Annotated in this window: 50 protein-coding genes; 27 read left to right on the top strand and 23 right to left on the bottom strand. The window is 59.9% G+C overall.

The window, feature by feature from the left end; all coding sequences use genetic code 11:
• The first annotated feature begins 19 nt into the window (after nucleotides 1-19).
• The 7 genes from J3362_RS15355 to J3362_RS15325 all read left to right on the top strand — a co-directional run bounded on the left by J3362_RS15355 (nucleotide 20) and on the right by J3362_RS15325 (nucleotide 6,625).
• The gene (locus J3362_RS15355) at nucleotides 20-1,984 is read left to right on the top strand and encodes a dynamin family protein (RefSeq protein WP_349520818.1); all 1,965 of its coding nucleotides are present in this window, start codon (nucleotides 20-22) and stop codon (nucleotides 1,982-1,984) included.
• A 127-nt stretch (nucleotides 1,985-2,111) separates the two neighbouring features.
• Nucleotides 2,112-3,260: a homoserine O-succinyltransferase MetX gene (metX, locus tag J3362_RS15350; protein ID WP_008174179.1), complete on the top strand. Its 1,149-nt coding sequence runs from the start codon at nucleotides 2,112-2,114 to the stop codon at nucleotides 3,258-3,260.
• Complete coding sequence (metW, locus tag J3362_RS15345) at nucleotides 3,257-3,856, top strand: methionine biosynthesis protein MetW (protein WP_008174176.1); 600 nt, start codon at nucleotides 3,257-3,259, stop codon at nucleotides 3,854-3,856. Before metX ends, metW begins: the two co-directional genes overlap by 4 nt.
• Nucleotides 3,857-3,858: 2 nt before the next feature.
• Entirely contained in the window at nucleotides 3,859-4,314 is a 456-nt protein-coding gene (locus J3362_RS15340; protein ID WP_349520815.1) for a DUF4426 domain-containing protein, read from the top strand.
• Between the two features lie 6 nt (nucleotides 4,315-4,320).
• Complete coding sequence (rdgB, locus tag J3362_RS15335) at nucleotides 4,321-4,920, top strand: RdgB/HAM1 family non-canonical purine NTP pyrophosphatase (protein WP_014575885.1); 600 nt, start codon at nucleotides 4,321-4,323, stop codon at nucleotides 4,918-4,920.
• A gap of 5 nt (nucleotides 4,921-4,925) precedes the next feature.
• A complete protein-coding gene (gene hemW, locus J3362_RS15330; protein ID WP_349520812.1) occupies nucleotides 4,926-6,092 on the top strand; it encodes a radical SAM family heme chaperone HemW in 1,167 nt (388 codons plus the stop codon).
• Entirely contained in the window at nucleotides 6,092-6,625 is a 534-nt protein-coding gene (locus tag J3362_RS15325; RefSeq protein ID WP_008174168.1) for a hypothetical protein, read from the top strand. The genes hemW and J3362_RS15325 overlap by 1 nt, the downstream gene beginning before the upstream one ends.
• A gap of 17 nt (nucleotides 6,626-6,642) precedes the next feature.
• On the opposite strand, the gene trmB is transcribed toward J3362_RS15325, so the two are convergent.
• From trmB to J3362_RS15310, 3 genes are all read right to left on the bottom strand, one after another.
• The gene (gene trmB / locus J3362_RS15320; RefSeq protein ID WP_349520810.1) at nucleotides 6,643-7,374 is read right to left on the bottom strand and encodes a tRNA (guanosine(46)-N7)-methyltransferase TrmB; all 732 of its coding nucleotides are present in this window, start codon (nucleotides 7,372-7,374) and stop codon (nucleotides 6,643-6,645) included.
• A gap of 72 nt (nucleotides 7,375-7,446) precedes the next feature.
• Complete coding sequence (locus J3362_RS15315) at nucleotides 7,447-8,979, bottom strand: YifB family Mg chelatase-like AAA ATPase (RefSeq protein ID WP_349520808.1); 1,533 nt, start codon at nucleotides 8,977-8,979, stop codon at nucleotides 7,447-7,449.
• A 63-nt stretch (nucleotides 8,980-9,042) separates the two neighbouring features.
• Nucleotides 9,043-9,297: an accessory factor UbiK family protein gene (locus J3362_RS15310; protein ID WP_014575880.1), complete on the bottom strand. Its 255-nt coding sequence runs from the start codon at nucleotides 9,295-9,297 to the stop codon at nucleotides 9,043-9,045.
• A 381-nt stretch (nucleotides 9,298-9,678) separates the two neighbouring features.
• Here J3362_RS15310 and glnK point away from each other — a divergent pair, with 381 nt between their 5' ends.
• Both glnK and J3362_RS15300 read left to right on the top strand, forming a co-directional pair.
• Nucleotides 9,679-10,017, top strand: coding sequence for a P-II family nitrogen regulator (gene glnK / locus J3362_RS15305; protein ID WP_008173268.1), 339 nt, complete (start codon nucleotides 9,679-9,681; stop codon nucleotides 10,015-10,017).
• 72 nt (nucleotides 10,018-10,089) lie between these two features.
• A complete protein-coding gene (locus tag J3362_RS15300; protein WP_014575879.1) occupies nucleotides 10,090-11,373 on the top strand; it encodes an ammonium transporter AmtB in 1,284 nt (427 codons plus the stop codon).
• A 64-nt stretch (nucleotides 11,374-11,437) separates the two neighbouring features.
• Here J3362_RS15300 and speE read toward each other — a convergent pair whose 3' ends face one another.
• Nucleotides 11,438-12,319, bottom strand: coding sequence for a polyamine aminopropyltransferase (gene speE, locus J3362_RS15295; protein ID WP_349520804.1), 882 nt, complete (start codon nucleotides 12,317-12,319; stop codon nucleotides 11,438-11,440).
• Between the two features lie 178 nt (nucleotides 12,320-12,497).
• On the opposite strand from speE, the gene speA reads away from it, so the two are divergent.
• Nucleotides 12,498-14,408: a biosynthetic arginine decarboxylase gene (speA, locus tag J3362_RS15290; RefSeq protein ID WP_349520799.1), complete on the top strand. Its 1,911-nt coding sequence runs from the start codon at nucleotides 12,498-12,500 to the stop codon at nucleotides 14,406-14,408.
• 6 nt (nucleotides 14,409-14,414) lie between these two features.
• On the opposite strand, the gene J3362_RS15285 is transcribed toward speA, so the two are convergent.
• Nucleotides 14,415-15,452: an AraC family transcriptional regulator gene (locus tag J3362_RS15285; RefSeq protein WP_349520797.1), complete on the bottom strand. Its 1,038-nt coding sequence runs from the start codon at nucleotides 15,450-15,452 to the stop codon at nucleotides 14,415-14,417.
• Nucleotides 15,453-15,691: 239 nt separating this feature from the next.
• Between J3362_RS15285 and J3362_RS15280 the strand changes: the two genes are divergently transcribed.
• Together J3362_RS15280 and J3362_RS15275 are read left to right on the top strand one after the other, a co-directional pair.
• Nucleotides 15,692-16,291, top strand: a complete 600-nt coding sequence (locus tag J3362_RS15280) for a sigma-70 family RNA polymerase sigma factor (RefSeq protein WP_039881993.1) — start codon at nucleotides 15,692-15,694, stop codon at nucleotides 16,289-16,291.
• Nucleotides 16,288-16,926 carry a ChrR family anti-sigma-E factor gene (locus J3362_RS15275; RefSeq protein ID WP_349520794.1) on the top strand — a complete coding sequence of 213 codons (639 nt, stop codon included), beginning with the start codon at nucleotides 16,288-16,290 and terminating at the stop codon, nucleotides 16,924-16,926. The genes J3362_RS15280 and J3362_RS15275 overlap by 4 nt, the downstream gene beginning before the upstream one ends.
• 78 nt (nucleotides 16,927-17,004) lie before the next feature.
• Here the strand turns inward: J3362_RS15275 and J3362_RS15270 are convergent, their stop codons facing one another.
• The gene (locus tag J3362_RS15270) at nucleotides 17,005-17,748 is read right to left on the bottom strand and encodes an SDR family oxidoreductase (RefSeq protein WP_349520792.1); all 744 of its coding nucleotides are present in this window, start codon (nucleotides 17,746-17,748) and stop codon (nucleotides 17,005-17,007) included.
• A gap of 170 nt (nucleotides 17,749-17,918) precedes the next feature.
• Here J3362_RS15270 and J3362_RS15265 point away from each other — a divergent pair, with 170 nt between their 5' ends.
• The 3 genes from J3362_RS15265 to J3362_RS15255 all read left to right on the top strand — a co-directional run bounded on the left by J3362_RS15265 (nucleotide 17,919) and on the right by J3362_RS15255 (nucleotide 22,657).
• Entirely contained in the window at nucleotides 17,919-19,694 is a 1,776-nt protein-coding gene (locus J3362_RS15265; protein ID WP_349520790.1) for an acyl-CoA dehydrogenase C-terminal domain-containing protein, read from the top strand.
• Nucleotides 19,695-19,966: 272 nt separating this feature from the next.
• Entirely contained in the window at nucleotides 19,967-20,758 is a 792-nt protein-coding gene (tcdA, locus tag J3362_RS15260; RefSeq protein ID WP_349520788.1) for a tRNA cyclic N6-threonylcarbamoyladenosine(37) synthase TcdA, read from the top strand.
• 21 nt (nucleotides 20,759-20,779) lie between these two features.
• Nucleotides 20,780-22,657, top strand: coding sequence for a cation:proton antiporter (locus tag J3362_RS15255; RefSeq protein WP_349520786.1), 1,878 nt, complete (start codon nucleotides 20,780-20,782; stop codon nucleotides 22,655-22,657).
• On the opposite strand, the gene J3362_RS15250 is transcribed toward J3362_RS15255, so the two are convergent.
• The 4 genes from J3362_RS15250 to J3362_RS15235 all read right to left on the bottom strand — a co-directional run bounded on the left by J3362_RS15250 (nucleotide 22,643) and on the right by J3362_RS15235 (nucleotide 26,153).
• On the bottom strand, nucleotides 22,643-23,626 hold the full coding sequence (locus J3362_RS15250) for an NADP-dependent oxidoreductase (protein ID WP_349520784.1): 984 nt from the start codon (nucleotides 23,624-23,626) through the stop codon (nucleotides 22,643-22,645). The two genes, J3362_RS15255 and J3362_RS15250, sit on opposite strands and share 15 nt — an antisense overlap.
• An 81-nt stretch (nucleotides 23,627-23,707) precedes the next feature.
• A complete protein-coding gene (locus J3362_RS15245) occupies nucleotides 23,708-24,169 on the bottom strand; it encodes an acyl-CoA thioesterase (RefSeq protein ID WP_349520782.1) in 462 nt (153 codons plus the stop codon).
• Nucleotides 24,169-25,254, bottom strand: coding sequence for an SMP-30/gluconolactonase/LRE family protein (locus J3362_RS15240; protein WP_349520780.1), 1,086 nt, complete (start codon nucleotides 25,252-25,254; stop codon nucleotides 24,169-24,171). Before J3362_RS15240 ends, J3362_RS15245 begins: the two co-directional genes overlap by 1 nt.
• 101 nt (nucleotides 25,255-25,355) lie before the next feature.
• Nucleotides 25,356-26,153, bottom strand: coding sequence for an alpha/beta fold hydrolase (locus tag J3362_RS15235; protein WP_349520778.1), 798 nt, complete (start codon nucleotides 26,151-26,153; stop codon nucleotides 25,356-25,358).
• Nucleotides 26,154-26,542: 389 nt separating this feature from the next.
• Between J3362_RS15235 and J3362_RS15230 the strand changes: the two genes are divergently transcribed.
• The 3 genes from J3362_RS15230 (at nucleotide 26,543) to J3362_RS15220 (ending at nucleotide 29,810) form a co-directional block, all read left to right on the top strand.
• Nucleotides 26,543-27,619 carry an AraC family transcriptional regulator gene (locus J3362_RS15230; RefSeq protein WP_349520776.1) on the top strand — a complete coding sequence of 359 codons (1,077 nt, stop codon included), beginning with the start codon at nucleotides 26,543-26,545 and terminating at the stop codon, nucleotides 27,617-27,619.
• Entirely contained in the window at nucleotides 27,619-29,049 is a 1,431-nt protein-coding gene (gene cls, locus J3362_RS15225) for a cardiolipin synthase (RefSeq protein ID WP_349520968.1), read from the top strand. Before J3362_RS15230 ends, cls begins: the two co-directional genes overlap by 1 nt.
• A gap of 83 nt (nucleotides 29,050-29,132) precedes the next feature.
• The gene (locus tag J3362_RS15220; RefSeq protein WP_008173234.1) at nucleotides 29,133-29,810 is read left to right on the top strand and encodes a GntR family transcriptional regulator; all 678 of its coding nucleotides are present in this window, start codon (nucleotides 29,133-29,135) and stop codon (nucleotides 29,808-29,810) included.
• A 6-nt stretch (nucleotides 29,811-29,816) separates the two neighbouring features.
• Here J3362_RS15220 and J3362_RS15215 read toward each other — a convergent pair whose 3' ends face one another.
• Together J3362_RS15215 and J3362_RS15210 are read right to left on the bottom strand one after the other, a co-directional pair.
• Nucleotides 29,817-32,033: a patatin-like phospholipase family protein gene (locus J3362_RS15215; protein ID WP_349520773.1), complete on the bottom strand. Its 2,217-nt coding sequence runs from the start codon at nucleotides 32,031-32,033 to the stop codon at nucleotides 29,817-29,819.
• 7 nt (nucleotides 32,034-32,040) lie between these two features.
• Nucleotides 32,041-32,646 (bottom strand): hypothetical protein, encoded by a 606-nt coding sequence (locus J3362_RS15210; RefSeq protein WP_349520771.1) that lies wholly within the window; start codon nucleotides 32,644-32,646, stop codon nucleotides 32,041-32,043.
• 218 nt (nucleotides 32,647-32,864) lie between these two features.
• Here J3362_RS15210 and J3362_RS15205 point away from each other — a divergent pair, with 218 nt between their 5' ends.
• Nucleotides 32,865-33,230, top strand: coding sequence for a hypothetical protein (locus J3362_RS15205; protein ID WP_349520769.1), 366 nt, complete (start codon nucleotides 32,865-32,867; stop codon nucleotides 33,228-33,230).
• Between the two features lie 12 nt (nucleotides 33,231-33,242).
• Here J3362_RS15205 and J3362_RS15200 read toward each other — a convergent pair whose 3' ends face one another.
• Nucleotides 33,243-36,044 (bottom strand): ATP-binding protein, encoded by a 2,802-nt coding sequence (locus J3362_RS15200; protein WP_349520767.1) that lies wholly within the window; start codon nucleotides 36,042-36,044, stop codon nucleotides 33,243-33,245.
• A 96-nt stretch (nucleotides 36,045-36,140) separates the two neighbouring features.
• On the opposite strand from J3362_RS15200, the gene J3362_RS15195 reads away from it, so the two are divergent.
• A complete protein-coding gene (locus tag J3362_RS15195; protein ID WP_008173223.1) occupies nucleotides 36,141-36,374 on the top strand; it encodes a DUF2789 domain-containing protein in 234 nt (77 codons plus the stop codon).
• Here the strand turns inward: J3362_RS15195 and J3362_RS15190 are convergent.
• The 7 genes from J3362_RS15190 to J3362_RS15160 all read right to left on the bottom strand — a co-directional run bounded on the left by J3362_RS15190 (nucleotide 36,368) and on the right by J3362_RS15160 (nucleotide 44,973).
• Nucleotides 36,368-37,873, bottom strand: a complete 1,506-nt coding sequence (locus tag J3362_RS15190; RefSeq protein WP_349520765.1) for a diguanylate cyclase — start codon at nucleotides 37,871-37,873, stop codon at nucleotides 36,368-36,370. The two genes, J3362_RS15195 and J3362_RS15190, sit on opposite strands and share 7 nt — an antisense overlap.
• A gap of 68 nt (nucleotides 37,874-37,941) precedes the next feature.
• Nucleotides 37,942-38,874 carry a tyrosine recombinase XerC gene (gene xerC, locus J3362_RS15185; RefSeq protein WP_349520967.1) on the bottom strand — a complete coding sequence of 311 codons (933 nt, stop codon included), beginning with the start codon at nucleotides 38,872-38,874 and terminating at the stop codon, nucleotides 37,942-37,944.
• A gap of 28 nt (nucleotides 38,875-38,902) precedes the next feature.
• Nucleotides 38,903-39,649, bottom strand: coding sequence for a DUF484 family protein (locus tag J3362_RS15180; protein WP_008173212.1), 747 nt, complete (start codon nucleotides 39,647-39,649; stop codon nucleotides 38,903-38,905).
• A gap of 16 nt (nucleotides 39,650-39,665) precedes the next feature.
• A complete protein-coding gene (dapF, locus tag J3362_RS15175) occupies nucleotides 39,666-40,580 on the bottom strand; it encodes a diaminopimelate epimerase (protein ID WP_008173211.1) in 915 nt (304 codons plus the stop codon).
• A gap of 14 nt (nucleotides 40,581-40,594) precedes the next feature.
• On the bottom strand, nucleotides 40,595-41,845 hold the full coding sequence (gene lysA / locus J3362_RS15170; RefSeq protein ID WP_062782859.1) for a diaminopimelate decarboxylase: 1,251 nt from the start codon (nucleotides 41,843-41,845) through the stop codon (nucleotides 40,595-40,597).
• Between the two features lie 41 nt (nucleotides 41,846-41,886).
• Nucleotides 41,887-42,048: an LPS translocon maturation chaperone LptM gene (lptM, locus tag J3362_RS15165; RefSeq protein WP_227497818.1), complete on the bottom strand. Its 162-nt coding sequence runs from the start codon at nucleotides 42,046-42,048 to the stop codon at nucleotides 41,887-41,889.
• Between the two features lie 66 nt (nucleotides 42,049-42,114).
• Nucleotides 42,115-44,973, bottom strand: coding sequence for a class I adenylate cyclase (locus J3362_RS15160; protein ID WP_349520763.1), 2,859 nt, complete (start codon nucleotides 44,971-44,973; stop codon nucleotides 42,115-42,117).
• Between the two features lie 109 nt (nucleotides 44,974-45,082).
• Between J3362_RS15160 and J3362_RS15155 the strand changes: the two genes are divergently transcribed.
• Nucleotides 45,083-47,527 carry an EAL domain-containing protein gene (locus tag J3362_RS15155; RefSeq protein WP_349520762.1) on the top strand — a complete coding sequence of 815 codons (2,445 nt, stop codon included), beginning with the start codon at nucleotides 45,083-45,085 and terminating at the stop codon, nucleotides 47,525-47,527.
• 27 nt (nucleotides 47,528-47,554) lie between these two features.
• Here J3362_RS15155 and argH read toward each other — a convergent pair whose 3' ends face one another.
• Complete coding sequence (argH, locus tag J3362_RS15150) at nucleotides 47,555-48,964, bottom strand: argininosuccinate lyase (RefSeq protein ID WP_349520761.1); 1,410 nt, start codon at nucleotides 48,962-48,964, stop codon at nucleotides 47,555-47,557.
• A 119-nt stretch (nucleotides 48,965-49,083) separates the two neighbouring features.
• On the opposite strand from argH, the gene J3362_RS15145 reads away from it, so the two are divergent.
• From J3362_RS15145 to J3362_RS15120, 6 genes are all read left to right on the top strand, one after another.
• Entirely contained in the window at nucleotides 49,084-50,124 is a 1,041-nt protein-coding gene (locus tag J3362_RS15145) for a sensor histidine kinase (RefSeq protein WP_349520760.1), read from the top strand.
• A 29-nt stretch (nucleotides 50,125-50,153) separates the two neighbouring features.
• Nucleotides 50,154-50,903, top strand: coding sequence for a LytR/AlgR family response regulator transcription factor (locus tag J3362_RS15140; RefSeq protein WP_349520759.1), 750 nt, complete (start codon nucleotides 50,154-50,156; stop codon nucleotides 50,901-50,903).
• 92 nt (nucleotides 50,904-50,995) lie between these two features.
• Nucleotides 50,996-51,937, top strand: coding sequence for a hydroxymethylbilane synthase (gene hemC, locus J3362_RS15135; RefSeq protein ID WP_349520757.1), 942 nt, complete (start codon nucleotides 50,996-50,998; stop codon nucleotides 51,935-51,937).
• On the top strand, nucleotides 51,918-52,727 hold the full coding sequence (locus J3362_RS15130) for a uroporphyrinogen-III synthase (RefSeq protein WP_349520756.1): 810 nt from the start codon (nucleotides 51,918-51,920) through the stop codon (nucleotides 52,725-52,727). Before hemC ends, J3362_RS15130 begins: the two co-directional genes overlap by 20 nt.
• An 8-nt stretch (nucleotides 52,728-52,735) precedes the next feature.
• Nucleotides 52,736-53,860: a uroporphyrinogen-III C-methyltransferase gene (locus J3362_RS15125; RefSeq protein ID WP_349520754.1), complete on the top strand. Its 1,125-nt coding sequence runs from the start codon at nucleotides 52,736-52,738 to the stop codon at nucleotides 53,858-53,860.
• Nucleotides 53,857-55,098 carry a heme biosynthesis HemY N-terminal domain-containing protein gene (locus tag J3362_RS15120; protein WP_349520753.1) on the top strand — a complete coding sequence of 414 codons (1,242 nt, stop codon included), beginning with the start codon at nucleotides 53,857-53,859 and terminating at the stop codon, nucleotides 55,096-55,098. Before J3362_RS15125 ends, J3362_RS15120 begins: the two co-directional genes overlap by 4 nt.
• Nucleotide 55,099: 1 nt before the next feature.
• Here the strand turns inward: J3362_RS15120 and J3362_RS15115 are convergent, their stop codons facing one another.
• Nucleotides 55,100-56,104 (bottom strand): 2Fe-2S iron-sulfur cluster-binding protein, encoded by a 1,005-nt coding sequence (locus J3362_RS15115; protein WP_349520752.1) that lies wholly within the window; start codon nucleotides 56,102-56,104, stop codon nucleotides 55,100-55,102.
• Nucleotide 56,105: 1 nt separating this feature from the next.
• Nucleotides 56,106-57,593: a 4-hydroxy-3-polyprenylbenzoate decarboxylase gene (gene ubiD, locus J3362_RS15110; RefSeq protein ID WP_349520751.1), complete on the bottom strand. Its 1,488-nt coding sequence runs from the start codon at nucleotides 57,591-57,593 to the stop codon at nucleotides 56,106-56,108.
• Nucleotides 57,594-57,671 lie beyond the last annotated feature (78 nt).

Below are 57,671 nucleotides of genomic sequence, written 5' to 3'. Positions count from 1 at the left end.
CGCGCAGAAGGAAAATCCGATGAACCAACAGGGAACTCTGTCGCAGCAGGTAGAGGCTTATCACAACTGGAAAAAAGAGCTGATCCGTCAGATCGGCCGGTACCGGCTTTGGCTGCAGGATAACAATCTGTTCTCCGATGATGTCAGCACCCGCATCCGCCACGGACTGGAGCTGCTGATTGAGGATGAGCTGACCATTGCGTTTGTCGGCGAATACTCCCGCGGTAAAACCGAACTGATCAACGCCCTGTTCTTCTCCGAGTATGGCCAGCGCATGCTGCCGTCCCAGGCGGGCCGCACTACCATGTGCCCCACCGAGCTGTTCTTCGATCGCAGCGCCAATGAAAACTACCTGCTCCTGCTCCCCATCGAAACCCGAAACGGCGAACTGTCCCTGCAGCAACTGCGCAAGCAGCCGGAACGCTGGGTCAAACATGAGCTGGATGAACGCGATCCTGAGATCATGCGGGAGGTGCTTGCGGAAGTTGCCCGGGTCAAAAGTGTGCCACCAGAGGAAGCCCGCGCACTCGGTTTCGACGAAGGCATGCTCGAGCATGATCGCAACAATCCGGGCAATGTACTCGTACCTGCCTGGCGGAACGCCCAGATCAGCATCCGCCACCCCCTGTTCGAGCGCGGCCTGCGGATCCTCGATACTCCGGGCCTGAACGCCCTTGGCTCCGAGCCGGAGCTGACCATCAGCATGCTGCCCCGCGCCCACGCCGTGATCTTTGTGCTGAGCGCCGACACCGGCGTGACCGCCAGCGACATGACCATCTGGAAAGAGCATATCGACACCCAGCACGCAGATCATCGCGCCGGCCGCTTTGCCGTGCTGAACAAGATCGACGTGCTCTGGGATGACCTCCAGGGCGAGCGCCACACCAACGAGGCGATTGAGAGGGTGCGCGGTTACACCGCCGACCACCTGGGCATGCGCCAGCACGATGTTATCCCGGTTTCTGCCAAGCAGGGACTGGTCGCGAGGGTCAAGAAAGACAACGAGCTGTTTGACCGTTCCAATATCAATCAGCTTGAGCAACTGATTATCCAGCGCATCCTCATGCACAAGGAACAGTTGATCACCCAGAGTCTGATCAACGACCTGCTGGGCATGCTCCAGAACAGCCAGGCGGCGATGCAGTACCGCCTGGAATCCCTGGAGGAAGAACTCCAGGCTTGCGCGGGCGTTACCATGGACAAGGCAGCGCTGGGCCGCCTCGCAGAACGCGCCCAGAAAGACTACGACTATTATTACAAGAAGCTGATCACCCTGCGCTCCAGCCGTCGCCTCATGGACTCCCAGGGTGACCTGCTGAAGAAGCTGGTGAGCGAAGACCGCTTCGAAGCCCATGCGGAGCATGTGCGCACCAGTATGTCGAAGAGCTGGACCACGGCCGGGATGAACCGCGCCATGGACCAATTTTTCGAGCTGATTGAAAGCGACTTGACCAACCTTCTGAGCGAAGGGCACCTGGCCGAGAAAATGGTGGGCGCGATTTACCGTCGCTATAACGAAGACAACCGGGCCCGTCACCTTGAGCCCATCCCGCTTCGGGCCGGGCGCCATGTGATTGCAATCCGGGAGTTGCGCAAGAAAGCGCGACGCTTCCGCATCAGTCCGAAGAATCTGCTCACCGAGCAGTCGGTTCTGGTTCGCCGTTTTTTCAATGTCATGGTGGGCGAAGCCCGCACACTGCATGCCCGTGTACGCCAGGACGTTGAGCGCTGGCCATCAGAAGCCCTGCTACCGATCATGCAGTACTCCATGGAGCAGAAGCAGCTTCTGGAGCACCAGATCCGGCGCCTTCGCGACATGGTCCGCAACGACAAGGACAGCCGGACCGAGCGTCAGCGCCTGACCAACACCATTGCCGACCTGCGCAGGCAACTGGAACTGGCCGACGCGATGCAGCGCCAGATCCGCAAACCGGCCCCTACTCTGATCCAGCAAAAAGTGGTGAACATCTCCGGGGCTGTGTAAGCGCTTCGAGAGCGACCATTCAGGCGGTTGCAGCCATCACGCCCCGGCTTTAAACTGCTGGGCTGGCGATGGCTTTGTCATTGCTTTTCCAGACACTTACGGATCGAACCAGGAACCATTCGCGCCGATGCCTGATACCCTGCCTGCGGATTCTGTCGGGATTGTCTCCCCGCAGACCTATCATTTCGACGCTCCCATCGATCTGGCCTGCGGCCAGTCCCTGGAAAACTATGACCTGGTGGTGGAAACCTACGGCACCCTGAATGCCGACGCCAGCAATGCCGTTCTTATCTGCCATGCCTTGAGCGGCCATCACCACGCGGCCGGCTACCACTCTGCCGAGGACCGCAAACCCGGCTGGTGGGACAGCTGTATCGGCCCCGGAAAACCCATCGATACCGATCGTTTTTTTGTTGTCAGCCTGAACAATCTGGGGGGCTGCCACGGCAGCACCGGCCCCAACAGCATCAATCCCGAAACCGGAAAGCCGTTTGGCCCGGAGTTTCCGGTTATCACCGTGGGCGACTGGGTCAAGAGTCAGGCTCTGTTGGCAGATCGGCTCGGCATTCAATGCTGGGCGGCCGTTGTTGGCGGTTCCCTCGGCGGCATGCAGGCCCTACAGTGGAGCCTGGACTACCCCGATCGCCTGCGGCATGCGGTGGTGATTGCGTCCACTCCCCGATTGACCGCCCAGAATATTGCCTTCAATGAAGTGGCACGCCAGGCAATAACCTCTGATCGGGAGTTTCACGACGGGCGCTATTACGACTTTGATACGGTTCCCAGGCGTGGTCTTATGCTGGCGCGGATGGTTGGTCATATCACGTATCTGTCTGATGCCTCCATGGGCGAGAAATTTGGCCGCGAACTCCGTGACCAGGCTTACAAGTTCGGTTATGACGCGGAGTTCCAGGTCGAGAGCTACCTCCGCTATCAGGGCGAACGCTTTTCCGAATCGTTTGACGCCAACACCTACCTGCTGATGACCCGTGCCCTGGACTACTTTGATCCGGCCTACGAATTTGGCGGCGACCTCTCGAAAGCACTGGCAGCGGCCAGTTGCGAATACCTGGTGTTGTCATTCAGCACCGACTGGCGCTTCACGCCGGCCCGCTCGGAAGAAATGGTCAATGCCATGATTGGCGCGCGCAGGAAGGTCAGCTACGCCGAGGTGGACGCACCCTGGGGACACGACGCGTTTCTGATTCCGACCCCGCGGTACACTGACATCTTTAACGCCTATATGGACCGGGTAGCACGGGAGGTCGGCGCATGAGACCAGATCTCGAAATCATCCAGCAGTGGGTTCAGCCCGGTCACCATGTTCTGGACCTGGGCTGTGGCGATGGCACTCTGCTTGATTTCCTCCAGCGGGAACGGGGTGCCAGTGGCTTCGGCCTGGAGATAAACCCGGACCACATCACCGCCTGCATGGGCCGCGGAGTGGCGGTTATCGAACAGAACCTGGACACCCAGGGGCTGGGGAACTTTGAAGATGGCAGTTTCGACATTGTTCTGATGACCCAGGCGCTTCAGGCGGTCCGGCGTCCTGACAGGGTTCTGGATGAAATGCTGCGGGTTGGCAGCGAAGGCATCGTGACCTTCCCCAACTTTGCCCATTGGCGATTGCGCTGGGGACTGACTTTGAGCGGTCGTATGCCCGAATCCGAGGCACTGCCGTATAAATGGTATAACACGCCTAACATAAGGTTGTGCACCTTCAAGGATTTTGAGGCACTGTGCCGTCAGAAAGGCATCAGGATCAAAAGCCGCCGGGTGGTCGACGGTCAGCACCAGAACAGCTGGCTGGCTCGTCTCTGGCCGAACTTGTTGGGTGAAATTGCCATTTACCGAATCACACGGGAGACCTAGCAATGATCGCAAAAACCTTTTCCACATTCCGTACGCTGCTGGCAATCACGCTGATTGGCCTGTTCAGCCTGCAGGCACAGGCCGGCTCCAAGGATTTCGGAGACTACAAGGTACTCTGGAGTGTCCTGCCCAGCACCTTCCTGGCTCCGGAAGTCGCCCAGGCCAATAATCTTCAGCGGAGCAAGGGCATAGGCATCGTCAATATCTCCATCATGGAGGAAAACGACGATGGCTCAATGTCCCCGGTGAGCGGCCAGGTGGAAGGCAAGGTAACCAACGATGTCCAACAGGTGCGCTTCCTGGCGTTCCGCCGCATCCAGGAGGGCGACTCCGTGTACTTTATTGCCGAGTATCAGTATGCCTCCGGCGAACTGATGACTTTCAATATTACCGCACGCCCTACCGGACACCAGCAGGACCTGGCGGTACGGTTTGCTCACACACTGTTCAGCGATTGAGCCTATATGACCAACCGACTTGTCATCGCCAGCAATAACAGGGGCAAAATCGCCGAGTTGACCGAGCTCCTGGCACCTCTTGGCATGACGCCGATTGCCCAGGGCGATCTGGGCGTCGGTGAAGCCGAGGAGCCGGCGGTTACCTTTGTAGAAAACGCGATTCTCAAGGCGCGCCACGCGGCCCGGGAAACCGGGCTGCCAGCACTCGCTGACGACAGTGGTCTGGCGGTGGACGCGCTTGAGGGCCGCCCGGGCGTGCGCTCTGCCCGCTTTGCCGGCGATGATGCAACCGATCAGGACAATGTGGACGCCCTGCTGGACGCCATGGCGGGCGTGCCGGACGGGCAACGGGGCGCCCAGTTTCACTGTGTGCTGGTATACCTGCGCCATGCCGAAGACCCGACCCCGATCATCTGCCATGGCCGCTGGCCGGGCTCGATCCTCAGATCCCCTCAGGGCGATGGCGGCTTTGGTTATGACCCGGTGTTCCTGGCACCAGAGCACGGCTGCAGTGCGGCGGAACTGTCCCGCGCCGAAAAGGGCAGCATCAGCCACCGCGGACGGGCCCTGAAGATTCTGCTGGATCAGCTGAAGGCCGAGGCCTGAAACAGTTGAGTTATACCAGCCCCGGGGACGATCAGCAGCCAGCGGCGGTTAGGCCGCCGTTGAGCCTCTATATTCACGTACCCTGGTGCGTGCGGAAGTGCCCCTACTGTGACTTCAACTCCCACGCTTTTACCGGGACAATCCCGGAATCCGCCTATCTGCAGGCCCTGCTCGAAGATCTCGACCAGGACCTGGCCTTTGCCACCGATCGACCAATAGAGACCGTGTTCATCGGAGGCGGCACTCCGTCCCTGATGAGCAGCGACTTCTACGATCGCCTGTTCCGGGAACTGCGGGCACGCCTTGCCTTCGCCACAGATGCCGAAATTACCCTGGAAGCCAACCCCGGCACGCTCGAAGCCGGCCGGTTCGACGCTTTCCGGGCAGCGGGCATCAACCGTCTGTCCATCGGGGTCCAGAGTTTCAATCCCGACCATCTCAAAACGCTGGGGCGCATTCACGATGCCGATGCCGCCCACCGGGCCATACGCGCCGCTCGCCGCGCCGGGTTCGATAACTTCAATATCGATCTGATGCACGGTCTGCCGGACCAGACGCCGGGGCAGGCACTTGAGGACATCCAGACTGCCCTGGACTACAAACCACCGCATCTCTCCTGGTACCAGCTGACCCTCGAGCCCAATACCGAGTTTTACAGCCGTCCGCCAGAACTGCCCGACGACGATCATCTCTGGGACATCTATCGCCGGGGTTCCGATTACCTGCATCAACACGGCTACGAGGATTACGAAGTCTCGGCCTGGAGCCTCCAGGGAAGGGCCTCCCGTCACAATCTGAACTACTGGACGTTCGGGGACTACCTGGCCCTCGGGGCCGGGGCCCATGGCAAGATCAGCCTGGTGGACGGGAGTATCAGGCGATACTGGAAGACCCGGCAGCCGGACGCTTACCTGAACCGGATCGGCAGCCGAACGGCCGGTTCTGATGCGATTGCCGTGGACGATCTGCCGCTGGAATTCCTGATGAACGCCCTCAGACTGAAAGAAGGAGTGGATGAAAGCCTTTTTTCTGAACGAACGGGTTTACCCCTGACAACAGTTGGAGTAAAACTTGAACAACTGCGGAATGAAAAGCTGCTGGTAAGCGATCGACTCCAGGCAACCGACCTGGGCCAGAGATATCTTAACAGCCTGTTGGAGCGTTTTCTGTAATGGACCCTGCACACGGAGTGGCAGCATTTCCCAAAAGCCTGAAAGCCAGCCTGGTCGTGGCTGCCGTGCTGCTGTTCGCTTTGCTTATGGTCAACCAGCCTCTGCAGACGGCATCAGCACCCCAGGGTATCGTGAGCTATCAGCTGGCCGGGACTGCCGATCAGGCCCACGCCATTTTTCGCAGCTGGGGAAGCGAAGGGGTTGCCTGGGCGAAGGTTTCGCTGTGGCTGGACTTCCTGTTCATTCCTGCCTACATGCTGGCCCTGATTCATCTTACCCGGCACTTTACCCGTGATCGCCCCGGCATTCGCGAGCGGGTGGGTGCCCGTTGGGTACGGGCCCTGTTCGCAACTGCCGGCCTGAGCGACGGTGCAGAGAACATTCTGTTGCTGAACAATTTCAACCCGCCCACCGACGAGATGAGCCTGTCCGCAACCCTATGCGCACTCATCAAATTCACGGCGCTCACGCTCGGCATCGCCGGGCTGGTCATCATCCGGGCGTCACGGCGCCACCCGCTAGCGCATCACTGACCCCCGATCAACACCGCTTAATTGGTGCGATAGAACAACAGGTCCCAGACACCGTGACCGAGGGTTTCGCCCCGCTTCTCAAACTTGGTGATTGGACGGTCGTCAGGGCGCGGTGAATAGCCACCGTTCTCCTGGGTGTTGGCAAAGCCCTCGGACTCGCTCATCACCTCGAGCATATGCTCGGCATAATTCTCCCAGTCGGTCGCCAGGTGCAGAATGCCGCCTACCCTCAACTTGTGACGAACCCGCTGGACAAACTCGTGCTGGATCAGCCGGCGCTTGTGATGCTTTTTCTTGTGCCAGGGATCGGGGAAGAACACCATCACGCGATCGAGGCACGCATCCGGAAGGCAGAGGTCAATCACATCGTTGGCATCGATACTGTAAATCCGGACGTTTTCCAGGCCACGGTCCTCGATCTCCTTGAGCAACGCGCCAACGCCGGGCTGATGAACTTCAACCCCGATAAAATCCTGTTCGGGAGCGGCCTCAGCCATCTCGGCCAGGGACCGGCCCATACCGAAACCGATTTCCAGGTTCAGCATGTTGTCGCGGCCGAACACTTCCCTAGGATCAATCATTCCGTCCTCACGGGTCAGCCCGTACTTCGGCCAGCTCCGCTCGAACGCCTTTTTCTGGCCTTCCGTCATCCGGCCCTGGCGCAAAACAAAGCTGCGCACACCGCGACGGGTGGTGACCGGCGAATCGGCGGGCTCTTTGGGATCTTGCGGTTCTTTCTGATCAGTCATCTGCAATCCTTAACCGCAGGCAGCGGGTCATGTTTAACGGGATTTGCCACTAGTTTACCAGAGTGTCCCGGCTCAGGCGGAGACCACCGAGTTACGGCCCTGCTGTCGGTCCAACTGCCGGTAGCCCAGCGCTTCAACCAGATGGCTTTGTCGCAATTCCTCGCAGCCTTCCAGATCCGCCAGCGTCCGGGCCACCCGAAGGATGCGATGTAACGCCCGGGCCGAAAGCCCCAGCTTCTCCATGGCACCGGTAAGCAGTTGCTCACCCTGTGGGTCCAGTCGGCATGCAGCCTGTAATTCCCGACCGGACAGCGCGGCATTCAGGCAACCCCGCTTTGACTGTCGGGCTCTGGCAGCCAGAACGCGCTCCCGGACTGTGGCACTTTCCTCGCCGTCCCCACCCTGGCGCATCAGCACATCGCCGCCCTGCACCGGCACCTCAACGTGCAGATCAAACCTGTCGAGCAAAGGCCCGGAGATCTTCGACCGGTAGCGGGCAATCTGTTGCGGCGTACACTGACACTCGATGCCGGGATGACCGCTGTAACCGCAGGGGCACGGGTTCATCGCGCCAACAACCTGAAAGCGCGCGGGAAAATTGACCTGACGCGCCGCCCGGCTGATTGAGATCTCCCCGGTTTCCATCGGCTCCCGGAGCACTTCAAGCACCCGGCGTTCGAACTCTGGCAACTCGTCGAGAAACAGTACGCCTTGGTGCGCCAGGGAGATTTCCCCCGGCCTCGGGCTGCTTCCGCCGCCCACCAGAGCAACCGCCGATGCAGTATGATGCGGCGATCTGAAAGGCGGCTGACGCCAGCCACCGGCCCGAACCGGCAGACCCGCCACCGAATGCACGCTCGCCACTTCCATGGCCGCAGCATCATCCAGCCCTGGCAGGATTCCCGGCAAGCGACTGGCAAGCATGCTCTTGCCGGTCCCCGGGGGGCCGAAGAACAGAAGATTGTGCCCACCCGCTGCCGCCACTTCCAGCGTGCGTCGCGGGACCTGCTGGCCGCGGACATCCGACAGATCGGGCACCTCACGGTTACCGCCCGGCGCTTCGTCCAGGGGAGACCTGGGCACCGGCACAAGACGGGCTCGACCACTCAGATGTTCGCACACGGTCAGCAGGTGGCCGGCGGCCAGAAGATCACCCTGGCTTGCCAGGGCCGCTTCCTCGGAGTTGGCGTGGGGAACCAGCAAGGCCCGACCATCCTCCCGTGCGGCCAACACGGCCGGCAGAACACCTTTCAGAGGGCGCAGTGCACCATCAAGGGACAATTCGCCGAGGAATTCGCAATCGGAAAGGCTGTCGACCGGGATCTGACCAGACGCCGCCAGAATGCCCAGAGCGATGGGCAGATCGAACCGGCCACCCTCTTTTGGCAGATCAGCGGGGGCGAGATTGATGGTAATTCTTCGGGCGGGAAATTCGAAACCGGCATTAAGAAGCGCGCTTCGGACGCGTTCTTTGCTCTCCCTTACACCGGTTTCCGGCAAGCCCACGATCGAGAGCGCGGGCAAGCCGCCTGAGAGATGGACTTCAACGGTAACGGCAGGCGCTGACACGCCAATGGCGGCGCGGGAATGAACAATAGCAAGCATGACAACCATCCATGGTAACAACCGGAACTGTTTGCCCAGCATCCTGCCGAGCGTGTCCGGAATTTATTGTTTCTGCAGGGAATTTTCCAGTTCGGCCACCCGTTTCTCGAGCGCGTCCACCTTTTCACGGGTCTTCAGCAGGACCGCCTGCTGGGCGTCAAACTCCTCCCGGGTTACCAACTCCAGGCGAGACAGAACGGCCATCACGGTGGCCCGGGCCTGGGTTTCAAAATCTTCCCGTGCAGCGCGGGCCATGTCGGGAACAAACTGGCCAAACTGGCCCTGCAGCTGGGAAAAAATATCCTGTGGACCTTTCACACATCACCTCACAAATTCCTGAAATATCCGGATTCGACTAAAAGACAGGGCCGATTGCCGGTTAGCGAGAGTGTATCACACCGCAGCCCCTGCCATACTGTAGGTGGTCGACCCTATAATGAGTGGCGAAGGGCCAGGGAGCCCGCTCCAAATTGGCTCACTGGTCGGCTACCCGCTCTATTTTGGTGCACAAGTTTGCGCCATTCTGGTACGCGGATATCGTAGACTACTGTTTTAAAACTATTTTTTTGCGTTGGCATACACGATGCTAAAGCTCTCGTACGCAATCCGCACAATTGGTGTGCGAGGTGGCAGCATCCCGAGCTCAACAACCGGCCGACGGGCCCTCACTGTTGAGACGGCTTTACCAAGGAGAAAGCAATGAAACTTGTGACAGCGATCATCAAGCCTTTCAAATTGGATGATGTCCGTGAGGCACTATCCGAGATTGGCGTACAAGGCGTTACCGTCACTGAAGTCAAAGGCTTCGGTCGGCAAAAAGGCCACACAGAACTCTATCGTGGCGCGGAATACGTGGTGGATTTCCTGCCCAAGGTGAAGGTGGAAGTTGCTATCGGCGACAACCTTCTGGACCAGGTTATCGAGTCCATCACCAAGGCGGCTAACACCGGCAAGATCGGTGACGGCAAGATCTTCGTGACTGAACTGGCTCAAGCCATCCGGATCCGGACTGGCGAAACCGGCGAAGAAGCGGTCTGAACCAGCTCTGATTTTTCGAACAGCCAACGCAAAAAATTTATAACCTGAAAAGCCTCGTGCGGAGGGCTTCATATGGAAAGCAATCTTAATCACATTTTTGAACTCCAGTATGCGCTGGATACCTTTTACTTCCTGATTTGCGGTGCCCTGGTCATGTGGATGGCCGCTGGCTTTGCCATGCTGGAAGCCGGCCTGGTGCGTGCCAAGAACACCACCGAAATCCTGACCAAAAACGTGGCCCTGTTTGCGGTCGCCTGTACCATGTACCTGATTGTCGGCTACGACATCATGTACGACGGCGGTATTTTCCTGAGCGGTGTAACAACTGTTGCCGAGATGGACGACGCAGCGATTGCGGGCGTTATTGCAGCCTCCACTGAAGCCGGCTTCGGCGACATGGGCGAATACAGCGGCGCTTCTGACTTCTTCTTCCAGGTTGTCTTCGTTGCAACCGCCATGTCCATCGTCTCCGGTGCCGTGGCTGAGCGCATGAAGCTCTGGGCCTTCCTGGGCTTCGCCGTTGTTATGTGTGGTTTCATCTACCCGATGCAGGGTTCCTGGACCTGGAACGGCGACGCGGTATTCGGTATGTACGAGCTGAGCTACAGCGACTACGCCGGTTCCGGTATCGTTCACATGGCCGGTGCAGCAGCAGCCCTGGCAGGTGTGATCCTGCTCGGTGCCCGTAAAGGTAAATACGGCGCCAAAGGAGAAATCCGCGCGTTCCCGGGCGCCAACCTGCCCCTGGCAACTCTTGGTACCTTCATCCTGTGGATGGGCTGGTTCGGCTTCAATGGTGGCTCAACCCTGAAACTGGGTGGCATCGGTGTCGCCAACGAAGTGGCCAACGTGTTCCTGAACACCAACGCGGCTGCAGCCGGCGGTCTGATCGCTGCCCTGATCGTGGCACGCCTGATGTTCGGCAAGGCCGACCTGACCATGGCCCTGAACGGCGCTCTGGCTGGCCTGGTTGCGATCACTGCAGAACCGGCGGATCCGTCTCCCCTGCTGGCCACCATCATCGGCGCCATCGGTGGCACCCTGGTTGTGTTCTCCATCGTAACCATGGACAAGCTGCGCATTGACGACCCGGTCGGTGCCATCTCTGTTCACGGTGTGGTCGGCATCTGGGGTATCTTTGCGGTCCTCCTGTCCGACGCAGACGCTACCTTCATGGGCCAGCTGGTCGGCATGCTCACCATCTTCATCTGGGTATTCGTCACCAGTCTGATCGTCTGGGGCATCCTGAAAGCCGTCATGGGCATCAGGGTCTCGGAAGAAGAGGAGTACGAAGGCGTGGATCTGTCCGAGTGTGGTATGGAAGCCTATCCGGAGTTCGTCAGCGGCAAGCAGTAAACGCTGACAGTGCAAGTAAAAAGGGGCGCCAGTTGGCGCCCCTTTTTTGTAGGTCCGATCTTGCCTAACCTTCTGTCGGCCTCACCTCATCCTCAAGCGCATCCACCATGAACTGAGGCATTGCCAGCGCACCGCGATGAACACCGGCGTTGTAGTAGCGGGTTACGAACGGGCGATTGTTGGCATCTTCCTCTCGGAAATACTTGATCGGATTCTCCTTGCTCGCCATGGTGCAACTCCACCAACCCGTCGGATAAACCGGCTGCGGGAATGGCAGGGTCTGCACGTGCTCGAATCCGGCCTTGCGCATGTCCTCGTGAATACCCTTGATGATGCTCTCGGTGTGGAGCAGCGGCGATTCACTCTGCTGAACAATAATCCCGCCCTCGCGCAGCGCCAGCATGGCATCCCGATAAAAATCCAGGGCAAACAGACCTTCAGCGGGGCCTACCGGATCGGTGCTGTCGATAATGATGAGGTCAACGCTGTTCGGCTCAATATCCCGCATCCACTGGATCCCGTCGCCAAAGAAGAAATTGGCGCGCGGGTCGCTGTTGGCCTCGCACAATTCCGGAAAGTACTCTTCAGATACTCGGGTTACCCGTTCATCAATTTCCACCTGCCAGGCTTCCTCGACGCCCGGGTGCTTGAGCACCTCTTTCAGGGTGCCACAGTCTCCGCCGCCAACAATCACCACCTTTTTCGGATCGCGGTGGGTAAACAGGGCCGGGTGCGTCATCATCTCGTGGTACAGGAAGTTGTCGCGGGTGGTCAGCATTACGCAGCCATCCAGAACCATCAGATTGCCAAAGGTCTCGGTCTCGTAGATTTCCAGTTTCTGGAACGGCGTCTGTTCCTCATGGAGCTTCTTTTTCACCTGCAGGGAGAACGCGGTCCCCTGATCCTGGAATACCTCGGTAAACCAGCCGTCATTGAGTGCTGTCATGTCTTGCCTCCCGCTGTGGGCCATGGGCTGAATTGAAAGGGCGTATTGTAGGGATGCCCCACCGTGAGCTAAAGCGATAATCGCGGTGAAACGCCATGTATTTTCCGCAGCCGATGCTTTTAGCCGGGGATGGGAATCCATACAATGGCGGCCAGTGTTTCCTGACAGGATAGCAAGCATGAGCGAAGCCAGCGCCACACCGGCCCACAAGGTTTACAACATTGCCCACTGGAGCGATGGCTACATCGGTGTCAATGATCAGGGCCAGGTGCTCATCCGCCCGGATCGTGGCCACAGCCCGGCCCGCATCAATCTGCCCGAACTGACCCGGACGCTGACCGAGTCCGGGGTCCAGCTGCCGGTACTTGTGCGCTTCGTTGACATCCTGCACGACCGCGTTAACAAACTCTGCAATGCCTTCAACAAGGTTGCAGAGGAGCACGCCTACCAGGGCGGCTACACGGCGGTTTACCCCATCAAGGTCAACCAGCAGCGCCGCGTGGTCGAAGAGCTGCTGGCTGCCGAGCCCGCCGCCTCCAACGGGCAGATCGGGCTTGAAGCGGGCAGCAAGCCAGAGCTGATGGCGGTGCTGGCAATGTCGCAGCAACCCGGATCAGTGATTGTCTGTAATGGTTACAAGGACCGGGAATACATCCGCCTGGCCCTGATTGGCCAGACTCTGGGCCACCGGGTGTTCATCGTGGTCGAGAAGAAGTCGGAACTGCCACTCATCCTGGAAGAGGCAAAAAGCCTGGGCGTTTCACCGCTGATCGGGGTTCGGGCCCGGCTCGCCACCATCGGTAAAGGCAACTGGCAGAACACAGGCGGTGAAAAGTCGAAATTCGGCCTGTCCGCCAGCCAGGTTCTGGATGTCGTCGACACCCTGCGCGAGGCGGGTGCCCTGGATACCCTGCAGCTTCTGCATTTCCACCTTGGCTCTCAGATCGCCAATATCCGCGACATTCAGACCGGTCTCAGGGAATGCGCCCGCTTTTACAGCGAGTTGCGCCAGATGGGCGCCCCGATCGGCACGGTGGATATCGGCGGGGGCCTGGGCGTGGACTACGAGGGCACTCGCTCCCGCAGTAGCTGCTCCATGAACTACAGCGTGTACGAATATGCCTATAATGTGGTGCATGTACTCCAGGCCGAATGCGATCGCCACGGTACGCCTCACCCGGATCTGATCAGCGAATCCGGCAGAGCCCTGACCGCGCATCACTCCGTGCTTGTAACCAACGTGATCGACCACGAAGCACCGGAAAACCGGACACCGCAACAACCGGGGGCGACTGCCTCAGCGCCGCTGCACGATCTCTGGCGCGACCTTGAAAGCCTGCAGGACACAAACACCCCCCGCTCATTGGCTGAGATCTACCATGACGTACTCCACGCCATGGCCGATGTTCACGCCCAGTTCGCCCACGGCGTACTGTCGCTCCAGGAGCGGGCGGATGCTGAAACCCTGTACACCAGCTGCTGCCGACTGCTCCGGGATCAGCTGGACAGCAGCAACCGGGCTCACCGGGAAATCATCGACGAACTCAATGAGAAACTGGCGGAAAAACTCTTCGTTAATTTTTCCCTGTTCCAATCACTGCCCGATGTCTGGGGCATTGATCAGATCTTCCCGGTTATGCCGATCAACGGCCTTAATCGCCCACTAAACCGACGGGCAGTTATCCAGGATATTACCTGCGATTCGGACGGGCGTATCGACCGCTACGTCGATGGCCAGGGCACGGAGACAACCCTGCCCTTACCCGAAGAACGGTCGGGCGAGCCTTTACTAATGGGCTTTTTCATGACCGGCGCGTATCAGGAAATTTTGGGCGATATGCACAACCTGTTCGGCGACACTCATTCAGTGGACGTCCGCCTCACGCCAGAAGGCGGTTACGAGATCAGCGCCCCCATCACCGGGGACACCGTCGCCAAGGTGTTGCGCTATGTGAACTTTGAACCCGAGGCCCTGATGGAGGCCTATAGGCGCAAGTTTGCCGCCTCCGCGCTGGCAGCGGAAACCCAGGCCTCGCTTATGGCAGAGCTGGCCGCCGGCCTGGACGGTTATACCTACCTCGAGGAATAGCCCACGTCAGAGCTTCTGATGCTTCCGACGCCAGGCACTGGGAGAAACGCCTTCCCACTTGCGGAAGGCCCGGCCAAAGTTGGAGGGGTCACTGTAGGCCAGAGCGTCGGCTATCTCATCAATGCTCAGCTCATTGCGGCGCAGCAGTTCAAGGGCTCGGCGGTGGCGAATGGAATCCTGCAGCTGCTGGAATCGCACCCCTTCGGATGCCAATTGCCTGCGTAGCGTCCTGGTGGACATTTTCAAGTGTTCCGCCACCTCCTCCAGAGACGGTAACCGCTGGCTTCGCCCCGTCTCGAGGAGACGCACCACCCGGTCCGAAACCGATGTAGAACCCTCGATGAATCGCATTTCCTCCTGGCACTGGGCCTCGGCAATGCGACGGGTCACCGGATTCGACAGTGACATGGGGGAGTCGAGAAAAACCCGCTTGAACCGCAGCTGGTTCACACCGCTGCCAAACGCAATCTGGCTGCCGAACAGCTGTCGATAGGCCAAGAGATCATCAGGCTCCGGAAAGTCCAGCAGGCATCGCCCGCCTTCCAGCAGCCGATGGCCAAAAAGCAGGAGATTCACATCCATCAGTGACGCCATCACCACATCAACATTGAACCGGTACAGGTCCTCAATGCTGTGCGCCAGGTCCAGCTGGATCACGGCCTCATGTTCCTCCACGAAGAACGACAGGCTCATGTAGACAAAGCGGATCTGGAAATACTTGATCAGCACCGTAAGCGCCTGCTCAAGCGTATCGCAGCTGATGGCGGCCTGGGCCAGCGAGCCATGGGTCGTGAACTTCAGCCGCTTTCCGAATTCAAGTCCGAGGGCAGGATCACCACTCTGCACAAGCGCTTCGCGACACAGGGCACTGAACTGCTCGACGGTAATGAAATTGTCCGGATGACCGAGCATGGATGGACGGATACCGGAAGCCGACAATAGCCGGGACCGCTGCAGGCCAAGGTCCTCCGCCAACTGGCAGAGGATATCCGCATAGTGCGCCCGGATAACGGGCAGGTTTCCGGTAAAGCCGGGAGCATTCATGGAGGTAGTTGTCGTCCGGAGTCGATTTATTGCTCAGACTAGACCGCTCTGCCGATTCCGGCAATCACCTGCGAGACGATTCAAAACCGTCGCTGATGCCAGCTTTCTCTGTTTTTTCCGACAAAGGCTGATCCACCTGATTCACCGATCCGTAAATCTAGACACTGACAAACCCGGGACGAGTGCATAGAATGATGACCAGAACAAGCTCAAATCATGCGACTGTCAAGGAGCGTCCGGTGACCACACTGGATCAAAAGCCAGCAAGTTCCGAGGGCCGCAAGGACCAATGGAGCCAGATGCTGCAGAAAGTGGGCAAGAACCAGGATCGCGAAGCGTACCACGCGCTGTTCGAGCATTTTGGCCCGCAAATCAAGTACTACGCCATGGCGAACGGTCTGGCGAGTCATGCGGAAGAGCTCGTGCAGGAAGTTTTCGTGTCGATCTGGAGACGCTCTTGCCTCTACGACTGGCGCAAGGCGGCCGCATCAACCTGGATTTTCACCATCGCCCGTAACCAGCGCATCGATATGTTGAGGAAGATGCAGCGTACCAGCGCTGAAATGCCAGTCGAGACAGAAGACCTCTGGCAGATTCCGGGCGAAAACGAAAACGAGCCGGTTACATCTTTGCATCGTCTCATGTCCGAACGGCGAATCAGGGAATCCCTGAGTCATCTGCCGGAAGAACAAATTACGGTCATTGCCAAGGTGTATATGGAAAACAAGTCGCACCAGATGGTTGCAGACGAGTTGGACATCCCTCTTGGCACCGTGAAAAGCCGGGTCCGCCTGGCGTTGAATAAACTGAAAGTGATTTTGCAGGACCAGAACGTATGACACGGCACCATCCCGACAGCCTGAGCCTGATGGAGTACAGCGCAGGTAACCTGAGCGAGCCCCATGCCCTGTGCATCAAGCTCCATCTGGACAAGTGTTCCCTCTGCCGCAGCCGTGTGGACACGCTCGATAGCCTTGGGGCTGTGATGATGGAGCAGCAGCCAAAGGTGAGTGTCTCTGAAAGTATGTTCGACAGCATTCTTTCAAAGATTGATAGCGAACCGGCAGCCGAGCCTGTGACACCAGCCATCCCGAGGGTTAGCGCCCTGCAGAAGCTACTGGGTGAAGATCTCAATAGCTTGCCTTGGAAGCGCCAGTTGGGCGATGTGAGTGTCCTGGACATCACCGATCGGTTCCCCGGACAGAAAGAGCAGGTTGTGCTCCAGAAGCTCGCTGCCGGCGGCAAGGCGCCTGCCCACACGCATCGCGGGGAGGAAACCACGATCGTCCTTCAGGGTGCGTTTGCCGACCAGAAAGGGGTGTTTAACCAGTGGGATTTCGTGGTCCTGAACGATGAGGACGAGCATAAACCAGTCGCGGTTGGTTGCGAGGATTGCATAACACTCTCCGTGTTGAGTGCCCCGGTGAAGCTTACGGGCACCTTTACCCGGATGCTCAATCCCTTTATTCGGTAACCTTCCACCGAATGACGGACACGAAAAAGGGGCGATGGAAATCGCCCCTTTTTTGTATCCGATGCCACGGCGTCCGAACTACCAGGGCAGTTCTGTACCATCCCAGCTCAGAAACTTCCCGTTATCGTCCTCCCCCAGTCCATCCAGCACCTCCAGAAGGTTGGTAGCCGTTTCCTCTGGAGTATGCACTTTAAGCTTGGCGAGAGATTGGCTGAATGGTTCGCTCAACGCCGATTCGGTCGTGCCAGGATGCAGGGATACGCAGGCAACCGGTTTGCAACGGCGCGGCAACTCAATGGACAGGTTGCGAACGAGCATGTTCAGTGCCGCTTTTGAACTGCGATAGGCATACCAGCCGCCAAACCCGTTGTCGGTTATCGAGCCAACCTTGGCGGAAATAGCCACCACCCGTTTGAATTCCCTATGTCGCAGCCATGGCAATAACGCCTGGGTCAGCAATCCGAAACCGGTTGCGTTGACAGCAAACGCACGCGCCATACTCTGCGGATCGAGGTCTTCAAGGCGCTTCTCCGGGAACATATCCGGCCCGTGAAGCAGCCCCGCGGCATAAATAAAGCTATCAATCCCCTCCTTCCCGTTTAGCAGCGATTCCAGTGCCTCGGCAATCGCACCGGACGCCGCACCGCTTTCCGCATCCCAGGGCAGCAAAGTGATGCGCTGATGGCTGCGCAAAGCGTCCGGCGCATTCTCCGGATCACGGCACAACCCGATCACCGTGGTTTGCGAATCACGCTCAAGCAACCGGCTTGCCAAAGCGCCACCGATTGCGCCGGAAACCCCGGCTATCACCACTTGTTTCATTTGAGACCTCCTTGGTTCAGGAAGACATACGAAAATTCTATCGTCCAGACTGCCAGCCCGGTGAACCAGCGCATTAAAACGGGCGTATGAAACCAGTGTTCAAATCATCTTTGGGTCGCTGCCAAATATTGCAGCGCTCCCGTTAAAACGGCGCACCTAGGAGAGTATCCATGCAATACCAGGCTCCGGCGAATGACCTTCGCTTTCTGTTGTTTGATGTATTGGGCGCAGACCGGCTGCATGAGCTGGAAAAATACGCCGATGCCACCCCGGATCTGATTTCAGCGGTCATCGACGAGGCCGGCAAACTGGCAGCTGAGGTGATCCAGCCCACCAACCAGGCCGGCGACCGCGAGGGCTGCACTTACAATCCTGAAACCAACTCTGTGACAACACCGGAGTGTTTCAAGGACGCCTACAAGAAGTTTGTCGAGGGCGGCTGGACCGCGCTGGACGCGCCACTCGAATACGGCGGTCAGGGTTTGCCGCATACCCTGAAGTTTGTGGTGGATGAAATGGTGTGTTCCACCAATCTTTCCCTCGGCATGTACCCCGGGTTGACCCACGGCGCCATCAGCGCCCTGCATGCCCACGGTTCCGAAGAACTGAAAAAGACCTACCTGGAGAAGCTGATCTCCGGCGAGTGGACGGGCACCATGTGTCTCACAGAACCCCAGTGCGGCACCGACCTGGGCCTGATTCGCACCCGCGCGACTCCGAACGATGACGGCAGCTACGCGCTTGAAGGCACCAAGATCTGGATTACCGGGGGCGAGCACGACCTGGTGGACAACATCGTACATCTGGTGCTGGCAAAACTGCCTGGAGCTCCAGATACCACCAAGGGAATTTCGCTGTTCGTGGTTCCCAAGTTTCTGCCGGACTCCGGTGAGCGCAACCCGGCCTTCTGTGGCGGTCTCGAACACAAGATGGGCATCAAGGGCTCTGCCACCTGTGTGATGAACTTCGAAGGTGCCAAGGGCTGGCTGGTAGGCGAGCCGAATGATGGCATGCGTGCCATGTTCACCATGATGAACGAGGCGCGCCTGATGGTGGGCATGCAGGGCCTGGGCCTGGCAGAAATGGCCTACCAGGAAAGCCTCGGCTTTGCCCGTGAGCGCCTGCAGAGCCGTTCACTGAGCGGCTCGAAAAACCCGGATGGCCCCGCTGATCCGATCATCGTGCACCCGGATGTACGCCGGATGCTGATGCGCCAGAAAGTCCTGAACGAAGGCATGCGTGCCCTGGCCCTGTTTGCCGGCCACCAGCTGGATCTTTCGGTCGCCCATCCCGATGAAACCGTACAGGAATCCGCGGACGATCTGGTTCAACTGCTCACCCCGGTGGTGAAGTCATTCCTGACGGACGAAGGCTTCAACAACGCCAACACCGGGCTGCAGGTACTTGGTGGTTCCGGTTTCACCACCGACTGGCCGCTGGAGCAACTGGTGCGGGACGGCCGGATTGCCCGGATCTACGAGGGCACCAACGGTATTCAGGCCATGGATCTTGTGGGCCGTAAGCTGAGCCTGAAAGGCGGCCAGCTGGTGCGCACTCTGTTTGGCACCCTGAGCGGATACCTGAAGGACAACCCGGAAGCGCCGCACCGCGAAGAGCTGAAGAACGCGATGAAGGCACTTGAGAGCGCCACCATGTGGCTGGCCAGCAATGCACCGAAAGATCCGGAGCAGGCGGGCGCTGCCGCAACTCCGTATCTGCGCCTGATGGCGCTGACGGTCATCGGTTACCTCTGGTCCCGGATGGCCAACGTGGCCAACGAACAGCTTGCCGCCGGCGAAGGCAACAAGCCCCTGCTCGAGAGCAAGGTTGTCTCTGCCCGCTTCTACTTTGAAAAGCTGCTTCCGGAAGTCGACTGGCTGCTGGGCGACATTCAGAGTGGCAAGGACAGCCTGATGGCGTTCTCGGACGACCACTGGGCCGCGTGATCCGCTATCCGGCCAAGGTTCTCCCGGCCTGGCCGGAAATGACCGATCAATGACAGCTTGTGACCTTCAGGTGAATGCATCGGGCATTGATAATGATCACGTTGATTAGTGTCTCTGAACTAGTCCCGCCCAGCTCCCCGTCGGACTGGGTACTTTGAAAGCCACGCCCTGCGTGGCTTTTTTTATGGTCCTTTTTTGTCTGCGCGGTCACTGGGTTACAATTGCGATCTTTGATTCTGTCCGGCCTACGACCGGACCTGCACGGGGATACCATGAACGCCGACGATTACGCTTTCCGCTTTGGTGGCATAGAACGACTCTACGGGCGCCGGGCCCTGGAAGCCTTTCGTCACGCCAATATTGCCGTGGTCGGTCTTGGCGGAGTCGGGTCCTGGGCCGCTGAAGCCCTGGCCCGAAGCGGCGTTGGCACCATCACCCTGATCGACATGGACGATGTCTGTGTGTCCAACACCAACCGACAACTCCACGCTCTCGAAGGTCAGTACGGGCGCACTAAAACCGACGCCATGGCTGATCGGCTGCGGGCCATCAACCCGGACGCAGACATTCGGGTACATTTCGGTTTTCTGACCACCAAAAATGTCAGCGAACTCATTAACGACGGCATGACCGGCGTCATCGACGCCATCGACAGCGTCAAGGCCAAGGCCGCACTGATTGCCCACTGCCAGCGCCGGAAAATTCCGCTGGTGTGTGCCGGTGGCGCGGGGGGACAGATCGATCCTACCCAGATCCAGGTGGCCGACCTCAGCAAAACCACCCAGGACCCACTGTTGGCCAAGGTTCGAAACCTGCTGCGGCGGGAATATGGCTTTTCAAGGAATCCGAAGCGTCGCTTCGGCATTGAGGCCGTATACTCCCTCGAGCAGCTAACGTATCCTGCCGGAGACGGGGAAGTGTGCCATCAAAAACCTGCCACCGACGGCCCGGTGCGCCTGGATTGCGCCTCCGGCTTTGGCGCCGCCAGCCCGGTAACCGCCAGCTTTGGTTTATTTGCAGCTTCCCGACTCCTGAACCGGATTGCCCGGCGCGCCAACCAATAGATCAACGGAACTGAAACCATTATGCCAGTCAGTACTGTCCTGCTTCTTGCCAGCATTGGCGTCTTATCCCTGTTCTGCCAGTGGCTTGCCTGGCGCGTGCGCATGCCCGCCATCCTGTTCCTGTTGGCGGGTGGTATTGCCGCCGGCCCCGTCCTGGGGTTTCTGGCGCCGGAAGTGGTGTTCGGTGATCTGTTGTTTCCGGTTATTTCCCTGGCCGTCGCCATCATTCTGTTTGAAGGCAGCCTGACCCTGCGCTACGAGGAAATACGGGGCCACGGCAAAATGGTCCGCAACCTCATTCCGGTAGGTTCTATTGTCACCTGCATCATCGGCACCCTGGCCGCCCGCTGGCTTCTGGATGTCTCCTGGGCGGTCGCCCTCTTGTTCGGCGCTATCTCGATTGTCACCGGCCCGACGGTTATCGCGCCGCTGCTGCGCTCCGTGCGACCGGATTCGAAACTGGCCAACATACTGCGCTGGGAAGGCATCATCATTGACCCGGTCGGCGCTCTGCTGGCGGTTCTGGTATTCGAAGGGATCGTGTCCTGGGGTCAGGGCAACGTGTTTGGCCACTCGGTGTATATCTTTGGAAAAACCCTGGCCGTGGGCTTTGTGATCGGTGCGGTTGCCGGATATCTCAACGGCATTGTGCTGCGCAAGCACTGGATGCCGCAGTACCTGCACAACGCCGGCACACTCACCTTCATGCTCGGCGTGTATGCGATTTCGAACGAGTTGGCCCATGAATCCGGTCTGCTGACCGTCACCGTCATGGGCATCTGGATGGCCAACATGAAGCAGGTGCCCATTGATAGCATTCTGGAGTTCAAGGAATCCCTGAGCGTTCTGTTGATCTCCGCCCTGTTCATCATCCTGGCGGCGCGGGTTGAGTTTGCGGCGATTGCCGAATTGGGTTGGGGCCTGGTGGCGGTGCTGGCCCTGCTGATGCTGGTGGCCCGCCCCCTGAGTATTTTCCTGTCGGCCATCGGCACCAACCTGAACTTGCGGGAAAAACTATTTCTGAGCTGGATCGCCCCCCGGGGCATCGTCGCCGCCGCGGTGTCAGCGCTTTTCGCTTTCCAGCTGCAGAAGCTGGGTTATGAAAGTGCCGGCGCCCTGGTGCCCCTGGTGTTTATGCTGATTATCGCCACCGTTACTCTACAGAGCCTCACCGCCCGGCCGGTTGCCCGCCTGTTGAAGGTCGCGGAACCAGCGGAATACGGCTTCCTGATTCTGGGCGCCAATCCGGTGGCCCGTATGATTGGCATGGCCCTGAAAAAGTATGAGGTGCCCGTGACCCTGGCCGATACCAACTGGGAAAACGTTCGTCAGGCACGTATGGAGAACCTGCAGGTGTACTTCGGCAACCCGGTTTCCGAGCATGCATCGACCCATCTGGACCTGACAGGCATTGGCAAGCTGCTGGTGATCTCCCCGTACAAGCACATGAACTCGCTGGCCACGTACCACTTCCTGGACTGGTTCGGAAACAAGTGCGTATTCAGCCTGGCCGAAGGTGATCAGGACCAGAAGGCCCGGCATCAGACGGCTGAAAAAATACAGATGACCAGGGGCCTGTTCAATGGCGTCAGCTACGCCAAGCTGGCCAGTCTGGTGAGCCAGGGTTACACCGTAAAGACCACCCAGTTGAGCGAGGAATTCGGTTACGAGGAGTTCCTGAACAAATACCAGAACCAGGCCCTGGTACTGTTCACGTTCGACAGCAAGGAACACGTCGCCCCGGTTTGCAGCATGAAAGATCTGAAACCGGAAGATGACTGGATCCTGATCAGCCTGGTACCGCCCCAGGCCCGCAAGGAGCGCAAGGAGAAAGAGGTAGGGGAACCATCGGCCAGTCAGGATCAACCGGCCGATCAGGAACCCTCATCGACAATCTAGCACCAGCTTGCCGCGCACGTGCCCGCCTTCCAGCACTTCGTGGGCCTGCGCGACATCGTCCAGCGCAAACGCCTTTTCGATGTGCACTTTGACGTCGCCGTCCTCAATCAGTTCGGCAATCTCATCCAGGTGAAATACGTCCGGACGGACAGTCATGCCATGGGCGCGTAAACCCATTTCCTCGGCAGCACTGATAATTTCGTCGGCGGTAACCGTCGGGATGGTCACAAGAACGCCCTGCTCACCCAAGGTGTGCAGGGAGCGTTTTCCGGTCTCACCGCCAACAAGATCCAGTACCACGTCGAGGCCATAGCACTCTTCGGCGATATCCGTGTTGCGGTAGTCAATCACCTCGTGGACCCCGAGTTCCGCGAGGAAATCCCGGTTACTGGCCGAGGCCGTTGCAATCACATGGGCACCGCGCTCCAGCGCAAACTGCACCGCAAAATGGCCAACGCCACCGGCGCCGGCGTGGATCAGGATTTTCTGCCCCGACTCCAGTTTCGCCATCTCGAACAGAGCCTGCCATGCGGTCAGTGCCGCCAGGGGCAAGGCACCTGCAGACACCAGGTCCAGTTCTTCCGGCACGATGGCCAGTTCATCGGCCGCCGCCAGGGCATACTGCGCATAACCGCCACCGCCGGCCGGGAATCCGACCATGCCCATGACCCTGTCACCGGGCGCCAGGGTGGTCACGCTTGCCCCCACTCCGACAACCTCTCCGGCGACATCGTAACCGGGCGTCCATGGCAACGAATTCTCGATCTGCCGCGCCGCAAAACCAAGCCCCTTCCGGGTTTTCCAGTCGATCGGATTGAGCCCGGCACCGTGCACCCTGACCAGGACCTGATCGTCTCCGGGGACTGGCACATCGGCCGTGACCACTTGCAGGACGTCACGCTCACCAAAGCGATCGTAGATCACATGGCGCATCGTGGCTTCAGCATTCTGATCGGCAGTATTTTCCATGAGGATCTCCGGACAACAGGTTAAACGGGATTGGCTTTGAACACGGCTAGCTGAAGTAAAGCACAAAAGACCTCGGGTGACCTACAGCCCTTTGCCTCCGGCTACCACAGCGGAACCGAGAATCTCGGCGAACTCTTTGGGCGCACGGGCAGGCCGCTGGCTTTTCAGATCAACACAGGCGTGAGTGGAAACCGCTCTGACCAGCGTCTTGCCATCCGAGGGGCGAACGAGCTGGAACTGCCGTGCAGACCGGAACCGACCATCGTAATCGGTCAGCCAGGTCCCCAGAACCAGTTGATCGCCGGCGTTCGCCGAGGCCAGGTAATCGATTTCCGTGCGGGTGATGGCCATCGCCTTGCCGGTTTTCTCGTGCAGTTCCCAGGTCATACCCAGGCTTTCTATGTGTGCCCAGCTGACGTCTTCCAGCCAGCGTACGTAAACAACGTTGTTGGCGTGCCCAAGCCGATCGGTATCCTCGGGCCGCACCGCTATCTCGATCGTGAAAGGCGCCGGCAGATCCCAGGCAATATCGTGTTGCTGCATCAGTTGCTGTCCCCCAGACCCGGAATGGCCCGCAACGGTAGCCGACCAATACGATCATTGTGAAGTGAACCAAAGTACAGGTTGCCATCGTGAGGATTCACCGAGGTGATTTCCTGCAGATGGGTACCCCGGGTGTCGTGGAGACTGGTAATAACCTCACCGTCCCGGTCGAACGCGATCACAAGGCCATATTCTTGTGGCGCAGGTTTAAGGCTGCTCGGGAGTTTGGCCACCAGATCCTTGAGCCAGGGCCGAGGGTGCATGGCATCCATCCTCGAATCTCTGAGGGTAGGAAACGCCACCCAGTAGCGCCCCTGATCATCCACCGCGAGGTTATCGGGAAAACCGGGCAGATTGTCGGCAAAGACTTCCGCCTGCCCGGCTTTGGGTCCGTGAATCCAGTATCGGAGGATGCGGTATTTCCAGGTTTCGTTAACCAGCACGTAGTCGCCCTCCGGAGATACCGCAACACCATTGGCAAAATGCAGGTTGGCCAGGAGAACTTCGGCCTTGCCGGTTCCTGGAGAGTAGCGGAGCAAGCGGCCATGGGGACGCATTTCCAGAAGATCCAGCATGTATTCCGGCTGGTGGAACTTGGAACTGGCGTCGGTAAAATAAATGCGCCCGTCATCGGCAATGTCGACATCGTCGGTAAAGCGGAACAGCGTCCCCTCCGCCTCGCGGGCCAGTACGGTGATCTCTCCCTCGGGACTGATGGACAGCAGCCCCCGCCAGGAATCTGCGACAATCAGATTACCCTGGCTGTCAAACACCATGCCCAGGGGCCGACCATCGGTGGACAGCCAGTTTTCAACCCGGCCATCCGGGAACACCCGCACGATGTAGCCATCCTGGGTGCCGGTATAAAGCACACCATCCTTGCTCACGGCTGTGTCCTCGGGGCCGTATACCTGCCCCCGGGCGATCAGGTCCGCAAGCCTCAGGCGCTCATTTGGCGCAACTTCGCCGGTCAGCGGAGGTGGCGATGGCGGGTTCCAGGCTTTGCTGTCGACGGGCGAGGGAGTCAGCAGGAAACTGCCAAGCAGCAGGAAAACAACCAGCAAACCCACCATCAGCCATTTCATACACTCTGCCCGCCTGTTGTTATGTCCATTCCTTGTGTCAGCGATTGGCCCACCTTAGCAGACGGGCCGGTGAGCAGGAAAATGCCCTACGCAGGGCCCCGTCATTCATCGGCGCTGAGGAAACGGCGGCACAGGGCCGCAAAGGAGTCGGCTTTCTCAGCGTGCAGCCAATGGCCGGTACCCTGGATAATACGCAGCTGTGCCTGCGGGAACAGTCGCTGGATATCATCCCGGTGTTTTTCCTGGATGTAGGCCGAATCCGCGCCCTTCAGAAACAGCACAGGACCATCAAACGGGCCATTGCCCTCAGGTGCCCTGGCCAGATGTTCGTAGCAGGCATCGATAACCGGCAGATTGAGCCGCCACCGGAACATTGGCCCGCCCTCCTGCTGGTCTTCTCGGGGAATCCGTTCCAGGTTTTTCAGCAGGAACTGGCGAACACCCGGCTCTTCGACAAAATCCGCCATCAGCCTGTCTGCGTCCTGACGGGAACGCACACCGGTCAGATCCATACTGGTCAACCCTTCCAGAATAGCATCGTGCCGGGGTTTGTAGTTTACCGGGGCAATGTCGGCCACGATCAATTTTTCCACACGCTCCGGCGCCTGGAGGGCAACCTGCATCGCCACCTTGCCACCCATGGAATGACCCAGCAGGCTCACCTTATCCAGGGCCTGGGCGTCCATGTAGGCAATGACGTCGGCGGCCATGGCCGGATAGTCCATGGTATCCGTGTGGGGCGAACTCCCGTGGTTGCGCTCGTCCAGTGCGTGAATCTGCCACTGGTCTTCCAGGCGGCGGGCGATACCCCCCAGGTTGTCCAGGGAGCCGAACAGCCCGTGCAGCAGTATCAGGGGCGGGCCTTCGCCGGTAATGCGGTGGTTCAGCGCAACAGTCATGGGCAGTCAGTCTCCGGATTGGTCTGCGTTCTCAGACCGGATACATTACCACTGCCAGTCTTGCGAGCAAGTGCCGGTATTAGCGGTCATTTTCCGTGGACGAAAAAAAGCCGGGCAAAGCCCGGCTTGAAGGTCATAGACGTGACGTCTGAAGGATCAGCAGTAGAAGATGCTGTTCAGATACTCGGCAAGCTCAATCACGTTTTTACGCTCAAGCTCGGTATGAGGTACGAAGATTTCCTGTTCCATAAAACACCTCCTGATTGCTTTTCCATTGCTTCAACCTGATACCCTGATGCTATCGTTAAAGCCACGGGTAACCCTTGACAGGCGGTTGCACCCACTTGACATTTTGTATCAGTCATCATGACAGGTCGTTAACTATCAACGTGACATCTGCCCAATCAGACTCCACCAGCGCACCCCTGGTCGCTGCCTCCAGCACGCTGGCGCTGGTTCACTATCTGGAACGCCAGGGTGTTCTCAATGCGCCACGGGTGGAACAGCTGACCGGGCTGGCCATGTCTGAGCTCACCGACCCGGACCGGCGCGTGCCCGCCGATGCCCATTACCGGCTGTGGGAACACGCCGAGCTGGTAACGGGCGATCCGGCTGTCGGGCTGAACGCCGGAAAAGTGGTGGATCCCGAGCGGATGGGACTGGTCGGGCATGTGTTTTTCAACTGTGACACCCTGGGTGAAGCCGTTACCCAGTACGTGCGCCTGCATCGGCTGATCAACGAGTCGGTATTCCTGAGCTTCGAACAGACCGCCGACCAGGCCATTCTCTGCTGGCAACCGGACATGGCCGAACATTACTGCCGGCAGGATATGGACCGGACCCTCGCCGCGGCCATCACCCGCACCCGCCACTTCATTCATCCGGGCATCCGGGCGGAATGGGTGGAGATCGCCCATCCGGCTCCGGTGTACGCTGACGAGTACGAAAAACTTCTCGGTGGTCCGGTGCGGTTTGACTGCGGTATCACCCGGCTGGCGTTCAACAGCCGGCATCTGGGGCACCCGATACCACGCCGCAATCCCTACGTGTATTCGGCAGTGCTGAAGCAGGTCAATACGCTGCTGGCGAGGCTTCAGAGCCGCCGCTCGTTCGGCCGCAAGATTCGCCGGCTGATCTCGAAGCAGATGGCGACCGAAAGAATCGATGCCGACAGCCTGGCCCGGCAATGCCATATGAGCCGCCAGACGCTTTACCGCAAGCTCAAGAAGGAAGGCCTGAGCTTCCACGGCCTGGTTGAGCAGGTTCGCCAGGACAAGGCGCTCAGATATGTTGCGGCCGACCAGTACGCTCTGGGTGAGATTGCTTTCCTGCTGGGATTTTCAGAACTCAGCGCCTTCAGCCGGGCGTTCAAGCGCTGGACTGGCACTTCACCGGCAGAGTACCGGGCAAGGCATCTGGCCACATCGGGGCCCTACCGCCACCGGGCAGATAAGGGAGCGCAATGATGGACGAGCTGTCTCTCGTTGCACTGGTGGTCGGAGCCGTTTACCTGGGCGCATTTGCCTGTATTTACCGTATTCTTCTGACCTACCGGACGACACAGGGCGCCATTGCCTGGGTCATTGCCCTGATCGGCCTGCCCTACCTGGCCGTGCCCATGTTCGTGCTGTTCGGGCGGCATCGGTTTGGCGGCTACGTGAAAGCCCGACGGCTTGGCGACGAATCCCTGACCAATCTGCTGAACCGGTTCGAGCAGCAAACAACCTCCATACCCATCCCCGCCAGCGAACGGTTCACCGACGAACTTCAGGTGCTCTGCCGACTGGGCCGGCAGCCGTTCACCGATGGCAACCGATGTACCCTGCTCCGGGACGGTGAGGCCACGTTCGAGGCCCTGTTCGAAGCCATGGAAGACGCCGAGCACTATATCCTGCTGGAATTCTACATCGTGCGATCAGACCGGGTGGGCCGCCGGATCAAGTCAATTCTCGAGCGCAAACTGGCCCAGGGTGTGGAAGTCTGGTTTCTGTATGACGACATTGGCAGCGTCTGGCTGCCGCGCAAGTACCTGAACCAGCTCGCCGCCGCCGGCGCCCGCGTGGCCTCGTTCGGTAAAGGCAACATCCGCCGGAGGCGGTTCCAGATCAATTTCCGGAACCACCGGAAACTGCTGGTCTGCGACGGCAAAATCGGCTTTGTGGGTGGCATCAACCTGGGGGACGAATACCTGGGCACCGCCATGGACCAGGAACCCTGGCGCGATACCCACTGCCGGATTGAGGGTCCGGCCGTCACCGGCCTGCAGCTGGCATGGCTGGAAGACTGGAACTGGGCCAGCAACGATTTTCCCAGCCTCGACTGGGCGCCGGTCAACAACCAGCCCGGCAACGACGAGGTGCTGATGCTGCCAACAGGACCCGCGGACAGCTGGGAAACCTGCACACTGTTTTTCCTCAACTGCATCAATAATGCCCGCACCCGGCTCTGGATCGCCTCGCCCTATTTTGTTCCGGATTTCCAGATCATGAACGCCCTTCAGTTGGCGGCGCTTCGGGGCGTGGACGTACGAATCCTGATTCCGGAGAAATCGGACAGCCGCCTGATTGGCCTGGCGGCTTACTCTTACCTCGTCCAGGCCTGCAAGACCGGCATCGGCATCTATCGCTACCAGCCTGGCTTCATGCATCAGAAAGTGATCCTGGTGGATGATCGATACGCGGCGGTGGGAACCGCCAACATGGACAACCGCTCGATGCGACTGAATTTCGAGATCACCGCCATAACCACCGCAAGGCATTTCATCCGGAGTGTGGAATCCATGCTGGAACACGATCTGGACAATTCCCGCCTGATGATCGAGAGCGACTACAAGGATCGGTCGATTCTGTTCCGCCTGTGTTGCCGGGCCGTCCGCCTGCTGGCGCCACTGCTATAGGCCATCCGTCCACTGGCTCCGGAATAGCCGATGTGCGACTATGCCAGGACGATTCAGCCAGTATGCAGTAGCGACAGATCACCATGAATGCCTTCAAGCCCAGAGAAACACTGACCGAACAGGTCGCACGCCACATCGAAAACCTGATTGCCTTTGGTCAGCTGCGCTCCGGTGAACGGATCTACGAGGGCGCCATGGCGAAACAGATGGACGTCAGTCATGGATCCATACGAGAGGGCTTGCTGCTGCTGGAGAAGCGGCATCTGGTCCGCAACGTACCCCGCAAAGGCGCGTTCGTGACCCCGCTGGATGAATACTTCGTGCGCAGCCTGTACGAGACCCTGGAGCTCTACCTCACCCACACCGGTCGCAAGCTGGTGCGTCACTGGCAGCCCGAGGATATGGCCCGGCTGGAGAGCTTGTATGAGCAGATGCAGGCCTGCTACAGGAAAAACGATCTGATGGCGTTTCTGGAGCTGGGCATTGAGTACACCAAGGCATCGCTGGCCTATGCCGACAACTACTTCATTGTCTCTGCCATTGATGACCTCTGGCCTTCGGCAAAGCGCTGTGCCTTCGTCGCCTTCCAGGAAGGAGGCAATCGTGTCATTGAGGACAACCTGTCCCACATGGAACAGTCAATCAGTGCCATCAAGGATCGGGATGAGGATCGCCTGGCAGACATCCTGCACCGCTATGCCCTGCAACAATGCCAGCAGGTTCTCACTGCCATTGAAAAGACCGGCAGCAGAACGGCCTGACGGCACTCAGTAAAAGAGCTGGGTGAACGAGAAACCAATGTTCAGGTAGGCCGTCCAGTTGTCTTCGTTGTTGTACGCCGCGGCCACCTGAACGGGGCCGAGGAAGGTATCCACGCCGGCGAATACGCTGGACGATTTCACCGAACTGTCCCAACTCGCCTCATCCAGAGAGGGCCAGGCATTACCCGCCTCGAACCCGGCGCCAACAAACCAGGGCAGCAGCGGGCCGCCAAAGGTCTGGCTGGCATAGGCTGAAACCATTAACGCGTTGTCGCCGGTGATCTCACCCGGCGCGTATGCCGATAGCCGGCGGAATCCACCCAGGCGGACGGCATTTTCAATTCCGGGGGTGCCCCGGGTTACCGCATGGCCGAAGACAAGTCCGGTCAGGGTCAGGCCTTTCCAGCTTCCGGTTCCCAGCGCCAGGCCGGTTACCGAATCGAACTCCCGGTCGGATCCCAGGCCCTCCCGTTCAAAACGTCCACGAAGTCCGGCAAAGCCACCGTCGCGAGGATAGAAAGTATCGTCCAGAGAGTCGTGTACCAGTTGCACGGCCAGCCCACCCTGGTGCACCGACCCCTCCGGCGCTACCGGTTGTCCGATCTGCTCGTCAACCGTGGCATAGCCCCGCGCATAGATCAGGCGAACTTCGGCATTGCCGCCGATTTCCATGCCCAGTGCCAGATCCGCTTTCCGGAAGGTCACATCCACCTCCGTAACGCGGGTTCCGGCGGCATCAAACAGGCTGAAGGTATCCCGGGAGTACTCGCCACCGAGCACCAGAAACCGCTCATAGCCGTAATCCAGCGGCTGATACCACTGACTGCGAACCCAGGGCTCGGTGCCCAGCTGGACACCGGTCTGCCACTCCCCGCCCAGGGCGTTGAGCTCGGTCATTCGAAGGGAAGAGGCGAGATTGAACCGGGTTTCCCCGTCAAAGTTGTCCTCATAACTCAAACCGAAGGACAGGTAGTTCGGCCCCCAGCTCTTCTCCTGAACGCGGATGGTCAGAACGGTTCCCTCGGGCAAAGACGACGTTGAATAAGACACAATCTCGTAATAGCCAAGCCCGTAGATCCGCTTGAGGTCGGCTTCCAGGCGGGCGGTGTCCAGTGGCTCTCCGATTCTCTGCCGGATTCGTTCCTTGAGGAAGTCCCGGGCCAACCGACGACTGTCTTCGATCTCGATGCGTGACACGATACGCGCACCCGCGTCCTGCGCTGAAACGCTGTCCCGCCACTCGGCCCAGGCCTTGCGGGATAACGCCAACGGACGCAGCTCGACGCCGTGTTCCCGGGCCGAGCTGGCGCCCAGCTCAAACAGCACCGGCGCATCGTAAAAGTCAGCGGAGGTGTAGCCTTCCAGGTCGGGGCGGATCAGAACATCGTCATCGCCGAGCAGATCCAGCTGCTGGTCGGTGTTCCGACGGGTCATGATGGTTGTGAGTTGACCGACAACGGAAAACGCGCCCCGCAGCTCGTCGGTTTCCATCAGACTGTCGGTAATATCCACTGCAATGATGATGTCTGCGCCCAAATCCCTGGCAACGCTGATGGGCAGGTTGTTGGCGACGCCTCCATCCACCAGCAACTGGCCATCACGTTCCACCGGCGCGTAAACCCCGGGAATACTCATGCTGGCACGAATGGCCTCGGACAGGTTACCGTCACCGATGACTACCTGCTCACCGGTCTCGAGATCGGTGGCAACAGCCCGAAAGGGAATGGGGAGCCGGTCGAAGTCTTCAACCAGGGCGGCGTTGCGGGTCAGCTCGTTGAGGATAAAACCAAGATTCTGCCCGGCAATCAGCCCACCGCCGACACGCAGGCCATCGGCGCGAACACCGATGCCCGGGACCACCGGAAACCGCCAGTCATCCTGCTTGCGCCGAACCGGCTTGTAGACCCGACCGGGATCGTCGCGAAAGCTGGAAAGCCAGTCCATCTCGATAAAGCGCTGCTCGATGTCACTGACCGGCATACCACTGGCATACAGGGCGCCGACTGCGGAACCCGCGCTGGTGCCCACCACCAGATCAACAGGAACCCGCATTTCCTCCAGAACCCGCAGCACGCCAACATGGGCCATACCCTTGGCGCCGCCGCCACTCAGAACCAGCCCTACCTTGGGACGCTCCTCAGCCGAAGCCAGTGGTGTCAGAAGAATCATGATGACGGCGATCAGTCGAGGGGCACTCCGGCCCCTGGGGATCCACTGGCTCACAATTGGGTCATTTCCGCTCCGAGGAGTCGTCGTCCGCCAGTGACAGGTGGGATACGTCAGGTATCATCGGCGGCGGCAGGTCACGCTCGACACCCAGATCACTGCCAGCCGGAGCCAGGCTCCACTCGTCCAGATGCTGAAACATCGGTGGCTCCACCTCGGTCTTCTCTGTCAGGTTGACCCCGACCGGATCCAGACTCAAACCGGAGCCGGAAAGTATCGTATCCACCTTCTCGCCCGCCACCGGCAGACGATCGCCAGGCTCGGTTTCAGGAACCCCACGGCGCTGCTCTTCCGCCGGCGGAGCAGAGGGCGCTGGCTGCGGACGGGGCTGACTTGCGGGGGCCGACGGGGCTGGCTGTGGTGCCGCACTGGCAGCAGGCCGGGCGTCAGCCATCGGCTGGACATAAGCTACCATGCCGTGCTTTTTCAATACCGCCCGGTATTTTTCAGCCTGAACCTCTTCCAGCTTGTTGCGAATAACCACCGGCTGACCACTGAACATGCGATCAACCTGATCAAGAGAAGCCTTGAACAGGGTTCTGGCATTGTTGCGCGCCGTTTCCAGATCCGTTCCGGGAACGCATTCCCCTTTAAAGACAAGCTGAAACATGCGTTTTCCTCTCTAAGTCCGTCTTAACCACATCATAGTTGATCGTGCACCGGACCGGGAGCCCGAAAGCCCGGTCGTCACTGTATCGAGACTGCAAACAATTGAAAAATTAATGTCAGATATCGCGCAAATTGCGACAGACTCTGCAATAATCAACGGTAACCAAACTTTACAATTGGTTACAGATTAACCGGAATGTCACCAGGGAGTGGCCTCCAATGACGATCACACGCTCACTTCGCCTCGCTGTCGCAGCCCTTTTGCTATCGGCACCGCTTGCCCATGCCGAAAATCTTGACGTACTCATGAGCCAGGTATTTCCGGAAGCCCAGGCGACCTATATCGGGTACGAGAGCATTGAGCGACAGGATATTCCCGCCAGCGCGGCGGTGGAGCGAAAATACCTGATCGTGGATTTCCGCCTGGCTTCTACCGACATGGCATCTGAGCAGCTTCAGGCCAGTGTGCACAAGGTCTGCATGACTCTGCTGAAAGACCGCGACCTGATCCGCCAACTCTCGGATTCCGGTTACGACATGGTCTCGGTCGCTTTCGACCGTCGCTCCCAGTTCGATTGCCTGTAACCCACCCGATTCTTACTCTTCGCGGCCGAGCAGTTTCGGGAAGGCCTCAAGAGCACTGTTGACCGCGTCCAGGTTGAATGCCTCGACATCCGCAAGCAGTTTCTCCCCGTAACGGGTAACGGAGCGTGACCGGAATCGCTGGCCCCAGGCCAGCACCCGGCGTGCAAAGTCTTTCATCTGCTCCGGATCGCCACTCTCTCTCACAGCTTCCCACTCGTCACCAAAATCCGCCGCGAGCTGTTCCCGGAGCCAGCCCCGTTCCTGCATGCTGAGAGTCTGGGCCAGCAGCCGGTCGGATTCCTTGGGAACACCCTCGTCTTCCGCCTGCTCCACCGTCGCCTCAACCCGTGGCAAGGTCACCGTAAAGACCGAACCGGCACCTGGCTCACTCTCAACTTCCAGCTCTCCGCCCATCATACGGGCCAGCTTCCGGCTGATGGCCAGCCCGAGACCGGTTCCACCATAGCGCCGCGTGTTCTGCCCCTCCTGCTGCTCAAAGGCATCGAAAATCCGCTCCACCTGGTCCGGCGGGATGCCGATACCGCTATCGCTGACCGTGACGATCAACTTGTAGTACTGGCGTTCCGGCGCTTCCGGGTTCTGTTCCGCTTCTGCCGACCTCTTTTTGAGCGGCTTCGCGGTTGCCCGAACTGTTACACCACCGTCGTGGGTAAACTTGATGGCGTTGCCGACCAGATTGAACAGAACCTGCCGGAGGCGGGTTTCATCCAGCATCATGGCGCCGGGCATTCGCGAGTCGACACTCACTTCCAGGGTTATGCCCTGCTCCCGGGCCCGCAGATCGAAAATGTGTCGAACATCGTCCAGAAGACGACGGACCGATACGGCGGAATAGTCCAGCCGCATTTTTCCGGCCTCGATTCGGGACAGGTCCAAAATGTCGTTGATCAGCATCAGCAGACTTCGGCTTCCCGCCCGGATGGCGTCCAGGTAATTTCGCTGCTGCGGGTCGGTAACGCTGTTGCTGAGCAGATCGCTGTAACCGATCACCGCGTTCATCGGCGTTCGTATTTCGTGGGACATATTGGCCAGGAACTCACTCTTGGCAAGGCTGGCGGTCTCCGCCTCCCGGGCCAACCTCTCCGCTTCGAGCTTGGCAGCCCGCAACTCGTCTTCGCTCCGGCGCAGGGCATTCTCTGACCGGATGCGCTCATCCACCTCCCTCGACAACTTGCGGTTCCAGTAGAGGAAAATCAGCACCACCAGGATGGCGATCAGCACCACCCGCCGCACCACGGTGTAATCGGTCTCCTGCTCGATATCCAGGTGAATCCACCTGTTGTAGATGGATTCTGTCTCGCTGGCTTCGAGGCTGCCCAGCGCCTTGTTCAGCACCCGATGCAACTCAGGGTTGTCCTTACGCACGGCCAGTCGCAGATCGTACTGGTAGGGGGTGATGCTGGTAATCCTGAGGTTCGACAGCCCCAGCCGGGCCACGGTGTAACTGACCGCCGGAATATGGGTAACCATGACATCGAGGTCGCCATTGGACAGCGCCAGAAGCCCCTCCTCCACCGTGTCCATCGGGTAAAGATCCAGATTCGGATGATTGATCAGCAGGTAATCGTGGGCCGCATGCCGGTTCACCACACCCACCCGTTCCGTGCGGAGTTCCCGGAGATCGCCGATAAAGCGACCATCGTCCCGGATGGCAAGGGCGATGGGCACGGTCAGATAGGCCCGGGTAAACAGAAATGCCTCTTCGGTGCGCGGCGTCCGGGACAACCCGGGAAGAATATCCACCTGCCCCGAACGCAGTTTCTCTTCAGCATCCATGCGACTTCCAGCGACAGAGCGCGTAAACCGTACGTTCAGCTCGGTTTCCAGCCGGGTCAGCAAATCCGGAACCAGACCGGTGGGCCGGCCATCCTGGGTGTATTCAAACGGCGGCCAGTCCGCGCGAAACGCGACTTTCAGATCCGGATGCTGCTTGAGCCACTCCATATCCGACCCGGACAGTTCCAGGCCACTTCGTTCGAGGGACGGCTGATCGGCCTGCAGCCACGACTGTCGGATGGTACGGTGCTCGTTATGGCCGATTGCGGCAATGGCCTTGTTCAGCACCTGGTAAAGAAGATCCCGATCGGTATCCACCCGCAACACCACATCTACCGGGCTGTTATCGAGCAGTACCGACAGTCCGATACCATTTACCATCGCCGACTGGAGGTAATCGGAAACCACTGGCACCGGCGCCAGAAACGCATCGGCCTGCCCCGAAAGAATCTGGCCGACGGCTTCGCTGACGTTGCTGACCGGCACCGGCGTAAACTCCTCGACGGGGTCCAACATGGGATACTGGTTGGGGTCACCGGCAATAACCGCAATCCGGCTGCCCTCAAGATCGGCAAGGGTCCGAATAGCGGCGTCGCCGGCGCTGACGAACACGCCATAGGTAAGAGACATCAGAGGATCGGTAAAACGCTTGCCGGGCACCACGGGCATCCCGGGCATCCGTGTGGTCAGAACCGCATCAGTTGCCAGCTCACTCCTGACCGGGCCGCTATCCTGCCCGGTTTCCAGGACGATGGGCTCCATGGCGACGCCCAGCTTGTCCGAGAGCCGGGCAAGGTAGTCTATGTAGGTGCCGGCAAGCACGCCATTGCCGGTATCGAAAACCAGCGGCACCTGATCGCTGCGAAGACCAATGCGAAACCGGCCCTGCCCTTCCAGCCAGGTCAGTTCCTCTTTGCCTAGCACGGGGGCCGGCGATGCTTGCGGCGGTTCCGCCCGCAGGGGGGATTGAAACAGCGCCAACAGGCAGCATAGTAGAAAGGCAAGGGTAACCTTCACTGGATATCCTTAAGGGTTCCGCTACATTTCAGGGAACAATACCTGCAAACGCCATTGATTTCATTCAGGCAAACGGCCAACGGGAGACGAATGTCCATGGACACCAGCAAACACACCCTCAGTACTCTGTTCGAGCAACTAGGCCTGGCGTCCGACGCCAAAAGCATTGAGGATTTTGTCGCCAGGTACTCGCCCCTGCCGAGCGAGGTTGCCATCCAGGATGCTCCCATCTGGTCCGAAAGCCAGTCTCACTTCCTGGAAGAAGGCCTGGAGGAAGACAGCGACTGGGCGGAGGTGATCGACGAACTGGACGCAATGATGCGTCACTGAACGTCGGCACTGTCGCTGATCATCACCTGATCCCGGCCGGCGTCCTTGGACTGATAGAGAGCCCGGTCTGCGCGGTCAAACACCGACTCCTCGGTGTCGCCGGCAATGAATCCCGCCAGGCCGGCTGAGAAGGTCACAGTGACCGGCTCGCCGCGAAAGTGGAACGGCAGCTTGCCGACATGCTCCCGCAACTTGTCCACCACTGCTCGCGCGTCTGAAGGTTCGGTTTCCGGGAACAACACCACGAATTCCTCGCCGCCAAAACGAGCCACGAAGTCCGTGGTGCGCAAGCGATCCCTGAATTCCCTGGCAACCAGCTGCAGCACCCTGTCGCCGGCCTTGTGACCATAGGAGTCGTTGATCCGTTTGAAAAGATCGATATCCAGCACACCGATGGTCAACGGATGGCTGTAGCGTTGCCAGCGGTTGTACTCGAATGACAGTCGCTCCTGCCAGGCTTCACGATTGGGCAACTCGGTAAGCAGGTCAGTCATGGCCCGGAGCCGCTCCTTACGGACCTGTTCCTGCATCTGCTCGGAATGGGCCTCCATGGCCGCCACTTTCTCCTGCATGGCCTCAAGCTGGTCGGAGAGCGCACGCTCCCGCTCGGATTCCTGGGTACGGAAACGGCCTACCGCCTGACCGATAGACTCGAGATGACGACTGACTGACTGTTTGAGATCCTGAAGGTCATCGCTCTCCTGCAAACGTTGCCCGACCCGCTCAATCTCCTCGCGGATCTCCCTATCAAGGTGCTCTGAGGCATCCAGTCGGCCGGACTGCGCCGAGGACTGGGCAGAAAAGTGTTCCCTCAACAGCTCCAGACGTTCATCAAGACGCTTGAGAAAGGCTTCGAACTCGCGCTTGCTCCTGGTAACCGCAGCGATTACCAGCTCAGCCACGTGGTTCAGGCCTTCGCGCAATTCGTCCCAGTCGTTACTGGCAAGCAGAGATTGCTGCAACGCCCGGGCCCGGGCCTCGGCGGCGGGCTCAAGGGAGACTTGGGTAAGCATCTGACCCAACAGCTGGCCCACACGGCGGGCAATGCGCAAACGCTGGACGTTGTCCTCGATATCCTGTTCATTTTCCGGGAGAGACTCCAGCTGCTCGCTGCTTTCCGGTAAAGGTTCCGCGCTGACCTGTTGCTGTTGTTGCTGGGGCTCTTGCTCTGGCTCTTGCTCTGGCTCTCGCGCCAGACGGGAGAAAAAGGAAGGCTTCCTGTCGTTGGCCGACTGGCGCTCATCGAGCAGGGCGACCTGGCGATCAATCTGATCCTGCAAGTCCTTCCAGGCGTCCACATCTACCCGGTTCTTCCGCAGGTCCTTCCGGATGCGAGCCAGCAACCGATCCAGCTCCGGGGTCTGGCCTTCGGAGGCGAGACTGGTGCGCACCAGCATGCGTTCAAGGGTATTCCGCTCCGCCTTCCACTGCTTTTCCCGATTGTCTGCAGACTCGAGTTCCTGAAGGTATTTTTCCTTCCAGGACTGATCCGATGCCATGGAGCGCTCCCGCCTATCCTTGCTGTACTGTTGATGTGTGAAAAACCCCTAGATGACCCGTGCTGGTCTCAGGAACTCTCGTCACTGGTTTTACCATGATACCGATCGCGTCGTGCTCTGGGGTGACTCTGGTCATAAACCCGGGCCAAATGTTGAAAATCAAGATGAGTATAGACCTGGGTCGTGGCAATGTCGGCATGGCCCAGAAGTTCCTGTACGGCACGAAGGTCACCACTGGATTCAAGCATATGGCTGGCAAACGAGTGTCGCAGCAGGTGCGGATGGAGCTTCTGGTCGGCACCGCGGCTGATTCCCCAGCGGCTCAGGCGGGCCTGGATACTTCGGTGGCTGAGTCGTTCGCCCCGCTGGCTGACGAACAGGGCAGCCTCACCGTCATTGGCCAGCGCCGCTCTGTACGGTAGCCAGGCCTGTATGGCTGCAATGGCTTTTCGTCCGACGGGCAGCAGGCGTTCTTTGCCACCCTTACCCATCACGCGAACCTCACCACTGCGCAGATCGACGGTATCCAGATCCAGGCTTGCCAGCTCCGCCAGCCGCAACCCGGAAGAATACATCAGCTCGAACATACATAGATCCCGCACTTCGAGGGGATCGCCCGGCTGTCCGTCCAGTAGATGATTCAGTTGATCCACGTCTGCAACGCGGGGCAGGCGCCGGCCACTCTTGGGGGCCCGGATATCCAGCGCCGGATTATCCGATGCCAGCTTCTCCCTGAGCAGGAACTGGTAGAAACGGCGGGTCGCCGAGAGATGTCTGGCAATGCTCCGGCCTGACAACCCCTCCCGGCTGAGCGTCGCGACGTAGCGGCGCAGGTCGTGGTTGGTCACCCGTTGCCAGGCAACGAATCCACTGCGGCCCAGCCAGTCCGCCAGACGCAAAAGGTCGCGCTGGTAGCTGTCGCAGGTTCTCGGAGAATGGCGTTTTTCAGAAGCCAGGTGCCGGATAAATTCCGCCAGCGGCCCGGTCAGCTCATTGGGCACTGCCGGACTCTCCGGGGCTTCTGACACGTTAGCGGGACTCCGTCGCCATGTCGGTGACCGGAGCAGCCGCTGTGTGGCGCTGCACCATGGGCGGCAGCAGGCGGCTTAGTGTGTCGCTGATGTAGCTCAGGAACAGGGAACCCATGCTCTGGTCAAAGTACCCCGGCTGGCAGCTACCGACCGCAAACACGCCCACCAGCTCGTCATGCCTCAGCGGCACCAGGGCGACCGAGGCAATGGGTTCTTCACGGTCCGGAAACAGGAACTCCCGTTCGCTTTCACGGAACTGACCGCACACAGCCCGCTCGCCTTCCAGCAGGCTGCCCAGGCGCTCACGGGCCGCAGAAGGACTGACCACATGCAGGGCGCCTTGAGAGGCCTCAGGCAGCTCGACATCGGTAAACAACAACACGGAAGCGGCGTCGAGACCGAAATCACCACGGATACTGTCATCAATGGCAGCAGCCATATCGTTGAGCGTCCGCGCTTCAATCACCTGCATCAGCAAACGCTTGCTCTTCTCGAACAACCGGTCATTGTGGCGGGCGATGGATACAAGCTCTACCAACTCCCTGCGCAGGGTATCCCGCTGCTCCCGGAACAGATGCACCTGGCGTTCGACCAGCGAAATGGCCCGGCCACTGTCGTGGGGCAGGGTCAGGCTGCGCAGCAGCTCATCCTGGTCGATGAAGAAATCGGGGTTGGCGCGCAGGTAATCCGCCACCTCTTCCCGGGTGAGCTCACCGGCCTTCTGGCGGGCCGTTTGTTCTGTCATGGAGTACTCCTGGCTGTCAGGATCGTTGTTTATGGGGGCGAGCGCTCCTGCGTCGACGACCACCAGAATCACCCGGCAGCCTCAACTGCCCCTCAAATACGCTGGTTGCAGGCCCTTCCATCATAACAGGGGTCCCTTCACCCTGCCATTCAATGACCAGAGGGCCACCCCGCAATTCCACTTCCACGCGGGCATCCAGCAGGCCTCGCAGGCAGCCGGCCACCACGGCGGCACAGGCACCACTACCGCAGGCGAGGGTCTCGCCCGAGCCACGCTCAAACACCCGCAGGCGGACATGGGTACGATCCAGAATCTGGAGAAACCCGATGTTGGCCCGTGCCGGGAAGCGGGGATGCCGCTCGAGCTTGGGCCCCAGCGTTTCTACCGGCGCCTGGTCTACATCCTCAACCAGCAGCACACCATGGGGGTTACCCATGGACAAGGCGCTCAGTTCCACTGTCTGGCCGTCCACATCCACGGTGTAGACATCCTTTCGACGGTCGGCGGCGAACGGAATGGCCGGCGGGTTGAACTCGGGCACGCCCATATTGACCATCACCATGCCTTCCCGGCCGACACGGAGCTCAATCACGCCCTTGGCAGTCTGGACGCGGATGACCTTTTTATTGGTCAGGCGCTGGTCCCGGACAAACCGGGCGAAGCAGCGGGCACCGTTGCCGCACTGCTCCACCTCGGACCCGTCCGCATTGAAAATGCGGTAGCGGAAATCGACATCCGGCAGCCCGGGCGGCTCCACCACCAGCAACTGATCGAAGCCAATTCCGAAATTCCTGTTGGCCAGTTCGCGGATCATCTCGGGGCGCAGACGAAAAGGCTGGCTGATGGCATCCACCACCATAAAATCATTACCCAGCCCATGCATCTTGGTGAATCGAAGCATGGGGCCCTGGGTCCGGCGTTGCTGTGTCATCTCCTCGCTCCCGCTCATTCCGGAAGGCAGCTCTCGGGTGCGAGCTGGTCTTCGAGAGTTTCACGGCGGCGGACCACATGCACCTGGTCGCCATCGACCATGAGTTCCGGCGGCCGGTTCCGCGTGTTGTAGTTTGAGCTCATGACAAAGCCATAGGCTCCGGCAGAGCGAACCGCCAGCAGATCCCCGGCCTGCAGGCGCAGGTGGCGGTCCTTGCCCAGGAAATCGCCGGTTTCACAGACCGGACCAACCAGATCCCAGGCCTTTTCCTCACCATTCTGATGTGGCTTGACCGGGATAATCGCCTGCCAGGCGCTGTACAGGGCGGGCCGGATCAGATCATTCATGGCGGCATCAATGATGGCAAAGTTCCGGTGCTCGGTGCACTTCAGGAATTCGACTCTGGTAACCAGGATGCCAGCGTTGGCGGCAATGGATCGGCCGGGCTCCAGAATCAGCTCCAGTTTGCGGTCACCCAGGCGCTCGGCCAGCGCTTTCACGTAATCCGACGGCTGTGGTGGCTGCTCCTGGTTGTAGGTGACGCCCAGGCCACCGCCCATATCCAGGTGATGAATGTGGATGCCCTGGTCCGCCAGGGAATCAATCAGGGCCAGCACCCGGTCCAGTGCGTCGAGGAACGGTGACACGCTCGTCAGCTGTGAGCCGATGTGACAATCCACACCCTTCACGTCGAGATTCGGCATACCTGCCGCACGGGCATAGACCTGCGGCGCTTCGGCAATATCAATCCCGAACTTGTTCTCTTTCAGACCCGTGGAAATATAGGGATGGGTACCGGCATCAACATCCGGGTTAACCCGCAGAGAGATCGGCGCCTTTACGCCGAGCTCTCCCGCCACCGCATTGAGCCTGTCCAGTTCGGTATCGGATTCGACGTTGAAGCAGCGCACGCCCACTTCAAGGGCCCGCTTCATTTCCCACTCCTGCTTGCCAACGCCGGAGAAGACCACCCGCGACGGATCACCACCGGCCCGCAGTACCCGCTCCAGCTCGCCGGCCGACACGATATCAAAGCCGGCACCGAGCCGCGCGAGAACGTTCAGCACCGCCAGATTGCTATTGGCTTTAACGGCGTAGCACACCAGATGCGGGTGATCCCGAAGGGCGTCATCATAGGCCCGGTAATGTCGCTCAAGCGTGGCGCGCGAATACACGTAGGCCGGTGTGCCAAAACGATCGGCAATGGCAGAGACAGGGATATCCTCGGCGTACAGCTCGCCGTCGCGGTAGTTGAAATGATCCATGAGTTTCCTGATTCGTTTAACGGGGCCGGGAGGCCATGGCGCTAGTCGCGGGTTTCTTCGCGATCGGGCTGCTCCTGGGCCGAATCCGGCCCGGACGTTATCGAAGCGGCCTGACTGTCACGGTACAACGGACCTTTCTGACCGCAACCGCTCACAACCAGAGCCAGCATCAACGTCATGATCGACAGAGTCCACGCTCGCATATCGGCTACCTACCCCTGAGTTCACTATGGGCGCAGTATACCTGACACCCGCCCCGGGCCGCGAGGTCAGCGAGTCCTCGCGAGGTGGCGGTTCAGGGAATCTTCCAGCACAGACCGGTAATACAGGTATTGGCTGGTCTGGATATCCTGCTGATACACCCGGGGGTCGAGGTCGTGGGGCAGGTGGATATCGGTCAGGTACACCGGGTAGACCTCATCGCTATGTCGGAGGGAGCGGATGTAGTGGGCCACTGCCGGAATCAACTGGTCGCCGTACTCCTGGACGCTGAATTCCTGGTCACCACAGAAAATGTCGAAGCGCAGGCGACTGTCGCCCTCGTGGATGCCCACGGCCTGCACCTCAAATCCGGGCAGAGGCACTCCCGAATCCGACTCCGGCCGGTACTCGGCCCGCCAGGCCCCGTCCCGCCGGACAATTTCGTAGCACTGGACGCCGGCCACAACGCCGGCGGAATCGGTATGGCGCAGCAATCGCCGCTCGATCAGGTTATCCAGGAAACGCAGTACCGGCACCAGCAAATGCCGTCGACTGGTCACCGCCTGTTCCCAGCTGAACACAGAACCCAGTTCGTCAACGACCCAGAGCCGGGCCTGATCGCCGAGAATACGATAAAACACCTGGATGTTGTCCGGTTCGCTGGCCAGGCAAACCGCCCGCAAGGCCGGCTCGTCCTGCAACGCGTAACGATCGAACACCACCGGCAGGTACCGCTCCTGGGGCAGCGCCAGATGCTCCATCAGCGCCTCAAAGCTGTCGAGTGCCACAAACCCCGGTTCCAGGCCGTTGAACTGGAGCAGGAAGTAGCGACGATCCATTTCAATCACATAGCGCAGCGGATGCGGGCCGGTACCTCCGGCAAAAAAGGGCCGGAGGACATCGGCAAACAGCTCCTGAACCCGGCGGGCAATGGCAGAGCCATGACCACGGTTGTGGCAGTGCACCTGAACGGCCGGCAATTCGTCGGGATTGGCTGCCACCGAGGCGAGAACATTCTTCAGGCACTGGATCAGTGTATCGCCCGCTGCGTAATGCTGGAGACTGACTTCATGCCAGCTGTTGAAGGTAATCTGGTCGATGCTGATGACCAGATTCTCCCGCCCGCCGCTAAAGCCCAGGGAATCGTGCCGGGAACTGAGCTTGTGAAGGCCCTTTTCCGTGAGGTGGGCCTGAGGGTCAATGCCGACGTTCACCAACAGCAGATTCCTCAATGGCCGGACGCCCCGGGACAACGCTTCCCGTTCCGCCGGGGCAATCGGAAATGGCAGGAACGCAGACAGGGCATCAAGCATTTCACGCAACTCGCTGACGGACGCAATACTGTTGCCCGACCGCACATTCAGCCGAGTCGAGCGGGTCAGCAGACCGTTGCAATAGCACCAGACCATCAGTTCCGCCAGATTGCCAGAGCGACGGATAACCGGCTGCCAGAAAGCGTCTGCCGGGTCTTCGAGGTCCCGGTAAAGCAGCCAGCCGTCGGCGTCGCCGCCCTGCTCCGACTGATGATGAAATGCCAGGTTTTCCTCCGCCAGCGACGGGGCCAGCCCGGGATTGATCTGCTCGATCTTGCCCGCCTTGCGCTGAAACGCGGCATAAAGCTTGCGGCCGAGGAGATTGATATCGTTGGCGCTGATGGCGGCGCGTTGGCCATGCTCCCTGGCCATTTTCGACAGCAGGCGGTAACCGTGGGTCAATTCGTTGACGATGGTGCGACGCAGGGTGGTGACATCCTCTGCCCGCCAGCGTTGACGATCATCCAGCTCCGCCAGCGTGTTTTCACTCCAGCCCCAACCTGTCACCAGCTGGCGCAGCAGGCGGGCACGCCACTGCTCACCGGATACCTCGGACCGTGTCAGTGGCAAACCGGCTTTCAGATACAGGCTCCGGCGAATCAGGTCCAGCCTCGACGCCACTTCCGGCCCGGTCAGCCAGCCCTCCAGCCGATTGTAGAGCATGACGTAAGGGTCCAGACGGTCGGCATCGGTTTCGCCGCGGAAAACGGCCCGCTTGAACTGGCTGGACAACAGAGCCTCACCGGTGGTCCGCGCATAACATTCGATCAGAAGGAGTTTCAGAATCGACTTCCAGGGCGCATCAATCCCCTTGTACAACTGCCAGACGCCCGCACCAAGAAATTCTTCCTCCGGAATCGCCGGCACCGGGCCAAAATCGATATAGTCCTCGGCGCGCACAAACCGGTAATCTACCAGCTTGCGCATGCAGTCATCGTAGGTTTCCTCCCGCTCCGCAGGAATCAGCCACCACATGGGCCAGGCACCGGCCAGATGGATGCTGGTCCGGTAGAACTCGTCCAGCAGCAGGAAATGCTGGGCGCTGCCACAGTTCTCGCCGGTCACCTCTACCCGTTGCCGACCGGCACGCCAATCCGAAGCACAGAAGACGAATACGTGCAGTTCGACACCGAAAGATTCCGCCCAGCGGGCCAGCTTCTCGGCTTTGCGCTCAAGACAGCGGATGCCCCGCTCGGGCAGGTCACTGCGGTGACAGAGCCAGACGTCGAGGTCACTGGCCACGGAATGGCCAAGGGTTCCCGGGCTGCCCATCAGGAACATGGCGTCCAGATCCGGTTTGCGCTTGCCTTCATCCTTCAGCGAAAAAGTCCGGGCCAGTCGACGAGCCGCATTGATGGTGGCCGGTGACGGCTGATAGTTGCTCAGGCCGTAGGGGCAATCGCTGTCCAGGTAACCGGGCAGGGCCGGATGATTGAGATGAAAAACCAGTGGCAGAATCTCCAGCACCATTTGCTGGCGATAGGACAGGGCCGAGTGGGCACGATTCCAGCGCTGCTGATTGACCAGCAGAAACCGGTCCCTCAGGCGACGGAGGGTCTTGCGATCTATTCCCTCCTCAAAGTCGAGGGAAATCGGGGCAACGTGGGCGGTCAAGGCGGCTCCGCAGAGAGGTTCTTTTCAGCATCAGTATGAGTATGATGTCGGCATCGTGGCAAAACCTTTAAAAAAATAAAAGCTGCAGGACACGCGAGGCTTACCCGCTGTGAAAGAATTCATCATTCGCCGCTACCGTTCGGACCAGTCCGCGACCTCCGGGCGCCAGACCGTTTTACGCATCGACGATGAAGGAAAAGTACTGTTCGCTGACCACCAGGCCGAGGCGGTGCTCGGTTATGAGAGCAGTGATCTGGAAGGCCAACCGGTGCACCGGATCCTGGCATCTCGCCAGGATGATCCCTTTGCACCGGCAAACCGCCACCGAATCGAGCGTGGCCAGAACGTCCTGGTGACCTTCCGGCACAAGGAAGGTTTCTTCTACACCGCCTGCCTGAGCCTGCGACTCGACGTTCGGGATTCCGACAAGGCGGCGAGTGCCACGATTGCCCTGTGCGACAGCTCATGCAGGGATTCCCGTCTGTTGCGAGCAGCGGAGAGCAGTGCCGGTTTCGGGATCTGGGAACTGGACACCCGCACGAATGAAATGACCTGGACCGAGGGAATGTTCCAGCTTCTCGAGCTGAGACCGGGCGCCGAAATCACGCCCGAACAGGCGCTTTTCTACTGCCAGACCGGCCAGGCCAGGGTCCGGGCCATGTTCCGCCGCTGCCTCCGAACCGGAGACGCATTCTCCCTCAACCTCGATATCGTTACCTCGCAACAGAACCATCGTCGGGTGACCCTCAGTTGTCGGGCTCTGAAACAGGGCGGCCGGATTACCGGGCTCGGCGGCACCCTGGTAGACCGGACCGCCGATATGAAACTCGACAGGGCTCGCCAGCACGCAAACACCATGCTCGCAGCGGTCACCAGCGCCACCTCCGATCTGGTTGTGGCAGTCGATCTCTCGTTCAACCTGCTCCACTTCAATGACGCCTGGGCCAGACAGTTTGCCGAAACCTTTGGCGGGCGTCCGCAGGCAGGCGACAACCTGAGCGACCTGCTTCAGGAGTTCCCGAACGAACGCAGGCTGATGGAACGGCTCTGGCACCGGGCCTTCGAACGTGACAACTTCGTGGTCGAGATGCCCATGGCCCAGCAGTCGCGCCAGCTACCAGTGCATGAATTCCATTACCAGCGCCTGACCAACGACCAGGGCGAAATCACCGGTGCGGTGCACGTGGCCCGTCGCATTGAGCCCCGGCTGAATCACGCCTCCAGCGAGGAATACCGGATACGTCACGATCCGGTTACCGGCCTTATGAACCGAAAGGCGTTCATCGCTCGGGTATTAAGAACCCTGGAACAGAAAACCCATCGGGAATCCTGCGACAGCCTGCTCTACCTGGATCTGGATGAATTCGAGCGTTTTAATGATCTTGCCGGCAGCGGCACCTGCGACCGTTATCTCAGGGAGCTGGCCGGCAACCTCGGCGTGCGCGTCCGGCAGCGTGATGCCCTCGCCCGCCTGGCTGGCGACACCTTCGCACTGCTGATCGAGAACTGCCCGGAAGCGCGGGCCCGCAAGATTGCCCAGGACACCCTTGATCTGATCGGCGACTTTATCTTCGACTGGCAGGGCCACAGCCTCCAGACCACCGCATCGGGCGGCCTGTTGATCCTGGACAACGACGTCCACGCGGATCCGGAGCAGCTTCTGGGCCAGGCAGCGGACCTGTGCCACACCGCCAAAACCTCAGGACGCAACCGGGTTCACGCGGCCAGGGCTATTGCCAACCAGACCGACGATTCGATCGCCAGCAAACGGGTCGAGCAGATCCGCGAAGCGCTGGACAAACAGTCGCTGATTCTCGAGTACCAGGCCATGAGGCCGGTGGCCAGCCCCACCTGGGGTGATCACATCGAAATCCTCTGCCGGATTCCAACAACGTCGGATGATGAGGCGACACTCCTGCCCGACGATTTCCTCCCCATTGCGGAACGGTTTGACCTGGCAAAACGCCTGGATCGCCAGGTGATCCGGCAAACCCTGGAATGGCTCGGCAACCAGCCCTTGATGGAGCCTCGATTGAAGTACTGTGGATTTAACCTCTCGCTGGCAACTGTGCTGGATGACACCTTCGCCGACTTCATGGCCGATGCCCTGAACCAATCCCCGTTTGCCCCGGACTGTTTCTGCCTGGAAATCCGCGAGGCCCACGCCACCCAGTATCCCGACGACGTGGCCGTGCTGTGCGATGCCCTGCATCGAGCAGGCTTCCGCATTGCCCTGGACGGTGCCGGCGCATCGGTGGAAAGCTACAGCCTGGCGGCGAAGTTACCAGTGGATATCATCAAACTGGACCGGAGAATGGTTCAGCAGCTGGAGGAGGACCCGGTGCAGCAGGTGATGCTGGAAGCACTGCACCGGATTGCTGAGGCCGCCGGCAAGGTAACGGTGGCCACGTTTATCGAAAGCGATGATGCCCTTCGCAAGGTCCGGACTCTAGGCATTCACTACGGACAGGGCTACCGGCTATGCCGACCTGAGCCACTGGACGAACTCACGCCGGCGGCGGTGGACCTTGCTACGGGGCGAATTGGCGGTTAACCGTTTCGCCCCGCTGAGTGCGCCGGATCAGCCCAGCTGGTTGCGGGCCCGAACGACCGCCGCGCGCACTTGATCCGGCGCTGTGCCACCGAGATGATCACGGGCCTGGACCGAACCTTCCAGGGTCAGCACATCAAAGACGTCAGCGCCGATATGATTGGAGAACTGCTGCAGCTCTTCGAGGGTCATATCAGACAGGTCACGTCCTTCCGCCACACCGAATGCCACGGACTTGCCCACGATCTCGTGAGCATCCCGGAAAGGCACGCCTTTCTTGACCAGGTAATCCGCCAGATCGGTAGCAGTCGAGAAACCGCGCTTGGCCGCCACTCTCATGTTATCGGCCTTGGAGCGAATGGCCGGAATCATATCGGCATAGGCCTTCAGGCAGCCTTTGATGGTATCAACCGTGTCGAACAGGGGCTCCTTGTCTTCCTGGTTGTCCTTGTTGTAGGCCAGCGGCTGGCTCTTCATCAGGGTCAGCAGGCTGATCAGGTGGCCATTGACGCGACCGGTCTTGCCCCGGACCAGTTCCGGCACATCGGGGTTCTTTTTCTGGGGCATGATCGACGAGCCGGTGCAGAACCGGTCCGGCAGATCAATGAAATCGAACTGGGCGGAGGTCCAGAGCACCAACTCCTCGCTGAACCGTGACAGGTGCGTCATCAGCAGCGCGCCAAAGCTGCAGAACTCGATGGCGAAGTCCCGGTCGCTGACCGAATCCAGGGAATTCTCGCTGGCCCGGTCAAAACCCAGTAGCCGGGCCGTCATGGCGCGATCGATGGGATACGTGGTGCCCGCCAGCGCCGCCGCACCCAGCGGCATTACATTCACCCGCTTGCGGCAATCCTGCAGGCGCTCGGCATCCCGCACCAGCATTTCGTACCAGGCCAGCAGATGGTGCCCGAAGGTGACTGGCTGAGCGGTTTGCAAATGGGTGAAGCCGGGCATGATGGTCTCCGCCTCACGTTCTGCCAGATCCAGCAAGCCGGACTGCAGGCGCTTCAATTCCTCGGCAATGACATCGATTTCGTCCCGCAGGTACAGTCGGATATCGGTGGCCACCTGATCGTTGCGACTGCGGCCAGTATGAAGCTTCTTACCGGTGATACCGATACGGTCGGTCAGGCGCGCCTCGATGTTCATGTGCACGTCTTCAAGGCTGACCGACCACTGGAAATTGCCGGCCTCGATGTCTGCCTTGACGCCTTTCAGGCCCTCAATGATCTGGTCCCGCTCCTCGGCGGTGAGCACGCCAACCTCGGCCAGCATGGTGGCATGGGCAATGGAACCGGTGATGTCATGGTGGTACAGGCGCTGGTCAAATCCCACCGATGCGGTAAATTTTTCAACAAAGGCATCGGTGGGTTCACTGAAGCGCCCGCCCCAGGGTTTTTCAGAGCTTGTGGTCTGGTCAGACTTTTTCTGATCCGTCATGGTCTATCTTTCCTGCTGACAGCCCGGCATCATCTGGCGGGAACTGGGTACATTGAACGTGGCGGGAGTATACCATTCTGACCCGGGTAAAGGAGACACCCCGTAACGGGGACAAAGGTGTGACAGAGAGCGAGTTCTTCGTTCCGGACCTGTGCCGGGTAAGGGCCGTGTTCCTGTTGCTGGTCACCAGTGAACTGCTGGTTCTGGTGCTCGCCATCGTGCAGGCGGAGCGGGGCTGGATCGACTGGAATTACTTCGGGCTGTTGTCGCTGTTCGTGCAGTGGACCACCCTCACCAGTGCCGCCCTGATCTGCCTTTTGCGCACCCGGCTTGCACGGATGTCCGTCTCCGGTGCGACAACCACCATTGTCGCCATTGTGCTGCTGGATGTGCTCGCCTTCAGCCTGTTTGCAGACAGCGTTCTGCACCCCCAGGACGGCGTGGCCGTCTGGCAGGGGGTGGCCAAGAAAATGCTGCTGGCGTTGCTGATCGTACTCATGGTGCTGCGCTATTTTTACCTGCAGCACCAGTGGCAGCAGCAGCGGGAAGCAGAAATGCAGGCGCATCTGGCATCACTTCAGGCACGCATTCAGCCGCACTTCCTGTTCAACAGCATGAACACCATTGCCAGCCTGATTGCCATCAATCCGGAACGGGCCGAGGAGGCCGTTCTGGATCTTTCGGAACTGTTTCGCGCCAGCCTTCGTACCGGCGACCAGCTGATCCCGCTATCGAGGGAACTGGCGTTGTGCCAGCGTTACCTGGCCATCGAGGCACTGCGCCTGGGCGACCGCCTGAAACTGGAATGGCAGATTGAAGAGGGCCTGGAGCAGCAGGCCATTCCCCCGCTCACACTGCAGCCATTGGTGGAAAACGCCATCTACCATGGTATCCAGCCGCGCCCGGACGGTGGCACCGTAAGGATAGAAGCCCAGGCCAAAGGCGAGTTCGTCTATCTGCTCGTACAGAATCCAAAGCCGGACCAGAATAACCAGCAACACGACGGCAACCGCATGGCGCTGGCCAACATCCAGTCACGGCTACGGGCGCTTTTCGGTGAGCCGGCGGTGCTCAAACACAGCCACCAGCACAATGTGTACACGGTCACCCTGCGACTGCCGCGACGGAAGGCCGGCGAGCAGAGAGCCCGGAAACGATAAACCCTTGATCATTGGAACCGAGAAAAGACATGACTTATACCCGCAGCGTCCTGATCGCCGATGACGAACCCCTGGCCCGGGAACGCATCCGCCGGTTGGTGGAGGCGGTTCCGGGGTATCGGGTCTGTGGCGAGGCTGCGGACGGCGACAGTTGCTTGAAAAAGGTGGCGGAACTGGAGCCCGATATACTGTTGCTGGATATCCGGATGCCAGGCATGGACGGCATGGAGGCTGCCAGCAGACTGAGCCAACTTGCCAATCCGCCTGCGCTGATCTTCTGCACGGCCTACGACCACTACGCTATCCAGGCATTCGACGTGCAGGCCATCGCCTACCTTCTCAAACCGGTTCGCAAAGAGGCACTGGCGGAGGCCCTGGCCCGGGCCGGCAGGGTCAACCGAGTGCAACTGCAGACAGTCAACGGCCAGACCGGCCAAAGCCAGGAACAGCTGGCGGTACGCACCCACCGCGGCACCGAGCTGATCGATCTGTCGGAAATCCTCTACTGCGAGGCAGATCAAAAATACGTCACTATTCACCATGCCCGGGGCGAAACCGTGTGTGACTACACGCTGAAGGAGCTGGAAAGCAGCTACCCGAGCACCCTGCTCAGGATCCACCGGAACACTCTCGTGGGGGTTCGCTTTATCCAGGCACTGAGACGGACGCCGGATGGCCACAACCTCGTCGCTCTGAGGGAAGGCAGGGGCGAGCTGCCGGTCAGTCGCCGCCATGCCAGCAATGTTCGCCAGTGGCTTCAGGAACATCAGCCGGGCTGAATCAGCAGCGCGCCGGAGGCGGGAGCTGCGGGACTTTTCTGCCGCCACAAGGTAACCTTGGCGGACATTTTTTCGAACCGACAGTGAGTGTCATGTCCAAACGTACCCTTCGCATTGCAACCCGCAGCAGCGCCCTGGCGCTGTGGCAGGCGGAATTCATCAAGGCCGAGCTGGAAAGGCTGCACGACAACATCACCGTGGAACTGGTAAAGATAAAGACCCAGGGTGACAAGATCCTGGACGTGCCTCTGGCCAAAATCGGCGGCAAGGGACTGTTCGTCAAGGAACTGGAAGAAGCCATGCTGGACGGCCGTGCAGACCTGGCCGTCCACTCCATGAAAGACGTGCCCATGGAATTCCCGGAAGGACTGGGGCTGGTGGCGATCTGCGAGCGGGAAGACCCGACCGATGCCTTCGTCAGCAACCACTATGACAACGTCGACGCCCTGCCCCACGGTGCCGTGGTCGGCACTGCGAGCCTGCGCCGGGAGGCCCAGCTTCGGGCCTATCGCCCGGACCTGGAGATTCGCGTGCTGCGCGGCAACGTCAACACCCGGCTGGCCAAGCTTGATGCCGGCGAATACGAAGCCATTGTACTGGCCAGCTCCGGGCTTAAGCGCCTGGGCTTTCACGAGCGCATCCGCTACTGCCTGCCCGACACGGTGTCGCTGCCGGCTGTCGGCCAGGGCGCCCTGGGCATTGAATGCCGGGTCGATGACCAGGATCTGCTAGCCATGCTTGAACCCCTGAAGCACAAAGACTCCTGGGATCGCGTCACCGCCGAACGGGCTCTGAACCGTCGGCTGGAGGGCGGTTGTCAGGTGCCAATCGCTGCGTACGCGCTTCTTGAGGACGACGATACAATCTGGCTGCGGGGCCTGGTAGGCGCGGTTGATGGCACCCAGATTTTCCGGGTCGAAGGCCGCGCGCCCCGGGCCGAAGGCGAACGTCTGGGCCGGGAACTGGCCGAGGATCTGCTGGCTCTCGGAGCCGACAAGGTGCTGGCTGAAATCTATGGCCACACACCAACCTGAGCCCGACCTGAACGGCCGGCGGATTCTGATCTGCCGGCCCGAACCCGAGGCTTCGCGCCTGGCCAGCCGGTTTCGTGCAGCCGGTGCCGACGTAAAGATTCTGCCACTGATTGACCGGGAACCTCTGCCGGAAACGCCGGAGAGGCGGACTCTTATCCTGAGCCTCGATGAATTTTCCCATGTGATCGCTGTCAGCCCGTTTGCCGCCCGGTTGCTGCTGGAAGAGGTGGATACTTGGTGGCCCCAGGTGCCCATGGGCATCCGCTGGTATGGCGTTGGTGCCGGCACCGCATCCGTGCTTGCGGAACACGGTCTCAGCCCGCGGCGGCCGCCCGAGGGCTGGACCAGCGAGGCACTGCTGGCATTGCCGTCACTGCAAAACCTCCAGCATGAGCGGGTTCTGCTCGCTCGCGGGGAAACCGGACGCGAACTGATCCGCGAAACCCTTGAAGCCAGGGGCGCCCGCGTAACCCTGCTGCCCCTGTACCGCCGCTTTCGCCCTGACCACACGCCGGAGCGGATCCGGGCCACCCTCGATACCTTTGCTCCGGAGGCCATCGTCGCCCTGTCGGGCGAAACCTTGAACAATCTCATCGCACTATGTGCGAATAGCGGCCATAATCTATACGATAGGTTATTGATTGTTCCCGCAGATCGGGTTGCCGAACAGGCCCGGGCAGCGGGATTCCGAAATCCGTGTATACCAGGAAGCCTTGCCGATAACGACATCGTGGCCACGGTTGCAGCGCAACTTGCCGGCCGGGACGGTGGCTCCGGAAAAGCCAAGTAAGGACGCCCGTGACAGAGACAACGAATCAACTGCCCGCAACCGTTTCCAAGGAACCGCCTGCTCGCCAGAAACTCTGGCCGGTATGGCTGGTTGCCATTCTCGCCCTCATCGTCGCAATCGCCCTGGCGCTCTGGAGCTGGCAACAGTGGAACAACCACCAGGCTATCATGCAGACAATCGAGAGCCTGAAGCAGGACACCGCCCAGCTTGAAGATCTCTATGGCGACCGCGGCAGCCAGCAAAGCCAGCGCCTGCAGTCCCTCGAAGAGAAACTGGCGAGCCAGCGAGAACTGATTGCCACCCAGCAGCGCCAGATCGACCACAATGCCCGTGAACTGCTGGAAGCCGGAAACCGCACGCGCACGGACTGGCTGCTGGCCGAGGCGGAATACCTTCTGCGCATTGCCAATCAGCGGTTGATGATCGAAAAAGACATCCGCGGAGCCATGTCGGCCCTGGAAGCGGCAGACGAAGTGCTGACTGAATCCGACGACATCGGTGTCTACCCGGTTCGCCAGCAACTGGCTCGCGAAATCCTCGCGCTCAAGGGCCTGACCGGCGTTGACCGCACCGGGCTCTACCTGACACTGGAAGCGGCCATCGACAGCATTCACCAGCTTACCGACCAGGCCCTGATCAGTGAAAACGCGCCCGGCTTTGTCGTCAGCGCTGCACAGGGAGAAAGCGCTGGAACCGGCGAAGAACCCGGCGCCATGGTACAGGCCTGGAACAAGGTGAAAGCAACACTGATGCAGGTGGTGGTTGTGCGCCGCATGGACGAGCCGGTCAAGCCCCTGCTCTCTCCCGACCAGAGCGCCTATGCCCGACTGAACCTACAGCTGATGCTGGAAGAGGCAGAGATGGCGGTATTGCGGGGCAACCAGCCGCTGTATGAGCGCGCCCTTACCAAGGCCCGAACCACCATTGACGACTGGTACAACGCAAGCAATCCCCGGGTCACCGCCCTGAGTGAAACCCTGGCTGAGCTGGCTGGCAAGAACGTGGACCCGGAACTGCCGGATATCAGTCAGTCCCTGGACCTGCTCAAGGAGCGGCTGGCCGGACGCCTCAATGCCAACAACGGTAATGGCGAGGACAACGCCGACGGTGGTAATGGAGGCGGTGATTCATGATTCGCCTGTTACTGATCGTTCTGCTGGCGCTGCTGATTGGCACCGGCCTGTCCCTCGGATTGCAATATGATCTGGGCTACATCCGGATCAGCCTTGGCCATTACCTGATCGAAACCAACTTCTGGGTGGGGCTGGGCCTGATCGTGGCCCTGATCGTGCTGACTGTCCTGACCATCAACCTTATCCGCCGACTCAGAACCAGCACCGGCCTGGTGGCGGGCTGGATTGCCCGCGGCAATGAACGCCGGGCCCGACGCCGGACCACCCAGGGTTTGCTGGCGCTGGCCGAAGGCAACTGGCCCAGGGCCCGCAAACTGCTGACATCCTCCGCCAGCCATGCCGACACGCCCCTGATCAATTATCTTGCCGCCGCCCAGGCATCGTTCGAGACCGGTGATCACGAGGCCGTGGATGATCTGCTTCGCAAGGCCTTCGACAGCACCCCCGGCTCTGACATGGCCGTCGGTATTACCCAGGCCCAGCTGCAACTGGCAGGCAACCGCCTTGAACAGGCCCTGGCCACGCTGGTTCGCCTTCGCAAACAGTCGCCCCATCACCCCTTTGTGCTGAAACTGCTCAAAAACACCTATCTGCGCCTGGAAGACTGGCGCGAACTGTCCAGGTTATTGCCTGAACTTCGCAAACGCAGCGTGCTCTCGGAAGCGGAACTCAATGATCTGGAACGCCAGGTTTGGCATAACCTGCTGGAGCGTGCCGCGGAGGATTGCCGGCGCCAGCAGAAACAGGATCCCGAGGCATCCCTGGAACCGCTGACCAGGCTCTGGGACGAATTGCCGGGCTTCCTGCGTCGCGACGAATACACCATAAGGGACTACGCCCGCCTCCTTGCCAGCCTTGGCGACGAGGTACAGACCGAAACCCTGTTGCGCAAGGTGCTGCGCAACCACTGGAGCGATGAGCTGATCAATCTGTACGGGCGGGTGAAGGGCCAGAAACCGGATGAACAGTTGTTACTGGCCGAACAATGGCTGAAAGACCGGCCCAACAACCCCGAGCTTCTGCTGGCCCTGGGCCGGCTGAGCCTTCGCAACGAACTCTGGGGCAAGGCCCGGGAATATTTCGAGACCAGCTTGCGGCTGAAGCGGGGCCGGGAGGCACTCGCGGAGCTAAGCCGCCTGAATGCCCACATGGGCGAGGAAGAGGCCAGCGTCAAACTGCTGATGCAGGGGCTCGCCAAGGATAACGGGCTGCCGGAACTGCCAATGCCGAGGGCCTGATTCAGGTCCTCGGTGCGTACTCCAGCACGTCAGAAAAGAACGCCTCTTCGGGCAGGCCCGCATCCACCAGCGCATCCATCAGGGTGTACACCATGGTGGGCGAACCGCTGGCATGGACTTCTACATTCTTCCAGTCCATACCGGATGCCAGAACCGCGCGAACCAGCTGGTCGTGATGGCCGGCCCAGTCATTATCCTCGTCATCTCCCACCACCGGCAGGAACGTGAAGCGGGGCCACTCATCCTGCCACTGCTGCGCCAGGGCGCGAAGATACATGTCCTCGTGCCGACGAACTCCCCAGTACAGTTTGACCGGTTGGTCGTAGGACGTTTCCCGGAGGTAATCCACCAGGCTCTTCATCTGGGCAAAGCCGGTGCCGGCAGCCACCAGCAACAGCGGCCTGGTCGGCACTGACGCCAGGCAGGCCTTGCCATGGGGCAGCTCCACGGTCACCTCGCCACCGGACGTCAGGGCATCAATCACCTTCTGCGCGGACACCCACTCGGGGGTCGCCTGGATATGCAGCTCGATATTCTGGTCCGATGGACTGCTGGCGATGGAAAAGTAACAGGGGTCAGCATCAGGCAGATTGACCGACAGATATTGCCCGGCATGAAACGACAGCTCCCGACGCCGCGGAAGCTGTAGCTCAACGCGATAGACATCGTGACTGATCGACCTTACGTCCACGACTTTTGCCTGAAACTTGCCAGGCTGATTGTTTCCAGCTGCCATAACGGCGGATATCTCCAGTTCCAGATCCGTGAGCGCGATGCTACGGCACATCATCAAGCGCTCACCGATCTTTATAGTCTGTTGGTTTCGGGTATTAAGCGCGGCGCCCTTCAGTAACCGGGCCTCGCAGATTTCACATACCCCGTTGCGGCAGGCTGCCGGCACAGCTATGCCAGCCCGCGCGGCTGCGCCGAGCAAGTCTGCCTGCAACGCCGCAGTGAAGACGATGCCAGAAGGCCAAAGCCGCACCGCCCGGTGTTCACTGCCCATATCAGTCGGGGCGGGATGCCGGACTTTCAATGCCCAGGGTATCCCACATCTCGTCGACGCGTTTTTTCACGTCTTCGGTCATGGCGATCGGCTCACCCCATTCCCGGGTGGTCTCACCCGGCCACTTGTTGGTGGCATCCATCCCCATTTTGGAACCCAGGCCAGAAACCGGCGAGGCGAAGTCCAGGTAATCGATGGGCGTATTCTCCACCAGCGTGGTATCCCGGGTTGGATCCATCCGGGTAGTGATCGCCCAGATCACGTCTTCCCAGTTACGGGCGTTCACGTCATCATCCGTGACAATCACAAACTTGGTGTACATGAACTGCCGAAGGAACGACCATACCCCCATCATCACCCGTTTGGCATGGCCGGGGTACTGTTTCTTCATGGTCACCACTGCCAGCCGATAAGAACAGCCCTCCGGCGGCAGATAGAAGTCCACAATTTCAGGAAACTGCTTTTGCAGAATCGGGATAAACACCTCATTCAGAGCCACCCCGAGAATCGCCGGCTCATCGGGCGGACGACCGGTGTAGGTGCTGTGATAGATCGGGGCCCTGCGATGGGTGATACGTTCTACGGTAAACACCGGAAAGTGGTCCACTTCGTTGTAATAACCGGTGTGATCGCCAAACGGCCCTTCCGGCGCCATGTCATCTGGATAGATGAACCCTTCAAGCACGATCTCGGCACTGGCCGGAACCTGGAGATCACTCAGCCCCGCCTTCACCAGCTCGGTCCGGCTGCCACGCAGTAGCCCGGCAAACGCATATTCCGACAAAGTATCAGGCACCGGCGTCACCGCCCCGAGAATGGTCGCCGGATCGGCGCCAAGCGCCACGGCAACAGGGTAAGGCTGGCCAGGGTTGGCCTTCTGGAACTCCTGAAAATCCAGGGCCCCACCGCGGTGACTCAGCCAGCGCATGATCAGACGGTTGCGCCCGATGACCTGCTGCCGGTAGATGCCCAGATTTTGGCGTTCTTTATGGGGCCCACGGGTAATCACCAGTGGCCAGGTCACCAGCGGCCCGGCATCGCCAGGCCAGCAATGCTGCACCGGAATCTGATACAGATCCACCTGATCCTTTTCGATCACGACATCCTGGCAGGGCGCAGAACGCAGCACCTTGGGACTCATGCGCATCACCTGCCGGAACAGCGGCAGTTTCTCGATGGCATCGCGGAAACCCTTGGGGGGATCCGGTTCCTTAAGGAACGCGAGGAGCTTACCGATGTCCCGAAGCGCCGTGACGTTATCCTGTCCCATGCCCAACGCCACCCGCTTCGGTGTCCCGAACAGGTTGGCCAGCACCGGCATGTCATAGCCCTTGGGGTTTTCAAACAACAACGCAGGACCACCTGCCCGCAAGGTGCGGTCGCAGATTTCGGTCATTTCGAGATGGGGATCGACTTCAACGCTGATCCGTTTCAGCTCGCCCAGCTTCTCCAACTGGTCAATGAAGTCTCGCAGGTCGTTGTATTTCATCGGTTACTCCGTTCAGATATGCCAGTACTACGGAGATCGGTGGTCGCTGGACTGCTTTAAAGCAGTTGGAACAAGCTG

Source organism: Marinobacter sp. NFXS11 (assembly GCF_040148675.1).
GTDB lineage: Bacteria > Pseudomonadota > Gammaproteobacteria > Pseudomonadales > Oleiphilaceae > Marinobacter.
The sequence above is the reverse complement of the archived record's forward strand: the minus strand, read 5'-3'. Positions and strand labels throughout refer to the sequence as shown.

Excerpts from the sequence above, each read along its gene's own strand:
- J3362_RS15355 (WP_349520818.1), top strand. The coding sequence starts at position 20 with ATGAACCAACAGGGAACTCTGTCGCAGCAGGTAGAGGCTTATCACAAC.
- metX (WP_008174179.1), top strand. The coding sequence starts at position 2,112 with ATGCCTGATACCCTGCCTGCGGATTCTGTCGGGATTGTCTCCCCGCAG.
- metW (WP_008174176.1), top strand. The coding sequence starts at position 3,257 with ATGAGACCAGATCTCGAAATCATCCAGCAGTGGGTTCAGCCCGGTCAC.
- J3362_RS15340 (WP_349520815.1), top strand. The coding sequence starts at position 3,859 with ATGATCGCAAAAACCTTTTCCACATTCCGTACGCTGCTGGCAATCACG.
- rdgB (WP_014575885.1), top strand. The coding sequence starts at position 4,321 with ATGACCAACCGACTTGTCATCGCCAGCAATAACAGGGGCAAAATCGCC.
- J3362_RS15325 (WP_008174168.1), top strand. The coding sequence starts at position 6,092 with ATGGACCCTGCACACGGAGTGGCAGCATTTCCCAAAAGCCTGAAAGCC.
- trmB (WP_349520810.1), bottom strand. The coding sequence starts at position 7,374 with ATGACTGATCAGAAAGAACCGCAAGATCCCAAAGAGCCCGCCGATTCG.
- J3362_RS15315 (WP_349520808.1), bottom strand. The coding sequence starts at position 8,979 with ATGCTTGCTATTGTTCATTCCCGCGCCGCCATTGGCGTGTCAGCGCCT.
- glnK (WP_008173268.1), top strand. The coding sequence starts at position 9,679 with ATGAAACTTGTGACAGCGATCATCAAGCCTTTCAAATTGGATGATGTC.
- J3362_RS15300 (WP_014575879.1), top strand. The coding sequence starts at position 10,090 with ATGGAAAGCAATCTTAATCACATTTTTGAACTCCAGTATGCGCTGGAT.
- speE (WP_349520804.1), bottom strand. The coding sequence starts at position 12,319 with ATGACAGCACTCAATGACGGCTGGTTTACCGAGGTATTCCAGGATCAG.
- speA (WP_349520799.1), top strand. The coding sequence starts at position 12,498 with ATGAGCGAAGCCAGCGCCACACCGGCCCACAAGGTTTACAACATTGCC.
- J3362_RS15285 (WP_349520797.1), bottom strand. The coding sequence starts at position 15,452 with ATGAATGCTCCCGGCTTTACCGGAAACCTGCCCGTTATCCGGGCGCAC.
- J3362_RS15275 (WP_349520794.1), top strand. The coding sequence starts at position 16,288 with ATGACACGGCACCATCCCGACAGCCTGAGCCTGATGGAGTACAGCGCA.
- J3362_RS15270 (WP_349520792.1), bottom strand. The coding sequence starts at position 17,748 with ATGAAACAAGTGGTGATAGCCGGGGTTTCCGGCGCAATCGGTGGCGCT.
- J3362_RS15265 (WP_349520790.1), top strand. The coding sequence starts at position 17,919 with ATGCAATACCAGGCTCCGGCGAATGACCTTCGCTTTCTGTTGTTTGAT.
- tcdA (WP_349520788.1), top strand. The coding sequence starts at position 19,967 with ATGAACGCCGACGATTACGCTTTCCGCTTTGGTGGCATAGAACGACTC.
- J3362_RS15255 (WP_349520786.1), top strand. The coding sequence starts at position 20,780 with ATGCCAGTCAGTACTGTCCTGCTTCTTGCCAGCATTGGCGTCTTATCC.
- J3362_RS15250 (WP_349520784.1), bottom strand. The coding sequence starts at position 23,626 with ATGGAAAATACTGCCGATCAGAATGCTGAAGCCACGATGCGCCATGTG.
- J3362_RS15245 (WP_349520782.1), bottom strand. The coding sequence starts at position 24,169 with ATGCAGCAACACGATATTGCCTGGGATCTGCCGGCGCCTTTCACGATC.
- J3362_RS15240 (WP_349520780.1), bottom strand. The coding sequence starts at position 25,254 with ATGAAATGGCTGATGGTGGGTTTGCTGGTTGTTTTCCTGCTGCTTGGC.
- J3362_RS15235 (WP_349520778.1), bottom strand. The coding sequence starts at position 26,153 with ATGACTGTTGCGCTGAACCACCGCATTACCGGCGAAGGCCCGCCCCTG.
- cls (WP_349520968.1), top strand. The coding sequence starts at position 27,619 with ATGGACGAGCTGTCTCTCGTTGCACTGGTGGTCGGAGCCGTTTACCTG.
- J3362_RS15220 (WP_008173234.1), top strand. The coding sequence starts at position 29,133 with ATGAATGCCTTCAAGCCCAGAGAAACACTGACCGAACAGGTCGCACGC.
- J3362_RS15210 (WP_349520771.1), bottom strand. The coding sequence starts at position 32,646 with ATGTTTCAGCTTGTCTTTAAAGGGGAATGCGTTCCCGGAACGGATCTG.
- J3362_RS15205 (WP_349520769.1), top strand. The coding sequence starts at position 32,865 with ATGACGATCACACGCTCACTTCGCCTCGCTGTCGCAGCCCTTTTGCTA.
- J3362_RS15195 (WP_008173223.1), top strand. The coding sequence starts at position 36,141 with ATGGACACCAGCAAACACACCCTCAGTACTCTGTTCGAGCAACTAGGC.
- J3362_RS15190 (WP_349520765.1), bottom strand. The coding sequence starts at position 37,873 with ATGGCATCGGATCAGTCCTGGAAGGAAAAATACCTTCAGGAACTCGAG.
- J3362_RS15180 (WP_008173212.1), bottom strand. The coding sequence starts at position 39,649 with ATGACAGAACAAACGGCCCGCCAGAAGGCCGGTGAGCTCACCCGGGAA.
- dapF (WP_008173211.1), bottom strand. The coding sequence starts at position 40,580 with ATGACACAGCAACGCCGGACCCAGGGCCCCATGCTTCGATTCACCAAG.
- lysA (WP_062782859.1), bottom strand. The coding sequence starts at position 41,845 with ATGGATCATTTCAACTACCGCGACGGCGAGCTGTACGCCGAGGATATC.
- lptM (WP_227497818.1), bottom strand. The coding sequence starts at position 42,048 with ATGCGAGCGTGGACTCTGTCGATCATGACGTTGATGCTGGCTCTGGTT.
- argH (WP_349520761.1), bottom strand. The coding sequence starts at position 48,964 with ATGACGGATCAGAAAAAGTCTGACCAGACCACAAGCTCTGAAAAACCC.
- J3362_RS15140 (WP_349520759.1), top strand. The coding sequence starts at position 50,154 with ATGACTTATACCCGCAGCGTCCTGATCGCCGATGACGAACCCCTGGCC.
- hemC (WP_349520757.1), top strand. The coding sequence starts at position 50,996 with ATGTCCAAACGTACCCTTCGCATTGCAACCCGCAGCAGCGCCCTGGCG.
- J3362_RS15130 (WP_349520756.1), top strand. The coding sequence starts at position 51,918 with ATGGCCACACACCAACCTGAGCCCGACCTGAACGGCCGGCGGATTCTG.
- J3362_RS15120 (WP_349520753.1), top strand. The coding sequence starts at position 53,857 with ATGATTCGCCTGTTACTGATCGTTCTGCTGGCGCTGCTGATTGGCACC.
- J3362_RS15115 (WP_349520752.1), bottom strand. The coding sequence starts at position 56,104 with ATGGGCAGTGAACACCGGGCGGTGCGGCTTTGGCCTTCTGGCATCGTC.
- ubiD (WP_349520751.1), bottom strand. The coding sequence starts at position 57,593 with ATGAAATACAACGACCTGCGAGACTTCATTGACCAGTTGGAGAAGCTG.